Raw genomic sequence first — 57,671 nt, 5'->3', positions numbered from 1 at the left:
GCCTGCAAACCGTGTCACCCCTCACGATCGACAACAGTCTTTCGTGTAGCACCGTGAACTGCTCGCAAAGTTTCCGACGGGCGGTGAGCAACGTCTCCATGATGTCTCGAGTTCCGGAATGTCACCGGAAGGGTCCCGGATGCGATCCGCGAATTTGCCGGCCGTCGACAATGCCAACTTTGAGACCGAAGTTACGAAACAGGCCACGGATGTCGTTCTCGATGGCGATGGCCTTTTCCTGAAGCGACTTGAGGGCCGTCAGCAGCGCCCGGCGATTCTGGGTCGTCAGCGTCTTGACAGTAAGACCGTATGTCCGCCTCTGCCGATGAGGTGGCTCGCCCTACACTGCGCGTCCGAGGGTTGCTCGGACGGGCCGAGCCGATCCTCACCACAGGAGGACGAGCCGTGGCGGATTATAGAGAAGCATTTGTCGGAATCGATGTTGCGAAGCTTAAGAACGCTATTGCGATTGCGGAGGCAGGCCGGGAAGGAGAGGTTCGGTTCTTCGGTGAGGTCGACGCGTCGGCGACCAGCATGCGGCGGGTCATAGGCCGGATCGCCAGCCGCTTTGATTACGTGCATTTCTGCTATGAGGCTGGGCCGACCGGGTACGGCCTTTATCGCCTGATCCGGTCGCTCGGGCACGAGTGCACCGTGGTTGCACCATCATTGATACCAAGGAAGCCCGGCGATCGGGTGAAGACGAACCGTCGAGACGCCATTTCCCTTGCCCGACTATTGCGCGCCGGCGAGCTGACCGCGGTGTGGGTTCCCGATGAAGGGCACGAGTCCATACGGGATCTTGTTCGCGCGCGGGCGGGCGCGGTCGAGACGCTGCGGGTCCATCGCCAGCAGGTGAGCGCATTCATGCTCAAGCACGGCCGTAGCTATCCGCGAAAGAAGAGCTGGACGATGCGCTATCTACGCTGGCTTCAGGAACAAGGTTCGATCATCCCGCGCATCAGATCGCACTCCAGGAGATGGTCGAGGCGGTGCGCGTCTCGAAAGAGCGGGTCGAGCGGCTGGAGCGTGTGATCGAAGAGTTCGTCCCGGCCTGGTCGCTGGCACCGATCGTGTGGGCGCTTCAGACATTGCGTGGGGTAGACCTAATTGTCGCCGTGACGTTCGTCACCGAAGTCGGCGACGCCAGCCGGTTCGAAAGCCCACGCCAGCTCATGGGATATCTCGGTCGGGTCCCCGGCGAGCGCTCAACCGGGGAGACAGTCCGGCGCGGCGGCATCACAAAGGCAGGCAACGGTCGGGTTCGCCACATGTTGGTCGAGAGCGCCTGGACCTATCGACATCCGCCCAAGGTCGGGAAGGCGAAGCTATACCGGTTGGAGCAGGCGTCACCGAAGGTGCGTGAGATCGCCTGGAAGGCGCAGTCCCGCCTGACAGCCCGCTACCGCATGCTGAGCGCTCGGGGCAAACGGACAACGGTCGTCTGCACCGCGATCGCCCGTGAACTGGTCGGCTTTATGTGGGCAGTCGCAAGGGAGGCGCGCGTCACCTGATCGCTCGCCGCGATGGCGCACATATCGCGCATGGGCGGAGGCGGGACCACGGCAGGGGAATGCCCGTCAGACGCTTTGTGGCCGGCAAATCGACCGACGCCCGCAGTAAGATAGGAACAGCCCCGGACGCACAATCGGGAATGCGGTAGCCAACCCGCGCATCAGAGCTTGATCACCGACGTCCTTCAGTTCCGCCTCCCCACCCATGCGCGATCATCAGAATGAGCAGCCGTTCCTCGGATCGGGCGACCTCATGCGTTCCAAACCTTGACAGCGGACATCAGAGCGGTGTTTCCGGACCACCTTTCGGGAGTGGTCGCGATCTGTGAGGTTGCCGATCCTGTATTGGGATCGGAGATCGGCTTGTGTCTGGACTTGACCTTACGCTTGACCCGGAGCGGCAGCTTCGGCGTTTCGAGGTGATCAACGGTGCCGGCGGTCGGCGTCACTGGTCGGTGGATGACAAGGCGCGGATCATCGCAGAGACGCTGGAGCCGAATGCGATCATTTCCGAGGTCGCCCGCCGTTATGGTCTCAGGCCGCAGCAGGTCTTCGCCTGGCGCCGCGAAGCGCGCAAACAGGCCGCTTCGGTGCAGCAAGATTCTCCTGCCTTTGTGCCGGCGGTTGTGGCGGCGGCGGAACCTGCAGCCAGCCGTTCACCGAAGCAGCGGAAACGGCAAGCCACCCGAGATGCCGGCATGATCGAGCTTGAGATCGACGGCATCGCGATGCGCGTCGGCCGGGGCGCCGATACCAAGACGGTGGCCGCAGTGATCCGCGCGCTGAAGGCGACGTCGTGATCGGGCCGACGGGTGCGGTCAAGGTCATGGTGGCGACGAAGCCCGTCGACTTCCGCAAGGGTGCGGAGGGATTGGCGGCGCTGGTGCGAGAGACAATGGGGGCCGATCCGTTCAGCGGGGCCGTCTACGTCTTCCGGGCGAAGCGGACTGACCGGATCAAGCTGATCTTCTGGGATGGCACCGGGGTTTGCCTGCTAAGCGTTTGGAGGATGGGGAGTTCCGCTGGCCGAAAGTGCATGACGGCATGATGCGGCTGACGGCCGCGCAGCTCTCGGCGCTACTCGAAGGTCTCGACTGGCGGCGAGTCCATGAGGCGCGCCGGACCCGCGTGCCAGCCCAGGCGGGCTGACCCGCGACGAAGTGAATCAGCCTAGATTCCGCTGTCGCGGGCTGTCGGCGAATATGGTCTGATCCGTTCATGGCGATGACGGCTGACCAGCTTCCCGACGATCCGGACGCGCTGAAGGCGATGGTCCTGGCGCACGACGTCGAGAATGCCCGTCTGATTCAGATCATCAAGGAATTGCAGCGTCACCGCTTCGGCCGGCGTGCCGAGACGCTCCCCGAGGATCAATTGCTGCTGGGGCTCGAAGAGGCGGAGCAGATCGAGGCCGCCGGTGAGGAAGAGAAGGAGCAATCTGCTCCCGCCGAGCGGCAAGCAAAGGCCACGAGGCGCCGGGCCAACCGGGGCGCGCTGCCACCCCATCTGCCGCGCGTGGAGATGGTCGTCGACATCGAGGACCATGCCTGCCCATGCTGCCGCAATGGCTTGCATCGGATCGGCGAGGACGTGAGCGAGCGGCTCGACATCGTTCCGGCGCAGCTGCGTGTAATCGTCGTGCGCCGGCCCAAATATGCCTGCCGCGCCTGCGAGGACGTCGTGGTTCAGGCTTCCGGCGCCGGCCCGGCTGATCGAGGGTGGTCTTCCGACCGAGGCAACGGTCGCCCAGGTGCTGGTCTCAAAATATGCCGATCACCTTCCGCTCTATCGTCAGGCGCAAATCTACGCCCGGCAGGGTATCAATCTCGATCGCTCTACGCTCGCCGACTGGGTCGGCCGCGCCGCCTGGCACCTGCGTCCGGTGCATGAGCGGCTGCTTGGCAAGCTGAAGTCCTCGGCAAAACTCTTCGCCGACGAGACGACCGCGCCGGTGCTCGATCCCGGCCGCGGCAAGACTAAGACAGGTCAACTCTGGGCCTATGCCCGCGATGACCGACGATGGGAGGGGAGCGACCCGCCGGGCGTCGCCTATGTCTATGCGCCGGACCGAAAGGCCGAGCGTCCGATCGCTCATCTCGCAGGCTTCACCGGAATCTTGCAGGTCGACGGCTATGGCGGCTATCGCGTGCTGGCCGACAAAAGCGGCGTCACGCTCGCCTTCTGCTGGGCGCATGTCCGTCGGCGCTTTTATGAACTGGCAGCAGCCGGTCCCGCGCCGATCGCCAGTGACGCGCTGAGACGGATCGCCGAACTCTACAAGATCGAGGATGACATCCGTGGCCGATCGGCCAACGAGCGCCGCGCGATGCGTCAGGACAAAAGCCGCGCCATCGTCGCCGATCTCGAACCCTGGCTGCGTGAGAAGCTCGGCCTGATCAGTCAGAAGACCAAGCTCGCAGAGGCAATCCGCTACACGCTCTCACGCTGGGAAGGCCTCTCGCACTTCCTTGACGACGGCCGCATCGAGATCGACAGCAACACCGTCGAACGCTCGATCCGTCCGATCGCAATCTCGGGGTCATTCTGCCCATGTTGGGCAGGAGGTCGAAGTCCCGTGCGCAGCAATGGATCTGGGCTCCCCGCGCGCGTCGCTTGCTGCACTGCTTGAACTGAACAAGCTCTTGATCCAGCGCCGTTTCCGGCGAGGCTCTCCGGATGGTTTCATCATCGGGGAGACTCAAAATGAGAACCTTGCCGCCACCGACACGATCTCTCGTGATCGTTCGCCAGCTCAGCATGCGCTCGACTCGCACAAGCTAGTCGGGCTGAGCGCAGCGCAACGAACGATCGTGATCGCCCGGCTCGCCAATGTGCTGATGGCCGCCGCCGGTATCGTGACGGAGGAGAGCCGCGATGACGAGCCGTAATCTGATTCCGGCCACCATCCTCAAGCGCAAGGCCGTTGTCTATGTACGTCAGTCCACGCAGGCGCAAGTGCAGCTCAATCTTGAGAGCCAGCGTCGGCAATATGAGCTGGTCGACGTCGCGCGGCGCTGGGGATTCCGCAAGGTTGAGGTGATCGACGAGGACTTGGGACGCACCGCAAGTGGAGCTGTGGAACGTCCCGGTTTCGAACGCCTGGTCGACGATCTGTGCACCGGTCATGTGGGCGCTGTGCTTTGCCTGGAGGCGTCCCGCCTGTCTCGCAACGGACCGGACTGGCATCGGCTGCTCGAGTTGTGCGGCGAAGTCGATGCACGGGTGATCGATCTGGACGGAGTCTACGATCCGGGACTGCCGAACGATCGCCTGCTGCTCGGCATGAAGGGGAGCATAAGCGAGTTCGAACTCGGGGTGCTGCGTGCTCGCATGTACGAAGCTGACCGCGCCAAGGCACAGCGCGGCGAACTGCGCATCTCTGTGCCCTTCGGCTACGTCTGGCACCGGGATTACGGTCTCGGGTTCGATCCCGATATACGCCTGCAGGAGACCATTCGCCTGATATTCGCGCGTTTCCGCGAACTCGGCAGTGCCCGCCAGGTCCTGATCTCGATGATCGACGATGGCGTGCATTTCCCCAGACCCTCCGACGGCAAGAAGATGGTGTCCTTCGCCTGGGTTCCGGTCCGCTACCGCAACGTGATCTCCGTCCTGAAGAACCCGTTCTACGCCGGCGCTTATGTCTATGGTAAGAGCGAGAAGCGCACCGAGATCGTGGATGGCCGCGTCCGCAAGAGCTATGGTCATTACAAGCCGGCCAGCGATTGGGCGGTGGTGCTCAAGGAGCATCACGAAGGCTATATCGGATGGAGCGAGTACGAACGGAACCAGGAACTTCTCGCCGCCAACGCCTATGGCAAAGCCGGCGGCGTCAAGTCGGGCCGCGGCGGTCGCGCGTTGCTCCCGGGTCTTCTCTCCTGTGGTCGATGCGGGCGAAGACTGGTTGTCACGTATGCCGGACGTGGCCAAGGTTACCCGGTCTATCGTTGCGAGAACACCATGATGGCGCAGGCGCGATGCATGTCGTTCAACGGCTTTCGCACCGATGCGGCGGTGGCCCGCGAAGCCTTGGAGGCGGTTGCGCCGATGGCGATCGAGGCGGCGTTGGAGGCTGAACAGATGCAGCTGGAGAGCGAAGCCAGGCGGCGGCAGATGATCGAGATGGACCTGCAGCAGGCACGCTATGAGGCATCGCTCGCCGAGCGCCGCTACGCCGCCTGCGACCCGGAGAACCGGCTTATAGCGGCCCAGCTCGAGAGGAACTGGGAAGCTAGGCTCAGGCGCGTGGAGACCTGCGAGGCCCGGCTCAGTGAAGTCCAGCGTATGGAGCCTGTCGACGCGATCCCTGACTTCACCGGCCTCGCCCAGGATCTCGAAGCCGCCTGGAATGCGCCGGGTGTCGATATGCGGTTCCGTCAGCAACTGCTGCGCGCGCTCATCAAGGACATTGTGGCGGACGTCGATGACGACGCGCGCGATGTGATCCTGACCATCCATTGGCATGGGGGCCAGCATTCCCAGGTAAGGGTTCGCAAGTCCAAATCCGGAGAGCATGGCCAGAGTACGCCTGAGGAGGCTCTGGCGGTCATGCGATCCATGGCAACGCGATGGTCGGATGCCGAAATCGCCGCCACACTCAACCGCATGGGCATGAAGACGGGTCAGGGAAAGACCTGGACGGCGCGACGCGTCCAATCCCTGCGCACGGTGCACAAGATCAGCGGCTATCGGTCTTCCGACAAGAACGGCGAGTGGCTTACCATGTCGGACGCGGCCGCGAAGCTTGGCGTGTCGCACGTCAAAATCCGCCGGTTCGTCAGGGACGGCATATTACCAGCCGAGCAGGTCATGCGCGGCGCGCCCTACCAGATCCGCGCCAGCGACCTTGAAGATGAACGGATCAAGGCCGATTTGGCGCGCAAATCTCCGCGTATCATCAACGACGATAATCAGAAATCGCTGTTTCCCGCCATTTGAAGAGGGGGTGCATAATGAATCAGTCTTCGCGCTCAACCGCAAGAACGCGCTCTTCGCAGGCTCTGACGGCGGCGCCGAACACTGGGCAGTCATCGCCTCGCTGATCGAAACCTGCAAGCTCAATGGTGTCGAACCGCTCGGCTTATCTCGCCGATGTCCTCACCAGGATCGTCAACGGCCACCCCAACAGCCAGATCGACGATCTCCTGCCTTGGGTCTACATCAACAAGCTCGAGCTCAAGGCCGTGGCCCGAGAATACCGCTTACTCTTGACATGCACGGGCCGGAACAGGTTAACCCGCATATCTGCGCGATGCCGCGAGCATGGTTGCGGTCGGTCTTGTTGACCTGTGCCTTGAGAACGCCTTGGAATGACGGGGCTCGATACAGGTCACGTAGTCCGGCTGCCGCCAGACCAACCATTGGGATAAGGGGCCGGCTTCAAGCCTGATCCGGGCGAGATTCCATGCGGGGTTCTTCAATGCGTCAGCAAGATCGTCCGGATGACTAGCAACCTTCATCTCTCGGCAAATTCGGCGCCCTTCTCACGATGCAAACGGTGGTCTCTTTCACGGAGACGTCCAGTCCGGCATAATTTTTCATGCTGCGCTTCCTTTCCTGATGCTTGTGGCTGTTCACACAGACCACGTTTTGTCATCATCTCGAAGCGCAGCACTTCAAAACAACCCGTTCAAGGCGGGGGGCAAAGCCGAATACCACAATCTAAACACCTAGCGATGCTGTTCAAATTCGCCTTGCCGGCATGGGACCCCATCGCTGTCATCACAGGAAGCAGTACGTGGGAGGGGAACTGCTCGCAGTGATGAATCGTGTTCCGAGCCACTACCCATTCAGTTTCGTCCCAGTTGTTACCTCCCGTATTCAGGTTGCGGTCGAACCGCGGGAAGGCCGAACTAGTGATTTCCAGGCGAATTTGATGGCCGGCCGGAAACCAATTACTTGTGGCGTCGAGATCAATCTCGATTTTGCATATAACGCTCGGTTCCATGAAAACAGCCCGATCAAAGCCCTCGCGATAGCGGACGCGCAGTATCCCGTCCACCACGTCAATCGCACGGCCATCGGGATGTACGTCCAACAGTCTGGCCACGAAGTCCGTGTCCGGGGCCGAAGAAGAGACGAAGAGGACCGCCCGGACAAATCCGGTAACCTCCATGCCCTCTGTGAGGGGCGGTGAAGTGAAGCAGAGGACGTCTGGACGAAGCTGGACGTCCTGGTAATCGCGGGGTCCTATAGTAGTTCCACTTGACTTCCCGCCGTCCATCCCCAAGAACGGCGCCGGATCCCCAGGGTCGTAGGTAAACGTGTCAGCCGGCTCGTCGGCACTCGGAGGCTCTACATCAAGAGTCCCGTCGCCTAGACGGGTCGCGGCATTCCCGCCGCTGCGGAGGAACCAGTGCTGCAGTTCCACACCAAGAGGGGGCCATTCTGACGCGGCACGCCACTCGTTGCGACCCATCACGTAGTACTGGACGCGGGGCATTCCCTCGATCCGGTCGGGCTTGTCGTTCAGCCAGCAGTCGAACCAGTCCAGGTAGATCTGCCAGCAATCCAGGCGCGCGTCGCCCAGCTCGCGCTCGCCGATAACCGTCGGGGCTTTGAGACTCTCGGTGCCACAATGCGTGGCTGGCGACAGAATGATATGTTGGTGATCGCGTGCCGCCGGGCTCAATCCGCGAGCACTAAAAACGCGCTGCTGGTGAAGCGCGTCGGCAGCCCCCACGTCGTACCACGAGTTCACGAACAGGGCTGGGACGTCGATGGTCGAGTCCTCGCTAAGCATCCCATTCCGATCCCCCCAGGGATCGCCTGGGTCACGCGAGACCCAGTCCTCCCAGTCAGTCGGCGGTCCCCCAAGGCTCTTAAGCATGTTGACGAGCGGCAGCGACGCGAAAGCCCGCTGATACTCCTCATCGCTTTTCGGTTGCACTCGGGACCGGTCCTTCGCTGCGGTTTGGTGGAACCAGGGGACAAACGCGGCAACCTCCACCGCACCGCCGAGACGGAGATCCCCGTTGCGATATCGCCCTCCGGCAGAGCCGTTCGCGCCGCCCGATCCCTGCGCAATTGCGCATCGGTGGGCTGGATGGCACAACTGCGCCAGCAAAACCTGCGCGATACCAAGCGCCGAGCACCCATATGTGCCCACGCGTCCATTCGACCATGGCTGCTGCGAAATCCAGGACAGCGTGTCATAACCGTCGTCCCCTATATGTTCCCTAGCGTATACGCCGCCGGAATCGAAGACGCCACGACGCTCCTGCACAAGTACAGCGAACCCTTGTCCAGCAAACATTCTTGCCACTTTGTGGCGAGGCTCAACCGGACAGCGATAGGGCGTCTTACCGTATGGAGTTCGGATAAGGATTGACCCGAGTTCCCCAGTGTAACCAATAGGCCGATACAGGTCCGTGGCGAGCTCAACGCCGTCCCGCATTGGAACGCGCAAGCCGGTCTGCAAAACCACTTCGTATCGCGGCGTTGGCGGTTTAATCGGGCCTAGTTCATTACACACTTCAGAGTGCCTCCCAGACATTGAGACTGATTCAAGATGGAGTGGCCAATTTCGACGGGTCTCAGCATTCTATCTGCACGGTGGTGTGTTCGTCGCATTCACAGTACAACGATGAACTCTGTGCCGTTGCTAAGTTGTTTGAAAAGAAACTCAACCGTGCTTCTCTAGCAGGTCCGGCACTCAATGATGGCGCGTTGCCACCCCAATTTCCCTATTGCTTAAATCAATGTGACAGCGCGCCTACGCCGCTGTGCAAAACATCAATTGTGAGTCTCACCGCCATTATGTGCCGATCCATGGACCCCCATTCCATGCTGATTGACGCGGGCCGATGGGGCAAGCTGCTTGATGTGAGAAGCGACGGGCTCCCCGACCGATCGCAGCTTGTTATCACCGTTTGTTTGAAATAGTGGAGGTAGGCTAGCCAGGCGGCAAGCTGTTCAAATTCGCCTTGCCGGCATGGGACCCCATCGCTGTCATCACAGGAAGCAGTACGTGGGAGGGGAACTGCTCGCAGTGATGAATCGTGTTCCGAGCCACTACCCATTCAGTTTCGTCCCAGTTGTTACCTCCCGTATTCAGGTTGCGGTCGAACCGCGGGAAGGCCGAACTAGTGATTTCCAGGCGAATTTGATGGCCGGCCGGAAACCAATTACTTGTGGCGTCGAGATCAATCTCGATTTTGCATATAACGCTCGGTTCCATGAAAACAGCCCGATCAAAGCCCTCGCGATAGCGGACGCGCAGTATCCCGTCCACCACGTCAATCGCACGGCCATCGGGATGTACGTCCAACAGTCTGGCCACGAAGTCCGTGTCCGGGGCCGAAGAAGAGACGAAGAGGACCGCCCGGACAAATCCGGTAACCTCCATGCCCTCTGTGAGGGGCGGTGAAGTGAAGCAGAGGACGTCTGGACGAAGCTGGACGTCCTGGTAATCGCGGGGTCCTATAGTAGTTCCACTTGACTTCCCGCCGTCCATCCCCAAGAACGGCGCCGGATCCCCAGGGTCGTAGGTAAACGTGTCAGCCGGCTCGTCGGCACTCGGAGGCTCTACATCAAGAGTCCCGTCGCCTAGACGGGTCGCGGCATTCCCGCCGCTGCGGAGGAACCAGTGCTGCAGTTCCACACCAAGAGGGGGCCATTCTGACGCGGCACGCCACTCGTTGCGACCCATCACGTAGTACTGGACGCGGGGCATTCCCTCGATCCGGTCGGGCTTGTCGTTCAGCCAGCAGTCGAACCAGTCCAGGTAGATCTGCCAGCAATCCAGGCGCGCGTCGCCCAGCTCGCGCTCGCCGATAACCGTCGGGGCTTTGAGACTCTCGGTGCCACAATGCGTGGCTGGCGACAGAATGATATGTTGGTGATCGCGTGCCGCCGGGCTCAATCCGCGAGCACTAAAAACGCGCTGCTGGTGAAGCGCGTCGGCAGCCCCCACGTCGTACCACGAGTTCACGAACAGGGCTGGGACGTCGATGGTCGAGTCCTCGCTAAGCATCCCATTCCGATCCCCCCAGGGATCGCCTGGGTCACGCGAGACCCAGTCCTCCCAGTCAGTCGGCGGTCCCCCAAGGCTCTTAAGCATGTTGACGAGCGGCAGCGACGCGAAAGCCCGCTGATACTCCTCATCGCTTTTCGGTTGCACTCGGGACCGGTCCTTCGCTGCGGTTTGGTGGAACCAGGGGACAAACGCGGCAACCTCCACCGCACCGCCGAGACGGAGATCCCCGTTGCGATATCGCCCTCCGGCAGAGCCGTTCGCGCCGCCCGATCCCTGCGCAATTGCGCATCGGTGGGCTGGATGGCACAACTGCGCCAGCAAAACCTGCGCGATACCAAGCGCCGAGCACCCATATGTGCCCACGCGTCCATTCGACCATGGCTGCTGCGAAATCCAGGACAGCGTGTCATAACCGTCGTCCCCTATATGTTCCCTAGCGTATACGCCGCCGGAATCGAAGACGCCACGACGCTCCTGCACAAGTACAGCGAACCCTTGTCCAGCAAACATTCTTGCCACTTTGTGGCGAGGCTCAACCGGACAGCGATAGGGCGTCTTACCGTATGGAGTTCGGATAAGGATTGACCCGAGTTCCCCAGTGTAACCAATAGGCCGATACAGGTCCGTGGCGAGCTCAACGCCGTCCCGCATTGGAACGCGCAAGCCGGTCTGCAAAACCACTTCGTATCGCGGCGTTGGCGGTTTAATCGGGCCTAGTTCATTACACACTTCAGAGTGCCTCCCAGACATTGAGACTGATTCAAGATGGAGTGGCCAATTTCGACGGGTCTCAGCATTCTATCTGCATGGTGGTGTTCCAGCCCACCTGCCTGTGCAATACCAGATGGAATACGCTCATTGGGGTGGCGCTGATTGCATGCCTTTCACTTAGCGAGCCAGCAGGCTGACAGGTGCTGTGGTCCAACTTCGATCGCCGGCGGCTCCTCAGCTTTGCAACGGTCGAAGGCAAGCGGGCAACGAGGATGGAAACGGCAGCCCTTCGGCACGCGCGCGGCACTTGGAACCTCGCCCTGCAGGGCCGGCAACTCGGCGCGACCTGCGTTGCCGCCAATCTGCGGTGTGGCGTTGCGCAAGGCGACGGTATACGGATGGCGAGGGTTGAATGTGATCTCGTCGGCGCTACCAATCTCGACCAATTTTCCAAGATACAAGACCGCAATCCGGTCGGCGATCAGCCAGGCAAGGGGCAAATCGTGGGTGATGAACAGCAGCGCCATGTTGTGCCTGTCGCGCAAGTCAACCAGGACCTGAAGAATCTGAGCGCGTATCGAGACATCGAGCATCGATACAGGTTCATCAGCAACGATGAGTTCCGGCCGGACGGCAAGCGCTCCTGCAATCACGACGCGCTGGCGCTGCCCGCCGGATAGCTCGTGCGGGAAGCGGGCGAAGAAATCGCCGGGAGGATTGAGCCCAGCGGCCGCAAGCGCTTCACTCACCCGGTCGGCGAGTTGAGTGGCGTTACCGACCAGCCGCAGGGACTGCAACGGCTCCGCCACGATGTCGAACACGGTGTGTCGCGGATTGAGGGCCTGATAAGCGTCCTGGAAGATCATTTGCACGCGACGCCGGTACGGACGTAGAGCCGAGAAGCCCTCTACCGACCTCATGTCGCGGCCTTCGAACAGCATTCTGCCGCCAGTCGGCTTGGCAAGCTTGGTGATGACGCGGCCCACAGTGGTCTTGCCGCTTCCCGATTCGCCGACCAGGGCGACGATCTCGCCCCGCCCGACGTTGAGGTCGATCCCGTCTACCGCGCGCATGGCGCCGACAGATCGGCCCAGGACACGGTCGAACAGACCGCCCTGGATAGGAAAATGAACTTGCAGGCTCTCGAGACGCAGGATGCCGGCAGTGTCAGGCATGAACAGCGACCTTGTCTTCTTGCGTCAAGGACCGGTGAAGGTGACAGGCGACACGTCCCCGCCCGAACTTATTGAGGCTGGGGACTTCGGTCGCGCACCCCCCCATGACCGACGGGCAACGCGGATGGAAAGCGCAGCCCGAGGGTCGATTCACCAAGTTGGGAGGATCACCCGGTATTGGCCGGATCATCTTTTTGCCGCTCGCTGGGTTCGGGATCGATTCGATCAGCTGTCGGGTGTAGGGATGTTTGGGCTGGGCGAAAATCTCGGCGACAGTGCCATCCTCGACGATGCGGCCCGCGTACATGATCATTACGCGATCACAACACTTAGCCACCACAGAAAGGTCGTGGGTGATCAAAATCAGGGCGAGGCTCAACTGCGATCGCAAGTCGCCTAGCAGGTTAAGGATCTGAGCCTGAGTGATGACGTCGAGCGCTGTGGTGGGCTCGTCACCAATGATAATCGAAGGTCGACACGCGAGCGCCATGGCAATCATCACCCTTTGTCGCATTCCGCCCGACAACTCGTGAGGGTAGGCGGAACCACGATCCGCCGGGATGCCGACCAGTTGAAGCAACTCACTTCCCCGCTTGGTCGCCTCGCCCCGCGACATGCCGAGCTTCAGCATGCATGGCTCGGCGATCTGCTTGATAATGCGGTGAACAGGATTAAGTGCGTTCATCGCGCCCTGGAAGACAACGGACGTTTCGCTCCAGCGATGTGGCCGCATCGCCGCATCATCGTCGATCGGCAGTCGGTTGCCACGATAGCGCACTTGGCCGCCGCTGACCCGCGCGTTGGGTGATAGTAGACCAGCGATCGCCATCGCGGTCGTGGTCTTGCCACTGCCCGATTCTCCGACGAGGCCCACGGCCTCTCCGGCTCGGAGCGCGAAGCTTACGCCGTCGATTGCTCGCAATGAAACGCCCTTGAGCCCATAATCGACAGAGAGCCGGTCTATTTCCAGAAGCGGTGTTTTGTCCTGGGAGGAGCTGGTCATGGGATCACCCTCCGCCGTGGATTGAACGTGTCGTCAAGGGCACTGCCAATCAGGACGAAGCTAAGCGAAACCGTGAGTACGCACAGTCCTGGGGCGCCGAGGTACCACCAGGCTCCAGCACTGGCCGCGCCGGCGCGCTGAGCGAGCGAAAGCAAAGTGCCCCATGAAGGCTGCAACGGGTCCCCGAGTCCAAGGAATGAGAGCGATGTCTCGACATAGATTGCGCTGGCGACCACCAGCGCACCATTGGCTGCGATTTGCGGCACGAGATTGGGGAGGATGTGCCGCACCATGATGCCGAAATTACTGCTACCCGCAACGCGCGCACGATCAATGAATGGTCGCTCCTTAAGCGACAGTGTCTGACTCCGGACGATACGTGCAACAAAGGACCAGCTTGTCATGCCTATAACGACAATGATCACGAAAAGAGAAGGACGGAAGCCCAGGATTTCTCCACCGCGCCCCATCACCTCGAGAACCACGGGTGTAATGACCAGCGCCAGCACGAAGGACGGCATGACAAAAAAGAAGTCTGTCAAGCGCATCAGCCAGACGTCGACCCTGCCACCATAGTAGCCAGCGGTCGTACCGATTGTAGTCCCAACGACGAGGCTGATCACAGTCGCGAGTAGCGCAATCGTAAGCGAGATCCGGGCACCATGGAGGACCAGATTGAGCACGTCCCGCCCGATTTCGTCCGTGCCGAGCAGATGCTCGCCTGATGGGGGTGCGAGGAAATCGCCAGTTGCATTGATCGCAGTCTGGAGCGGTCCCGCCAGAATATTGGGGACCGCTCCCACAACAAGAAAGAATACCAGACATACGAGGCCCACCTGAGCACCGCCATAGCTGAGAAATTGACGCAGAAAGCCTTTTATTGCGCGCGCCCGGCCTCGCGGGCAATATCGAACAATATTGTCGCTCATTGTCGGACCCTCGGATCTAGAAGGCTGTAGGCAAGATCGGCTACGAGGTTTGCGAGAACAATTGAAACGCCAAGCAACAGGAATATGCCTTGAAGGACTGGGTAGTCCCGTGCGTTGAGTGCTTCCACCGTCAGCCCGCCGATACCCGGCCAGGCGAAAACGGCTTCGACAGTGATGGCCCCGGCGACCACATAGCCAATATTGAGGGTGATCAAGGTCACGACCGGTAGCATTGCATTGCGAAATGCATGACGCATCAGCATTTGACCGTTGGTCAGCCCTTTCGCCCGTGCGGTTACCATGTAATCCTCGGTGAGTACGTCACTCATTGCGGCACGAGCGACGACGACGTACTGGCCGATTAGCCCAAGCGCCACCGCAGTGGCGGGAAGCGTGAGATGTTGCAGGTAGTCGAGGAACGAACCAAGAGAGCCCGTGATCAGGCCGGGCGAGTATGCACCATAGCCCGGGAGCCAACCCAATGCCGTGCTGAAGATTACCACCAGGATCATGCCGAGCCAGAAAGCCGGCGTAGAATAGAGCGCCAGAGAGGCTCCGGTTGCGATACGGTCGCCGGCTCCTCCCCGGCGCCAGCCTGCGTAGATCCCAAGCATCACCCCAATAACGATTGCCATTATCTGAGCAACCCCGACTAGGACTATGGTGTCCGGCAGGCGTTCCGCTATCAGGTCTGCGACATGCCTGCCCCTGAACTTGAAGCTGTAGCCGAAATCGCCGCGGAGTGTTGCCGACAGGTAGTCGACCGCCTGGTCCGGGAACAGCGGCCGGTCAAGGCCCCAACGTTGGTTCTGCGCCTCAATCTGCTCGGCGGTGACGCTGACGCGCGCCCCGCCAAGCAAAAGAGATGCAGGGTCACCTGGAATAACTCGGAATAGGATGAAGTTCAGGACTGCCACCATCAGGAGGGTTATAGAGGCCCTGACGATGATGCGCAGGATGTGACGGCTCCCTCCCCCTCCGTTCACGGCGCGGGCACCGGCTTCAAGCGATCGAATGGGAAGTAGCTGTCCATCGACATGATGCCTTGCTTTCCCCAACCCTCGAAGCAATCCCTCCGGTGGGCTTCGAGCAGGGTGGGGTAACATAGTACGATGTAAGGCGCTTCAGTATAAATTAGTCGCGCTGCCTGGTCGACCAGCTTTTGGTTTTTCTTGAGGTCAACGGTGACCTGCACCTCCGCGAACAGTTTGTCGAACTCCGCATTCGTCCAGTACGCCTTGTTCTTGATGCCGATGGAATTGCTGCTGCCGAAGATGAGCAGGTCTTTAGGTGTTGGGCCTTGCCAGGTATCGGAAATGAGCAGATCCCACCCTCCGCCGCCTTTCGCCGGAGCTGCGGCGCGGGCGCTCAGCGCACCGGAGTCGAGCCGAGTCACCGATACAGGGATACCGATTTGCTCCAACCAGCCAGCGATAAACTGCACTGCCGCGACCGGCATCTCTATATTTGCTGAAGGTCCAGACACCAGCTCTAGCTGGAAACTCTTCCCGTCCTTGTCCTCCCGAATGCCATCGCCGTTCGTGTCCCGGTACCCTGCGGCGTCAAGCCGGCGGTTGGCTTCGGCGAGATCGAAGTGGCGCCTGATGTCGTTCAGATCTGAATAGTAATCGGCCGCCACCGGCATTGCGAGTCCGACACCAGGGTCGGCGTGTCCGCGCATGGCTCGATCGACGATGGCCTTCTGATCGATCGCGTAGCCGAGCGCATCGCGAAACGCCGGATCCTGCAGAGCCTTGGTGCTACCTGCGCCATCTCCCGAAGCGGTGTTGAAGGCGAGATAGGTTTTCTGAGCTATGCGGGATTCACCGACTACAATGTCGGGATCCTTCGAGAGATCAGCCCACTGGGCGGACGTCAGGTAGTTGCCATAATCGAGTTCCCCGCTCTTAAGACCTTGCGCAATCGGATCGGCGGCATCGAAGGACCGCAGGATCACCCCCGCGATTTGGGGCTTCCCCGTACGGAAATAGGGGTTCGGCGTCAGGCGTGTAAACTGGCCCTGGTGAAACTCCGAAACGATCATAGGTCCCGTACCCACCAAAGGCGGATCGTTGCGGAAGGTTACGCGTGCGTCAGCATAGCTGATGTCCTTCCAAATGTGCTCGGGAACGATCATTATGATATTGTCTATTGGCCAGGTCGCGGGGAACTTGGTCACGATCTGCAAAGTCTCGTCGTCGAACGCTTTGATGGACTCGACGTTCTCAAGACCGCTGGTGCTGTTCCACCCGACGTTTAGCTCGTCGGGCTTGCCTATGGAATCGTGCAAATAACTATAAGTGAACGCCGCGTCCCTAGCGGTAGCAGGCTGGCCGTCCGACCACTTCATGCCGGGCCAGATCTTGAAGGTCCAAGTGAGGTTGTCGTCGGCGACGGACCAAGATTGGGCAAAGCCCTTTCGATCGTCGTATCGCTGGGCGTCTATGCAGACCAAGAAATCATAGCAAATAGCCAAGGGCCAAAAGGAGCCCCAAGTGGCGAAGGGGTTCATCGAATCAGGGCCTCCACCCAGTCCGCCGATTCGCAGGATGCGATCGTCGCACGACGAGGCGAACGCCCTCGAGTTAATCCCCCAAGGGGTCGCCGAAATCGCCAGCATTGCCTTCATAAGCGCACGACGATTATATGAGTATTGGCTCATTTTATCCTCCCTGTTTGCCGGCTTTATCATCACTTCATGTTCACACGACCACGATGATCTACGGCCTCAACCCGGAACATCTGGCTTCCTTTTGACGGAAGCTCCACAGTCCCCTCATTCCAGATAAGTAGCAGTGCCCAGGGGGGTGGTTCCTGCAAATTGGCCGCTGTGCCTGCATGAATCCGGCGTTTTTCTCGATTCTGGGCACAGCTAGCCAGAATTAAAGTCGATTGGCCGGTTCCAGCTCCTGGCGGCGCCCACGGACAATTCGCATATAGCAAACGAGGCAGTCATTCAGGTTCTGTTCGCGACCTCGGGTTGGAGGGTCCCGTCGAGCCGCAAACGCCTTTATCACGGATGTGTGATGTCGGAATGTCGATGCCGAAATTCCAGAGGATATCCTCTTCCGGCACACGACGGTCTAAGAGGCGTTCGACAAGCTGCGCGCCGCGCAACAACACGGAGCTTGAGCCGCCCGTTGAAAAACGATGTAAACGCTGATGGATCTCCAGCCTGATGCGTGGCCGCCAGCTCGTCGACCGTGAACTATCCGCAAGCCATTGATCTGGCCTTTTGATTGAGGCGGATAGCGTCTTTTGAATTGCAGGATTAGCGGTATTTGGACGCTGTTTTCCTGCAATTCGGTTTTGCGATTCCCTTGTGCTGCGGAGCGTGATTCACTCGGTTCGGCGGCGGCGAATCGAGGGGACGGCGAATGTCCAAGCCACGCGAGACGGGAGAGCAGGACCTGTTCCGCTCCAGGCTCGATCAGATCATCAACATGAAGCAGGCGATCGACCGGCCGGTGCTGGAGGAGCGTTTCGGCGCCGTCTATTCGGACGGCCCCGGCATGCCGCCGCTGCCGACCCGGCTGATGGCGGGGCTGGCGATCCTCAAGCACACCTTCAACCTGTCGGATGAGGTGCTGTGCGAGCGCTGGGTGGAGAACCCTTACTTCCAGTATCTCACCGGCGAGACGTTCTTTTGCCATACGCTGCCGTTCGACCTCTCGTCGATGACGCGCTGGCGCAGCCGCATGGGCGAGGAGCGGATCGTGGCGCTGTTGCAGGAGAGCCTCAGCCTTGCGGTCAAGACCGGGGCGATGAAGCCGGCCGACACGCGCCAGGTGATCGTCGACACAACCGTGCAGCCGAAGAACGTCATGTTCCCGACCGACGCCAAGCTCATCAACCGGGCGCGCGAACGGCTGGTGCGGCTGGCCAAGAGGGAAGGAGCTCCATTTGCGCCAGAGCTATCAGCTGGCGCTGATCAGCCACCAGCGCTATGCCCACGCCAAGCAGTTCAAGCGGGCCAACAAGGCGCTGCGCAGGCTCAAGACCTATCTCGGCCGGACCATTCGCGACATTTCTCGCCAGATCGCCGGCGATGCGGGGCTGGACGCGCTCTTCAAATGGCCGTTCTACCAGGCCGCCACCGTTCTCTAGCAACGCCAGCGCCAGCGCGGCCGCAAGATCTACAGCCTGCACGCGCACGAGGTGGAATGCATTGGCAAGGGCAAGGCGCATATGCCCTACGAGTTCGGTGTGAAGGTGTCGGTGGCCACCACGCTGAAGCGCTCCAAGGGCGGCCAGTTCGCCCTGCATGCAAAAGCGCTGCCCGGCAATCCCTATGACGGCCACACGCTGGCAAGCGTCATATCGGCCACATCAAGAACGAACACCGCATGGGCCGCAACTACCTCGCCGGCCAGCAGGGCGACGCCCTCAACGCCGTCCTGGCCGCCGCCGGATACAACTTCTCCCTCCTGCTCAGGTGGCTGAAGTGATTTTTGTGGCCCTTGATCGCCCTGCTTCAACTCCGGCCGAAGTCGGTCGCCGCTTAGCGTCTGGATCACGGTCGACCAGCACGAGTTCCAAAAATCCAACCTGCATCTCAGGCACCGCGTCCTGACCTCGGAAATCGAGGATCCAGTCTCGACAGAGTATTCGACAAGATGCGGACGTGTGTTACAATAACGAGCCGCAACTCATACCAGACATGAGCTCATATTTTGGGATAGTGGCCTCCAAGCGGTCAAGCCACGGACGCGAATGTCATCCGATAAAGGGTCGCGGCGTCATAGATGGGCAGTCCTGTCCTACGACGGATTGCTGACGTCACCATCGGGAACAATGTACATTCAAATAGGAGGGCGGCAATCCCCGGATGTGCGGCGCCAAGTCGCGCGACACAGGCTGCAACCTCCGACTCCATTTCAACAACACCAGCCGGCCACGCGTCACCTTCAATGCCGCCGATGACTACTCTTGCCTCTGCGGATGAATCTATGCCCAGCAGCTCTTTGCCGCAGTGTCTTGAGTCTGCGGCCACAACGGCGAGCTTTGCGTCAGCTGGAAGCTGCCGGAGTAGCGTGGGCGCCAGTAGCAGGCTCGACATGGCCACCGGGACTTCGACAGACGCGGCCACTGCAGCCTGGTACCGGATACTGAACCCGCAGTCCCCGGTTATCGCGACTGCTCCGCGCTCGACCAACCGCCTGGCAGCTGCAATGTAGGCCGGCTCGAGAGAAGCATCACCGGGAATGACCCTCTCCTCCAAAGCCCCGGCCGCGGTCTCTATTATAATTGGGAAGTCGAAAGTTGCCGGGTTGAAGACCGACTCCGGTTGCGGTGGCGGAAATTCACGAGGCGGAAGTCCGATCTCCAGCCCAATAATTCCGAGGGCCCTTTGTTGAGTTGTCACGGAAGCATCCTTCTTCTGGAAGCAGCTAAGATGGTGATTTCGGCAGCAAATGCCCATCACCTGCGCGATACAGGTTCTCTCTGAATGCACGAATTTAACAGCGTCGAAACGGCTGTTTCAGAGAAACATGCCTTTCCAGGCGCAGTAAGTCGGCATTGTTTTGGTGCATTCGCATGAAAGCCGTAAAAACTGGGAAACCGCAGAACGCTTGTGCGACCCTCCCCGGGCCTGTAGGATACCGGGTTTGCGTCCGCCGTCAGACAATCGTGTTAGGGCACTTTCCAGAGCCCAGATGCCCTGAATGGCAGATTGAACGCACATCAGATCTTCAAGCTCGCAACTGCCGAACGGGCAGCGCTATTTACCTAACTCGACCAATCTGGGGCTTGGACCGGACGATCCTAGTTATGCAGTCCTGAATGAACTGGGGCAGTAACCTCGACATCAACCCGGCCCTGAAAAACCGCGCGTAGGTTCGTCGCAGGGCAGCCTGCTCCGAACGGACCAGTTCCTGCCCGGAAGCCACCCACGGGATAACTCAACTAGCGGCACAACCCGCAACTCACCTCGTCTCCAGCACCGCATTGAGAAACTGCTGCGTTCGCTCGTTTTGCGGATTGCCTAAAAGCTGGCTGGGCGGGCCTTGCTCGACAATCTTACCGCCAGAAAAGAAGCACACGCGATCGGAGAACTCCTTGGCAAAGCCCATCTGGTGCGTGACCATCAGCATTGTGAGGTCATGTTCGGCGCTGAGCTTGCGGATGACGTTGAGCACCTCTCCAACCAGTTCCGGGTCAAGCGCTGATGTCACCTCGTCAAACAGCATCACCTTGGGCCGCATGGCCAACGCCCGAGCGATCGCCACGCGTTGCTTCTGGCCCCCGGAAAGCTGGATCGGGAAATGGTTCTTCTTGTCGCCGAGGCCCACCAAGTCGAGCAGCTCTGCCGCTCGGGCCTCCGCCTCCTTCTTCGAGAGCCCAAGGACGGAGATCGGCGCCTCCATGCAGTTCTGCAGAGCAGTCATATGCGGGAACAGGTTAAAGTGCTGGAACACCATACCGATCTTGGCACGCACGCGACGGAGATGACGCTCGCTCGCCGGCACTATTTGGCCGTTCTTCTGCGTATGCGTCAACGGTTCACCGTCGACCCATATCACCCCCCCGTTGATGTGCTCAAGCGTCATCAGCATGCGCAGAACGGTGGTCTTGCCCGAGCCGGACGGACCAATGATGGACACCTTCTCGTTGCGTGCGATCTCGAGATTGAGTTCGTCCAGCACCGTCAACGCGCCGTAGCGCTTTGTGACGTTCTCGAAGCGAACTATGGGTTCGTTCATGACTTTTTCGCTGCGCCTGATATCGAGGTCAAGCTCGTCCCGCCTGGCTGATGCCCTAGGGCGCTTCGTGAGATCGTCCTCGAAGCGAAGCACAAATTCGCTCATAGTATAAGGCCTCCCTATTGCAGATGGTAGCGGCGGTTGAGCCAGACGCGGACCGACTGCACGATAGCGGAAGCAACCAAGCTGAACACGTAGTAGAAGAAGCCGCACATAGTGATCGCTTCTATGTATCGATAGTTATTGCCCCCGAAATTTTTCGCCTGCTGCAGCATCTCGAAGATCGAGATTGCCGCCAGGACCGGCGTGTCCTTGAACATGCCGATGAAGTAATTGCCCAGAGCTGGCACCATGGGCGGGATCGCCTGCGGCAGAATGATTGTTCGCCAGGTCCGCGTTCGCGAAAGGTTTAGTGCCGTACAGGCCTCCCACTGGCCGCCATCCACATTCTCGATGCCGCCGCGGAAGACTTCGGAACAATAGGCTGCATAGTGGATCCCCAGCACGCCAACTCCCGCCGTCCAGGCAGGAATGAAGATTCCGATCTGCGGACCAACGAAATAGACAAAGAACAACTGCAGCAGCAAGGGCGTTGAACGGATAAACTCCACGATCTCCGCCATGGTGGTCGAGACGTAGCGGTTTGGCGACTGGCGAATCATCGCGAAGACAAGACCCAATATCAGCGCGATCGCAAACCCGAGCAGCGTAGCCTCAATGGTGACGATCGCTCCCTGATAGAGATATGGGAAAGCCTCCCATACGTAAGACCAATCCCAGATCTTCAAGCCACCTGCTCCCGAACGAAACCGCGCGAGACGCGGCGTTCCAGCCAGCGCACGAAAGGAGTGATGAGGGCGCGCGCGATGATGTAATAACCGAATAGTGCAACCGCAAAGAACAGCATATAATCGCCAGTTGCGTCGGCCGCCTGCTTGGCGGCGCTAGTAAATTCGGGAATGGTGATGAAGAAGACGAGCGAGCTACCCTTAAGCACATCGATGAGCATGTTACCCCAGGTCGGCAGCATGGCGCGCATTGCCTGTGGGAGGATAATACGCCGCATCATGGTGAGCCGCGAAAAATTGAGCGCTGTAGATGCCTCATACTGGCCCCTATCAACGGCCTGAATGGCGGCGCGGACATACTCGGCTGCGTAGCCAGAGGCATTCATTCCGATCCCCAAAATTCCGACAGTCCACGGCGACAGGAAAATACCGAAAATCGGCAATACAAAGAACCACCAGTAGAGCTGAACCAGCATGGACGTCCCGCGGAAGAATTCGATGTAGGCGATACTGAACCAGCGCAACTGCCGACGGGGAGAGACTCGGGTCAGGCCCACGAAAAGCCCAAGGACGATCGCTACGACGCAGGCGCCAAGAGTGACGATGACCGTAGTCATGACGCCCTTGGTGAGCACGGCAAAGATAAAGCTGAGATCGACCTTACTCATATGCCCTCCCCACTGACCGCCTACCGGCCAAGGGCCGGGGAGCGGTCAGACGCATAGCTTCAGCCCTTGCAAAGATCAGCGGTCTTGCTGCCATCCGGGAGATCGCGTTTGGTGTAACCATATTTGCCGACCGCGGCCATCATTTCGTCAGAGCCAATATAGTCTTTCAACACAGCATTGAACGCGTCTACCGCAGCCTGTTCGCTGAGCGGGAAGGCTATGGCGGGATGTTCATTCGGTCCCGGCGGGGTATACGGGTCAGCCACCTCAATGCTGGGATCCTGCTCGGCAAGAGTCGTCGCGTTCAGACTATAGAGCGAGCCGGCAGCGGCGCGGCCGGCCTTTACAGCCTGTACGACCTCGGGCGGTCCGGCGACCTGCATAACCTTGTCGTCAGGGAAACCTAATTTCTTCGCCTGCTCGACTGCGGTGGTACCCGTCATGATGGCCAGGGTAAGCCCCTTCTTCTGAGCGTCATGGAGGGAATGCAGCGCTTCCGGATTGCCCTTCGGCACGATCATCGAATCATTGCTCGATGCGATCGGTTCGCTGAACAGGACGTTGCGGCACCGCTCCGGCTTAATCCACATGCCGCCCGTGATGATGTCAAAGCGACCAGCCTGGAGGCCCGGGACAAGGGAACCCCAATCGGTTACGACCGGCTCGATTTTGGTCGTTCCCATCTTTCTCAGAACGTCCAGTGTCATCACATTGACCAGGCCAAGCGGCTCGTTGTTCGCACCAGGATAGGCACTGGGAGGCTCATTGGTGAAGCCAAGACGGATCGTTTCTCCGTTCTTAATCTTATCGAGCAGCGACTCCGCCGAGGCCGAACCGGCAAAGGACGAGATTGTCATCGCCGCCAGGCCGAGCGCGGCAATCCTCTTCAAGATTGCAGCCTTAAAGCATTCGTCGAGTTTCCACTTGACCACTGGTTAGTCCTCCGTTTTCGCATCGCCGATGGTCTCCCGATATGCCTCGGGAAAAGACCATTGCATCATTTGTTGAGCTTGTAGTCCGGCGGTTCCCATCATCGTGTGAGCTGCAGGGTCCCCACTTAGGTATAGATTCCTCCAGTCGATCCTTTGCTACGCCACTTGTGCATGCTTCGTGAGCGTAGCAGCGCAGCTGTGGTGCTTTGTGCGAGAAATGCAAGTTATTCGCAGAAATTCGGTGATTTTTGGGTGCATACGCACATTTCCGTCATCCCCGTGGTTCGTTGGAAGTGAACAATCGCGAGCTGTGGTATGGCCAACTGAGGCACACCACGTCTTGCATGACTCCTGCCCTGCCCGGTTGGATGGGCGCCACCGCCTGGGCTATGCCCTTGTTGCCATGGCAGGGCACAAGTTCGTCGTATGCGACACGCCGCTGAGAGATTCGCCTCGGAGACGCTGGCCCGAGCATTGTTCCCGTCACAGTTGATCATTCGTGCCATTGACGGATGAGTCTGTTCACGGCTTCGCTCCGGATCAACCTGGACGGAATCGCCGGCATTATTGAGCAGATGGAAATCTGAATTCCTGATCAGCTTCGCCAGGTTGATCCCTTGCTCCGGCGTCGCGGTAGGGTCGTTCTTGGACCAGATGATCAACGTCTGGGCCTGAAGCTGATCAAGGTAGGGGAAGATATACTTCTGCTGCAGCAGTGGATAACGATGCAGGTTTGTCTCGTCTTCCGGCAATCTCTGCCAGATCTCCCATTGTCCCCGAGCCGCGGCCCGCCGATAGGCTTCTCGCTCGGCGCATTCCACATCCTGCCCGTGGGCGCGGCAGCTTTTCCGCCGTGCGGTGATGTATTCCTCTTCGCTCGGCATCGGGCCGGAACAGCCGTAAGCCTGCCGGCAGGCCTCCAGCCAAGCTTCGTCACGGTCATCTCCGAACGCCGGCGACACGGAGTTAGCGGTCAGCAGGACAAGCTTAGAAACAAGATCGGGACGCACGATCGCGACCCGCGCGTCGACGAATGATCCTTCTGAATGGCCGACTAGCGTGATCTGCTTCAAACCCAGTTGTTGGAGGAAGCTAATTACATGATTCACACGACCGAGCCGGTTAATGTATTTGCAGTCAGCAGGATAATCCGTTCCCCCAAAATGGAGTTGATCAATCGCTACTACCGTAAATTGATCGGATAGCCCGTTCAGCTGCCGAACAAAGGAACTCTTAGCCTCTGCACGGAAGCCCGCCCCCTGCAGGAAAACAATCGGCCTACCAGCTCCGTTCTCGCAGTACGATGTCTCGACACCATCAACCGATACGCGATGCTTGGTGATCATCGGTTCCTCGGCAAAAGGAGGGGCATCAGGTCGGCATTGCGACATGCGAGATGGACTGCCATTGCTCACTCCTGAGCGTAGCAGCCTCACATGCCACGTTGCCGAACTATCTCGTCTGAATACCGGAAATCGGCACCCCGGAGCCTCGCGTCTTGTCACTTTGCTCTGTCGTCGCCCAGCCACTGCGGCCGGGAGCCTTTTAGGTGCATGGGTGGCATTCCCCGCAAGATTTCAACCCTTGCACAGGTCGCCGGTCTTGGTGCCGTCCGGCAGATTGATTTTGGTGTAGCCGTATTTTGACCGACTGCATCATTTGGTCGGAGCCGATATAAGTATTCAATACCTCGTTGAAGGCATCGACCGCCTGCTGATTGGGCAGGAAGGCGAGACTTGGGTAGCCGGCCTTCCCAGCCGGCGGGGTGAACGGATCTGCCATTTCAACGCTGTCGACCTTGTCAGCGAGCTCCTTACCGTGAAGTAGTTTAGCGACCCCGCCGCCGCGCGGCCGACCTTCACTGCCTGCAAGAATTCGGCCTGGCCGGCGACCTGCATGACACGATCCTCCGGAATGCCCGCGTCTTTGGCGGTCGTGACCGTGTCGGAACCGGCGGTGGTGACCAGCGTTAGGCCCTTATCACGAATATCGTCAAAGGAGTGCTGGTCTTTTGGGATTGCCATTCGGCATGAGCAGGGCTTCGGTGAACTTAGCAAGCGGCTCGGTGAACACCACATTGCGGCAGCGCTCCGGCAGAATGTACATGCCGCCTGGCCTAGCTCCGTCTGCCGTCTCTCAAGGTTGTGTCGGCCAATTTCTCAGCCACCATAATCGTCGGAATGTTTGTGTTCGCCCGAGGGCAAAATGGCATGACGGAAGCGTCGGCGATCCTCAAACCCAAAATACCATGAACGCGTCCCGACGGATCGGTCACAGCGCCAGGATCCGCGGCTGCCCCCATCCTGCAGGTCGACGTCGGATGCCAACTTGGGATGACGTTCTGGCGAATATACCGATCCAGATGTTTCTCGTCGTTGACGAGATCGGAAATGCTATCCCCATCCGTTATGACGCGCCTAATCAGCCCACGGCGCAGCCGCGGCGACGCGTCCATGAGCAGCGCCAGAAATGACGTGAGTGCATAGTTTGTGCTTGTGACCTTGCTCACCAGCTTCGCTCGCGCATTCAACGCTGACGGAAACGGGTCCAGCGCCACAGAGGACAGCGAATCTTGCTGCAGCAGGCGGACTATGAAGCGAAAGCCCTGCTTGAGGCGCTCGGCGTCCCGCTTGTCGCTCAACCAGTTGAAATCGACCTCCGGCTCTATTTTATGCGAACTACCCTTGAGCGCCACAGTTCCCGTCGAGTAGCTGCGATTGACCCACACGGCGAGAGTGCCGAGGCGCCTCCCCAGCGGGTGCCAGGATGATTTGGCAACAGTCGATATTGCCATATCGGTCGACGGGCAGCCTTCGTAACCCGACGAGTAGCGGGCGTGCATCTGAATATATTCGCTCACGCCGGGTGACAAGCGATCGGCCGGCTTCAAATAGGCCGAAACGCAAATCGTGGGGTGTTCCTGAAGATTCTGGCCCACACCTTTCAAATCTGCAACGATAGGGATTCCGAATTGTACTAATTCCTTCGCGGGGCCGATCCCGGAGCGCATCAATATGGCGGGTGAATGGAGTGCTCCTGCGCACAGGATAACGCAAGAAGCGCTATACGATTGCACGCCCGATTTGTTCTCCGTCTCGACCCCCGTTACCGTTGTTCCCAAAAAGGTCAGCCGCGCAACTGTCGTTTCGGATAAAATCGTTAGATTGCGGCGAGAGCGGACGGTTTCGGGTAAGTACGCCATCGCGGAGGAGACCCGATGACCATTGCGGTTGGTCAATGGGACAACTGAATAGCCATCACCGAATGCACCATTGAAGTCTGGCCTGAAATGAAGCCCCAAAGCATCGTAAGCATCGGAGATTGCCCGGATGAAGCCCGACCAGTCTGATTGGCGCACACGTTTGATTGGCAAGGGGCCGTTCGTGCCATGAAATTCCCCGCCGAAATCCAAATCGCATTCTAGACGACGGAAGTAGGGCAGCACGTCTTCCCAACCCCAGCCCGTTGCACCGCTTGAGGCCCACTCATCGTAATCTCCGGGCCCGCCGCGGTTGGCGACTTGGGCATTGATGCTGGAGCCGCCACCCATGACGCGCGCCTGTTCGTAATGGACAGGCTTGCGGCCACCTCGCACCGTTGTCGCGTGGAGTGACTGCCATCGATAACCGGGATTAAGGTAAGCACGCGTTGGGTCGCCATCCTGGATGTCGTCAGGAATGGCATTCGGCGGCGTATCAGGGCCAGCTTCAATGAGCAGCACGCGAGCGCCATAGGCGGAGAGCCTGCTCGCCATCACGCATCCAGAGGAGCCACCACCCACGACGATATAATCGAAAACCACGCAAACTCGCAAATGTCTGAGTCGGGCAAAAATCTAGCAGACGGCGAGCAAGCAAAAACGCGCAATTATCTTGCAGGACGCAGGAAATCAGCGCATTCTTAAGAGATTCGCATTATGGCGGCCTCCCAACGGGGCGGAACGTTTAAACATGACCTTGCCAGCAGTCCATCAGGGCTGAAGGCGATGCCGGAGCGTCGTGACTTAAGTGGACAAAGCGCATCGCGACTGAAGGGGACAAACCTATCGCGAGATACATCAGAATGCAGCCCGGTAGGTCCAGAAGTGCTTTTGCAGCATCGCGCTGACGAGGCCGTTGTAAGGAGCAGAATGATGCTTCGCCTTGCGCTCCATCGCCGCTTTAGCGGTACGAAAACTCCCGTCCCAATCATGGCCGGCGGGCAAGGCGGCTGACCCTTGCGCCAGTCATCGGTGAATCGGATCAACCAGTTGTTGAATGCGCGTAAGATTGCGCGTTCTATACATCGATTGGCACCGCCAAGGTTACCTTCGTGCGATCCATCACAATCATCGTGCTGTAATTTCTAACAGCCGGGCTATCAAAGAAGAAACGCCTCGAGAATGCGTCGTACTCTGCCAAGTCACGCACGGAGAGAAGGAGAACGAAATCGGCGTTACCGGTGACCGCATACGCGCTCATTACTTCAGGCGCCTTCTGTAGAGACTGCTTGAAGCGATCGATGACGTCGGAACGATAGCGCTCAATGTCGACCAAGACCAGCATCATCAGGGACCTGCCCACCGCCTCAGGCGACACGATTGCAACATCAGCCTCAATTACGCCAATTTGTCGCAACTGCTTCAATCGCCGCTGACAGGCCGTGGGCGATATACCGGCCAGTTGGCCCAATTCTTCCGTTGTTTGGCGATTGTTGCGCTGAACAGCGCTTAAGATTTTCAGATCTATCCGATCCAATTCCATGGTCATTCTCCGGAATAGCTGCAATTTGCGCAGAAAAACTGCGATATGCACTCGACTGTAGCCTCAACCCCGCGCAGACGGAAGCCCAAACGATCAGGCCAGGCATGGGACCAAAGTCGGCTATCGTCCTCGACGTCAGTTATAGCCATTGGCCGAAGAGTGCTGTCCACCATCGCCCAACTGACAATGGCAGCCGACGGTCAAAAGCCGAGGCCTTGCGCCCAGTTCGGCCGAGGAAACGTCTCGGAACTTAAACGCTAAGCCGACTGGACGATGATGATAGGGGGGACCTCTATTTCCGCGCTTCGGCTTCCATTCGTTGGCTCACGCTGCCAAGAGTCTCATCTGTGTATAGGGAATCGAGCGCTAGGTTCGCCTGCCCCGGTTGCTGCATCAAATGCAGCCGTCTTGAGGTGGTTGGGAAAAATCGTCACCGCAGCCACACAAACCGCCGGCCTTATGCAACCTGCCGGCAATTTCGCATAATTACTGCATCCCGCCGCTCAGAATTTGCGCAAGGCGCCCAATGTAGCGCGCTATTGTCTCACAACGGCACCTACACGCCACTTCATAAAGCAGAAGAGGCCTGGCTTTGCAGGCTTCAGATTGAGGAGTTCGCCTATGAGCAAGCAATTCGCACCTGAAATGGATGCAGGTCTCGCGGTTTTCAATCGCCTGGAGTCTGAGGTGCGCAGCTACGTCCGCGCCTTCCCCGCCCTATTCGATCGCGGAGTCGGGACCACTCTCATCGCTGCAGACGGTCGGGAATATCTCGACTTTTTCGCCGGTGCAGGCGTTTTGAATTATGGGCACAACAACCCCGTCATCAAGAAGGCGCTGCTGGATTATATCGAGCGCGACGGAATTGTGCATGGGCTGGACCTTGCCACGACGGCCAAGAAAGCCTTCATCGAAGCTTTCGAGCGATACATTCTCAAGCCTCGTGGTCTGACATACAAATTACAGTTTCCCGGCCCCACAGGTACGAACGCGGTCGAAGCGAGTCTAAAACTGGCTCGCCAGGTGACCGGGAGATCGAACATCGTCTCGTTTACCAACTCGTTCCATGGGGAAAGCGCTGGAGCATTGGCAGCGATGGGAAACAAGGAGCACCGGGCCGCTGCCGGGTTTCCCCTCGCCCATGTGACATCGTTGCCATACGAAGGCTACCTGGGGGCGTCAGTTGACACAATCGATTACTTCGAAAAGCTTCTCAATGACCCCAACAGTGGCCTCGACAAACCTGCCGCGGTGATCCTGGAAGGGATCCAAGGTGAAGGCGGCATCAATGCTGCGAGCGTTACTTGGCTGCAACGGCTGCGCGAGCTAACGTCGCGGCACGGAATCTTGATGATCCTCGATGACATCCAGGCCGGGGTCGGTCGCGCGGGCAGTTTCTTCAGTTTCGAAGCGGCTGCAATTGTGCCGGACATCGTTACCCTGTCCAAATCTTTGTCGGCGATCGGAACCCCAATGGCCCTTATTCTCATCAAGCCTGAACTTGATGTCTGGGCCCCGGGCGCACACACCGGGACCTTCAGAGGCAACAACTATGCTTTCGTCACTGCTCGTGCGGCCCTCGAAGCTTACTGGTCCGACTCCAAGTTCGAGGATGAGATCGCTCGCAAGTCTGCGATCTTGGTCCAAGAACTCAACGCGATTACCGAGGAATTCCCCACCCTCGGCCTGAGCGTGCGAGGCCGCGGTCTGATGTACGGACTCGTTTCACCGAAGCACCACTCCTTGCCAGGTCTGGTCTCCCAGGAGGCTTTTCGTCGGGGCTTGGTGATCGAGATCGCCGGCTCATACGGTGAGGTGCTTAAGTTCATGACTGCCCTCACCATCGCCGAGGCTGACCTTCGGCGTGGTCTGTCCATCATTCGCGACAGCATTGGCGCAGTAGCGACTACCCTCGACGGTGGAGGCGCGGCTCGCTAGCCGACAAAGCACCGGGCCACTAGCAGGTCCAAAATCGGGCCGCTCGCAGTCACGGAACGGGAAGGCCGTTCCGTGGCATGTGGCAGTGGGCGAACTCGGAGCGGCTGAACGGCAGACTAGGGCTTTCACTGCCGGACCGATACCACGGTTGCCGTTCTTCCTGCGGCGCCGACCACTGTCGCTGCGCCAATTCGAAGAAAATCGAGCGATAAGAAAGAGGACTGGATGGCCAGCAACGACGTAGTCAAAAATTATATCGATGGCGAGTGGCGGGATTCTGTGTCCGGCACACGCATCGAGGTCGATGACCCGGCGAGCGCCGAAACGATTGCTGTCGTAGCTGAAGCAGGACCCCAAGACATCGAGCTTGCCGTTACTGCTGCTCACCGCGTTTTTCGCGACCGCGTGCTGATAGACATGCATCCGTATGATCGCGGTCGCATGTTGTTTCGCGTTGCCGACGCCCTTGAAGCGCGTTTCGACGAGATCGCAGCCATTAACTGCGCGGAGACGGGGAAGGCATTGGAACTTGCCGATGGCGAGGTTCAGACCGCCATCAGATACCTGCGATACTATGGTGGCTTGGCCGACAAACTTGAAGGGCGCTCGATCCCGCGCGGGGCCAACCTGGTCAACTACACAGTCAGAAGTCCCTTCGGCGTGTCCGCCCAGATCGTTCCGTGGAATGGTCCACTTGAACTGACGGCCCGCTCGCTGGCCTGCGCCATCGCAACCGGCAACTCAGTCGTGGTGAAGTCGCCGGAACTAGCTCCCCTTTCCGGAGTTGAACTTGCGCGTGCCTGTGAGACAGCGGGGCTGCCTGCCGGAGCGGTCAACGTGCTCACTGGATACGGCCAAACGGCAGGCCAGGCGCTGATCGAACATCCCGACGTTCGCCACATCGTCTTCACGGGCTCGATTACTACTGGGCGGACGGTGCTCAAGACGGCAGCGGATCGGATCGTGCCCTGCATAATGGAACTGGGCGGAAAGTCGGCTGCAGTTGTGTATTCCGATGCCGACCTCGACTGCGTTGTGGAAGCGGTACGCGTCGGGACCTTTCTGAATGCAGGCCAGAATTGCAACAACCTTACACGTCTTATTGTGGAACGTTCTATTGCAGACAAACTGGTGGAAAGAGTGAGGGTCTGCGTCGAAGGACTGTCGGTCGGTCCAGGACGCGAAAACTGCGACATCACCCCGTTGATCTCCCGAAACCAACGACAAGGAGTTGAGCGGGCCTGCCAGACGGCCCTCTCGCAGGGCGCGCGACTCGTAACCGGCGGGACTGCGCTTTCGGAGCGGAGCGGTTACTTTATGGCGGCCACGGTGTTTGCCGATGTCGCGCGAGACAGCAATCTCTTCCAGCAAGAAGTATTCGGTCCTGTTCTTGCCGTTACCACGTTCGATAATCCGGGAATGGCCGTCAATCTCGCGAACGACACCGTTCACGGTCTGGCAGCGGGCGTGTTCACGCGGGATATTGACCGGGCCCTCTGGACCGCCGACCGCCTTTGGGCCGGTCAAGTGTACGTGAATGGGTGGTATGTGGGCGGGGTGGAAACACCGTTCGGTGGGATAAACCAGTCCGGCTACGGCAGGGAGAAGGGTCAGGAAGCGCTGGACGGCTACGTTCAGACGAGAAACGTTGGTATCCGCCTCTCGCAGCCACCATCTGGAAATTGAACGCTTGCTGATCCCTACCGACGGCGCGGCTGTCGGGCGATGCAGGATTCAATGACCTCGACCAAATCGAAATAAGCCCGGCGAGAGAATCCGTATCGGAGGTCATCGAGAACAACTCTAATCATAGGATTTTTGGCTGCGGACGGGCTTTACCCACCACGGACATGTAGGAGCGCATTGCCTAGCCCGCTGCGTGGGTCGCATGGGTCAGGAGAGGATCACAGTGCTTCAGAGACAATTGAGATTCGCAGAGCTGCCGCCGAAGATTTCGACAAGTTGGCAATGTTGAACCGCGAGTTGATCGAGGCCGAGAAGCATCGAAACCCCGATGACGGTTTCAGAACTCAAGGAGCGGTTTATTCAGTTGGTGAATCGCGAAATTTGGATGGTCGACCTCTTCAGCCAGAACGGCGAGATTGTGGGCCTCGCCACTCATCGTTTGGAGCCAGACAATGCGGAGCCGAGTGGGCAACGCGTCTTTTTGAGGCAATTCTACGTCAGCTGCCAACACCGACGTTCGGAGATTGGCTGCAGGACCCTTGAGCTGCTTATTCGGTCTCGTTTCCACAACAAATCAAGGATTTTCCTCGACGTGCTGGAGACCAATCCTGGCCGCAAGACCTTCTGGTCTCACACCGGTTTTGTCGCCTACAGCACGCTCATGGAGCGTCTCGTTGAAAAAGCGGACACCAAATAACCTGCGGTGCTGGGAATTAATTTGGGGATCGGATTGTCTGGCATTTGCGTGCGTCGCGCAAAAACACGAGAATAGAATCGAGCCGGTCGTAACCGAATGGGGCTCACTTGTCCCCGGCCTGCAGGCTAGCCGCTTCGACTTCATCACGGCCGGCATGTGGATCAAGCCGGAGCGCTGCCGCAACGTGCTGTTCAGCGAACCGATCGCTACGGAGAGAGGCGCACTGCTGGTGCCTAAGGGCAACCCGGAAGGGCTGCATTCTTATGAGGATGTGCGTGACAAGGGACTCACCTTCGTCAGTGATACAGGCTACACCGCGGTCCAGGACGCGAAAAAGTCAGGCATCGCCGACGACAAAATCATGCAGGTCGCCGGACCGCCGGCGGACAGGCTGTCGCGCCGCCGCCGGTGCCCTCGACTACTTTACAGCGACTGGACTTGTTAAGAAGGACCACAGCCTTGAGCTGGCCGATTCGTTCATCGCGCCAGCCAACTATCCTGCTATCGCCTTCGAGCTCAACGAGCAGGCTGCGGTCGACGCGTTCAATGCCGTATGCAGGACTATGTTGGCTCTGGCGAAATGATGGCAGTATTCGGCAAATACGGCTACGGCAAAGACAACCTGCGGACGGCAGCAAGACCGCTGACCTCTGCAGAGGCTGAAGGCAATGTGCCTTAACACGTCCCCGGTCATGGCGGGGACGTGTTCAGTGGGCAAGCGTCTGTGAGGCGATTTCAGGTCCACCGTGGCGGTGCTCACAAGACGCGCCTCATTGCCTGAAACAAACACATCTACACTTCATCGGGTGCGCACATGTGAGCGTCGCGGCCCACAATACGACGGCCAATATGCGGGCTGGCTCACCTGCCACATCAGGCAACTGCGCAAGCAAATCCCCTGACGTGTGCCGGAACGAGAAGCAGGAGAATACTGTGGAAATCAGAGTTGTACGCCCGGGCGACCTTTCTCAATTGCGCAAGATTTGTGACGAACACATCGACTTGGAAGGGGTGACAATAGCGGACCAGGACCTGAGTCCTTATTGGAACTCGGCGTTTTTTGGAACACCTGCCCAGTTGTTCGGTTGGGTTTGTGATGAAGGAGGGTGTGTGCTGACAGTTCTGCAAATTCGCTGAGAGAGGGCGGTCATGGCAGGCTGGTGATTGTTCACGTCACCGATTCCCGCGAAGGAACGCCACCATGACCAAGATTGAAAGTAAGACCGGCAGCGCTGCCATCAAAGACATTCTGCTTTCGGACCCGGACGGACTTCACGAAGTGATCCGTGCGGTGATGCAGGAGGTACTCGAGGCCGAGATGGACGAGGCGCTGGGGGCTTCGAAGAGCGAGCGCACACCTGAGCGGCTCGGCTACCGCTCGGGTTATTACGGCCGCACCCTTGTCACGCGGGTCGGCAAGCTTGAGCTGCGGGTTCCGCAGGACCGGGCCGGCCGCTTCTCGACCGAGCTTCTCGAGCGTTACCAGCGTTCGGAGCGGGCCTTGGTGGCGACGCTTGCGGAGATGTATGTGCAGGGCGTGTCGACCCGCAAGGTCAAGGCGATCACGGAAGAGCTGTGCGGCCATGCGTTCTCGGCCTCGTCGATCTCGGCCATCAACAAGCGGCTGGACGAGAGCCTCGCTGCCTTTGCCAGGCGCCCCCTTCAAGAGCCGTTTCCTTACCTCATCCTCGATGCGCGCTAAGAGAAGGTGCGTGAGGCCGGCGTCGTCATGAGCCAGGCGGTGCTGATCGCTGTCGGCATCGACTGGGACGGCCGGCGCCAGATCCTGGCCGTCGAGATGGCCAATCGCGAAAGCCGCTCGGCCTGGAGGGATTTCCTCGTCGCGCTGAAGGCGCGCAGCCCCAAGGGCGTCGAGCTGGTTGTCTCCGCCAATCATGCCGGCCTGGTCGCGGCGATCGGCGAGGTGATCCCCGAAGCCGCCTGGCAGCGCTGCTACGTCCACTTCCTCAGGAACGCGCTCGATCACCTGCCGAGAAAGCACGGCGCCGACTGCCTGCAGGACTTGCGCTGGCTCTAATGACCGGCGCGATCTCGCCGAGGCCAAGGCCGATCTCGCCGCATGGCTGTCCAAATGGTCGGGCCGCTATCCGCGACTGACGAGTTGGGTGGAGGAGACCATCGAGCGCACGCTGACCTTCTTTTGCCTGCCGCGCCAGCATCACAAGCATCTCAAGAGCACCAACATGCTTGAACGGCACAATGAGGAAATCCGCCGGCGCACCAATGTCATGCGCATCTTCCCCAATGAAAGCTGCCTGCGCCTCGTCAGGGCGCTGGCTGCGAGACCAACGAGAACTGGATGGAGGCCAACCGCTACATCAACATGGACGATCTGCGCGAGCACAAGAAGCTCGCTCTACGCCAAGCCGCATGACCAGCATCGTGGCCGCCCCATTTTGCAGAACTTGACGCACACAACCTGAAGGAGGTAAGCGTCATGACAACTCTTAGAGGATACATGACCGCGTCGATCCGGCTTTTCCTTGTTGGTCAGGGGCGATCCTCGGGTACGCCTCCGGCGAGGGCCGCCTTGCGCGATCATGGCACGGTAGCGAGGCTGGGCTCTTAAGGTCGTCCTTAGGAGCGTAAGCCCCGCGACCATCCCATCGCTGAAAACAAACCCTTGATCAGCGGGCGCCCGACGGACCGCCTCTGTCGTCGTGGCGCTCCCATGAAGAACCTGGCCCATAGTGCATCCTTTGATTCGGAAGATAAGGATGCCCCATCAAAACCTGAGATCAAACATTTAGGCAGGCCTCGACTGGGACAAGTAAAACGGCCGCATTCGAGGCATGAGGCTGCACGCGTCTAAGATCCGAACAGCCAATACCCGAGCGTCCTCGACATCCCCGCCGCCAGAAGTCAACGATGCCCAGATCGGCCGCACGACCACCAGCAGAAGGGCGCCACCTCAACCCGTCCTACACTCAACATTTTGTCGCGTCCGCGACGTGCCTTCTTGATCCGATCCGTGGTCTGCTCACCTAAATAGCTGAAAGAGATCACGCATTTCTGTTTCCGGCCTGATTAGCCAGTTTGGCACGAGGTTTGCAACTTTGTGTGCGATCCAGTTGAACGGGCCGATTGGCACAGTCACCTGAAATCACAACTAATTAAAGGAACGGAACATGTCGGAACTGTATCGGATGGCATTACCAATGGGGGACAGCCGGCCGGCAATGCCTCCGCCCACCACAACCAGCCTTCGCCTGACTGTCTCGTGCTGGCCACGCCAGAGTAATCAATTTTGTCCTAAGAACCACAATACGACAAATCGCAGAACGTCCATCCATCCATCCTGAAACCAAGACACAGCAATCGCTTGTCGACGCAGTGTCCCACCGCCGAGAGGAAATGTAGATGAGAAAATTTGTTGCCGCCAAGCTTCATGGAATAACTGTGACCGACGCGAATTTGAACTACCGGGGCTCAATAACTTTGGATCCAGATCACTGCGACGAAGCCGGCATCCTTCCAATGGAATTCGTTGAAATCTGGAATAAATCATCGGGCGCTCGAATCAGCACTTACGTGATTTATGGAGAGCGGGGTTCTCGTTGCTGCGTGCTGAACGGAGCCGCTGCTCGCACCTGTCAGGTCGGGGACGAAATAATCGTTTGCTCCTCCGCATACATCGAGGAGCATCAGATGGTGGAGATCAAGCCGCGAGTGCTGACTTTCCACCGGGATAATTCTATCTGCGACCACATGTTCTACGAGGGTGCAATAGACGACGATGGAAGGATAACGTTCTCGATTCGCGAGGGCTCTCCCGGCGATAACGCGCTAAAACTCACTCCCTAGTAGGGCCTTTCGGTGACAGCTCGTGGCGCCGGGTCCCGGTCAAGGGCGTACTCGTCCCCAGTACTCTGGTACGCGATACAGTGCATTATCCCACTCGGCCACTATTCGGTCAGTTGCCATCAAGCCCAATCGGTTCTGCCCAGATCTGGGAAGACGATTTTGCTGCGCCAAAGGCAACTTCAGCTTCAGCCAGCGGCTGCGGGTAGAGGCGACCAATTTCACGGAATGTTTGGCCTTGGATCGTTGTCTTTAAGTCTGAGGTCCACGATGGCAAAACGACCTATCGACAAAAACGCAGAGTGGAGAACAGCCAATGTCAAGGAAAGCTCTCATCCTGGTTGAAGGCCATGCAAGAGGTAATGGAATACGATACATCCACGCGGCCCGGCGTCTTGGCTTTCATCCAATTACACTATCAGTTGATCCAACACAGTACGAGTATCTTGCGGCGGAAAGAAGCGAGGCAATCCGTGTCGATACAACCAATCTTGATACCTTGATTCGCGAATGTTCCAGGCTGCGTGAGACCAATGACATCGCTGGTATCACGGGCTTCTCGGGCATCGACGAGTCGGTCTATGCAACCGTTGGCAAACTATGTCGGCATTTCGACTTACCGGGACCCAACCCCGAATTGATTGAACGATGCTGTGACAAATTCTCTCAGCGCCAGCTACTTGCGGAAGCCGGAGTTCCGATACCCGCTTATCGCATGGCGCTGAATGTGGCAGAAGTAGAAAGCGCTGTCGCGGAGATCGGCTTTCCCGTAATTGTTAAGCCGGCAATCGGCAGCGGTAGCATCGGTGTCCGATTGTGCCGCAACGCCGATGAGTTAGCTGACCACACGACCTATCTGTTGGGTGGGAAGCACATCTGGCCGTCTTCGCCGAGGATATTGGTTGAGGAATTCGCGCGCGGCCCTTTTTATAGCGTGGAGATAATGGGCAATGAGGTTATTGGGATTGTCGCCGTTGATTTCGGCCCCCCACCGCATTTCGTCTTCCGTGAAACGACCTTCCCGGCCCCGCTTGCGGAAGACGATCATGACCGTATCGTTGATGTTTCGCTGAGGTGCTTGCAAGCTCTTGGCCTTAATTGGGGGCCAACGAACATCGAGCTCCGGTTGACTAATCATGGCCCGGTTGTAATCGAAGTGAATCCGCGTCTTGCTGGTGCGCTTGAGCCTGAACTGGTCCAACTGGCGAGCGGTGTCGATCTGGTCACCGAGCACATCAAGCTTGTCGTCGGCGAGGAATGGGATTTGCGCAGAAGGCATTTGCAGACCGCAGCCGCGCGGTTCCTAGTTGCTGATTGCGACGGCACCCTCGATTGGATCGATGGCGGCAGTCAGGCGATCGCGGTACCAGGTGTCGCTGAAATCAAATTGTATGTTGAACCCAACGCGCCGATCTTCAGGAAAGGCGATTTTCGAGACTGGATAGGACATGTCGTCGCCGTTTCACCCAGCCTTGCTCAGACCGAAGCGATACTCCAACGAGCTGTCGACTTAATCGCTTGGTCTATCACACCGCCGTCGGGCGAACAGGAGCGATCTGCAGCCCCACGACTCCCCCCCAACTGAGAGGTGATCCGTCGCCAGCATAAGAACTCTTACCCGCAATAGCTCGCCTTGTTGTCAAAAGCATAGCTGGAGTTCAAACTTATGAATATATCCAAGGGACCCCAGGCATTCCCTAGAAGTGAATACCTTCGCCGGCTCGGCTCGGTGAAGTTCGAAATGGGTCGGTGCGATATCGACGCGCTCGTCGTTTCCGACCAACATAACATTACCTATCTCACGGGGTACACCGCGCTATCAGCCTATGTTCCTCAGGCCGTTGTGGTTTCGATACGAGAAGAGGAACCGACGTTCATTCTGCGCCGCTGTGATGCGCCGGCAGCCATTCATCAATGTTTTATGGAGCGCGACAAAATCGTCGCATACCCCGAAGCGTATATTGGAAATCCTGACAAGGATGGCTATGACGCGGTAGTCGATTACTTGGAGGACGTCGGCCTCGCGAGTCGAGGCATAGGAATCGAGCTATGCTGCCTTCCATCGCAATCGGCGAAAAAGTTTAGGATGCGCCTGCCTGGTGCCACGATCGTCGATGCTACTAAGGCGGTCACTTGGAAAAGGCTCATCAAGTCAGATCTCGAGATAGCTGTAATGCGGGAGGCGGCGGCAATCTCAGACGCCGCGATTCGACGCGCTGCTGAGGTAATACGCCCCGGGGTGCGTGAAGCAGACGCGTGCGCGGAAATTGTGGCAACGTTGGTGCGCGGCGCAAACGGTAAGCCAGGAAGCGGGATCGAGGGAATAAGTTTGTGTTCATCACCGCGAACGGGAACGTGCCACATTCCGTGGAGCGAGGACGTTTTTCGCTATGGATCGCAGGTGAATCTCGAAATCGGCGGTGCGCGATATGGTTACTGTGCTGGGCTTATGCGCACTTACACGATCGGCTCACCCTCCGATCGTCTACGTCGCGTGCATGAGATCCAAGTCGCCGGCCTTGAGGTCGCTCTTGATGCGATACGGCCAGGAGCGACTTGCAGCGATGTTGCCAACGCCTTCAATCGCAGCATCGAGAAGCGGGGCCTCAAAAAGGAGACGCGTTGCGGCTATGCACACGGCATTGGTTGGTTGGAGCCGACCGCAAGCCTTAAGGATGGCGATATGACAGAGTTGCTACCAAACATGACCTTTCACCTGATGTTAGGTAATTGGATCGAGGAGGATTTTGGATACGTCATCAGCGAAACGTTCCGTGTCACAGACTCCGGCGTCGAGGTACTGACCACTGCTCCCCGGAAGATTTTTGAGATCTAAATTAGAATATGGCTTGTCATAACGACAGCGCGGACGTCCGGAATAGATCTTGCCGGTCGACGAGATGTCGCCTACCTTGTTGAAGTGCGGACGGCGAGCGGCGGTCGGCATGCGGGGCCGATCCGTGTCGAGGCGAAGCCGAACGCACGCTGGTCGCTGTACGACCAGTTCTCCTGCGGCCGATCAACTCGTCGACGACGTGACGCGCGAATGCCTTACGCGATTCCGGACACAGATCTCTGGTCGCCGCGTTGCTCGCGAACTGACGACCTGATCGCCCAGCGCGGCAAGCCCGGCATGATCGTCGCAGACCACCGCACGGAGTTTACCTCGAACACGGTCCTTGCCTGATCAATGGATCATCGCGCCGAAAATACATTCCGCTGCAAGCCCATGTGCGCAACATAAATGGCTGCACCTCTAGTCTACTCGCCACTGTTTAAAAGACTGGGGCAGGTCAATGCGCTTTCGTTACGACCTCAGAGCAAGTCTACAGGTCATAGTAGTAGGTAAGGTATGGACTCAATTTACCGATCTTGTCATAGAGCGCCCGCGCATGATAATTTGATCTGTCCGTATTCCAATAGATTCTCAGCCAGCCTTGGTCGCGACCGTAGGAGGCCAGATTCGTGAGCATGGCTTGGCCAATCCCCTGGCGCCGCGAAGACTCGTCGACATAGAGATCTGCGAGAAAACAGACCGGACGATCGCTAAGAGTATACGGGTGAATGACAAAGGTAGCAAAACCTATGGTAACGCCAGTTGCTGAGACCGCGATCAGCGCGTTAATCGGTTCGTCTGGGCGCTCGATGCGCCGCCAGATCCTATCTGTCGCCTGTTCTGATGAATTGAGACCTTGGTCGGCGCAATATGCGTACCAAAGGGACCGCCATGCATCGCGGTCGGCAGTGCCTGCGAGACGAATCTCCATGAGGGGCGGGCTCCGGCTGAGAATGGGCTCCAGGGCGCGAGGTGTTCGGCCTGAAAGGTTGACGGCTTGCGATAACTGCCACCGGCCCGCAAGACGTGCAGCACGCGACCGCCGGGTGTTATAAGATCTTTCCGCCTGTGACGGCGTCGTGGTCGCGCTGGAACTGGTTCCCGGGAGCTCGGTTCGCGATACGTCAAGCGCGAGTTGGGCGAGCGTTATCATGGGATCAAGTTCCCTCAGGTTTTCCCGCAGCACGTTTGCGACAGCGGTGCAGATCTAGTGCGATCTTTCCCTGCGACCACACGATGCAAACAATCTGACACCATAGGTGCATTCATCCCGAAGCGGGCTTCCGACCGCCGCGCTACACGCGCGACGGCGGGACAATCTAGCGGATGCGAGAGTTCTTCCAGCTTACCACGGAGATCTGCACCGCGTCGGCGCCATAATTGCGCATGCTTTAGAAAAGCAGACAATCATTGCAGTTCGCGCGCGCGTCCGGCGCCATTCCCAGTCACCCATATTGACTCAACGTTGCGCAGCATCATTTCTACAACACTAACTTGCTGCCCTTGTCGCGAAGTCAGGCGAGCGTCGATCTCGGGATAAATAAAGAAGGGCAGCGAAATTCGATCAGTCGGACCACTATGCACGACCTGGTGGGGCGTACTCTTGAAGCGGCCGTCGCTCAAGACCTGAAGGAGGTCGCCCAGATTGACTACGAGACTATCGGGCAGGCTCGGCACCGGCATCCATCGACCGCGGAACCACACCTGCAAGGAACGCAGGGGGAGTTCCTCTTGCAGCAGCAGCGTGAAGAAGCCATGATCCGTGTGCTTTGCGCAAGTGCCGCCGCGAGCTGGATACCGTATCACGCGTTGCCCAAGCGTCGGCGTGCTGAAATGGCGTTGGAACCATGCCTCTTCCATACCTATCAGGTCCGCCAGCGCATCCCCGATCTGGGGGACAATCCCGGCGAGCACGGTAGCCTGCAAAGCAAGCAGGTTTCTTGCGAAGCCAGGAGCCAAGGCTTCATCCGGAAGGCGCGTGCGGCCGGAGAACGGACGCCGGTCGCCTTCGTTCTCAATTCCGAGGTCGAATACCTCCTTTGGATCGAAGCCGGCCTCAGGATGTAGCATTTCGCCGTGTAAAGGACTGTATCCACGGGCGGCAGTGGGGTACACGTCCTGAAAGGCGTGCCCGTAGCGTTCCTTAACCGACTGTGGCAATGCGAAGAATCGCCGGGAAGCCTCAATGGCTTGCGCGATCTGTTCCCCGGGGATGCCGTGCTCGACAAGGTAGAAGAACCCGTATTCCTGGCATGCCATTTGCAGGCGCTGGCGCTCGTCACGTCGCGTTGCATCGTCTCTCAATTTCGAAAGTGAAATTTTCGGCAGCGTGGTCATAGTCAATCCCCTTTTTGGGCGCTTAAGTTGATTAGTGTTTGCCGCGGCTCTCAAAGTCGACAGTTCCTTGGATGTGGGCAACGCGCCGTCTCTTCCAATAATAACGAAAGTCGACATGATGTCCCATTCTAAGGCTAAGCCGATGGCTGGGCGGTGATTCCGTCTTAGCAATTGATCTCTAGCGCTTCCTGGTGAAGATAACAACGATTTGTATGTTAATATAGTTGTATATATTGTTACATCCGTCGCGGTTAGTTTAACATTATCACGGCCAAGATACTAAGAGCGATTTACAATTCTGAATTGCTTTATGACTTCCAGGCTCAATCCAGACCAGCGCCGACCTCCGGGTTTCATGGCAGGATCGGCCATCTCGAAGAGCTCTATGACGCGAGGTATCGCCAGCTACCTGAGCTCGTCCATCACACACGCCGTCCCGGACGATGGCCGAATGGCAGAAACCGACCGCTCGAAATTTTCCTATCCCATAGTCTTTTTCGACGCTATCCGGGTCGAGCGGTCAAGCTCAGGGACGAAGACTTCGTTCGCAAAAAAGCCATCTACATCGGGTTCGGCGTTCTGCCTGGCGGCACCAAGGAGCACATGAGCTGAGGAAGCGCTTGTCGACGTTATCCGCCGTCTCGACGAGACGACTAGCCGAGCAGCAAAGCAGGCAGCGATTTAGCTCCGTCTGCCGTCTCTCAAGGTTGTGTCGGCCAATTTCTCAGCCACCATAATCGTCGGAATGTTTGTGTTCGCCCGAGGGCAAAATGGCATGACGGAAGCGTCGGCGATCCTCAAACCCAAAATACCATGAACGCGTCCCGACGGATCGGTCACAGCGCCAGGATCCGCGGCTGCCCCCATCCTGCAGGTCGACGTCGGATGCCAACTTGGGATGACGTTCTGGCGAATATACCGATCCAGATGTTTCTCGTCGTTGACGAGATCGGAAATGCTATCCCCATCCGTTATGACGCGCCTAATCAGCCCACGGCGCAGCCGCGGCGACGCGTCCATGAGCAGCGCCAGAAATGACGTGAGTGCATAGTTTGTGCTTGTGACCTTGCTCACCAGCTTCGCTCGCGCATTCAACGCTGACGGAAACGGGTCCAGCGCCACAGAGGACAGCGAATCTTGCTGCAGCAGGCGGACTATGAAGCGAAAGCCCTGCTTGAGGCGCTCGGCGTCCCGCTTGTCGCTCAACCAGTTGAAATCGACCTCCGGCTCTATTTTATGCGAACTACCCTTGAGCGCCACAGTTCCCGTCGAGTAGCTGCGATTGACCCACACGGCGAGAGTGCCGAGGCGCCTCCCCAGCGGGTGCCAGGATGATTTGGCAACAGTCGATATTGCCATATCGGTCGACGGGCAGCCTTCGTAACCCGACGAGTAGCGGGCGTGCATCTGAATATATTCGCTCACGCCGGGTGACAAGCGATCGGCCGGCTTCAAATAGGCCGAAACGCAAATCGTGGGGTGTTCCTGAAGATTCTGGCCCACACCTTTCAAATCTGCAACGATAGGGATTCCGAATTGTACTAATTCCTTCGCGGGGCCGATCCCGGAGCGCATCAATATGGCGGGTGAATGGAGTGCTCCTGCGCACAGGATAACGCAAGAAGCGCTATACGATTGCACGCCCGATTTGTTCTCCGTCTCGACCCCCGTTACCGTTGTTCCCAAAAAGGTCAGCCGCGCAACTGTCGTTTCGGATAAAATCGTTAGATTGCGGCGAGAGCGGACGGTTTCGGGTAAGTACGCCATCGCGGAGGAGACCCGATGACCATTGCGGTTGGTCAATGGGACAACTGAATAGCCATCACCGAATGCACCATTGAAGTCTGGCCTGAAATGAAGCCCCAAAGCATCGTAAGCATCGGAGATTGCCCGGATGAAGCCCGACCAGTCTGATTGGCGCACACGTTTGATTGGCAAGGGGCCGTTCGTGCCATGAAATTCCCCGCCGAAATCCAAATCGCATTCTAGACGACGGAAGTAGGGCAGCACGTCTTCCCAACCCCAGCCCGTTGCACCGCTTGAGGCCCACTCATCGTAATCTCCGGGCCCGCCGCGGTTGGCGACTTGGGCATTGATGCTGGAGCCGCCACCCATGACGCGCGCCTGTTCGTAATGGACAGGCTTGCGGCCACCTCGCACCGTTGTCGCGTGGAGTGACTGCCATCGATAACCGGGATTAAGGTAAGCACGCGTTGGGTCGCCATCCTGGATGTCGTCAGGAATGGCATTCGGCGGCGTATCAGGGCCAGCTTCAATGAGCAGCACGCGAGCGCCATAGGCGGAGAGCCTGCTCGCCATCACGCATCCAGAGGAGCCACCACCCACGACGATATAATCGAAAACCACGCAACTCCCCATCAAGGTACCAAGTGTGATGGGCTTCTTCAGCAAAGCGCTCCTCCTACCGCCTGAGATATGGTCACTTACGGCGCGGCAGCTCCACATCATGCCGTCTGTAACGGAGCGATTTGATCGCCAAATCGGTCGAGGGCATGCCCGAAGCGAGACCGAGCGACCCATCTGAACTATCTCTGAACCGACAAGCTCTCAATTCCAGGGCACATGCATCTCCGGACACGCCGGTGCGTCGGTGTGAATGATTGCAAGTTCGTAGGGCGAGAGCAGCGCTCGCCTACGGTTTCTTGCATCACCGTCTTCCGAGAAACAATGATACTAACAAGAGATAACGACGACTTTTTCGATTTTTACAGCAGTCAAGACTGTCACTTCAAAATATCGCATAACTACGTTATTGTAGACCCGGTCTCTTACATAGCGAAGGCCTACTTTCGGTGCTTTCCGAAGCGAACGCGTGTTCGTTGGGCGAATGAATGAAGTGACCTTCTCGAGCGTTAGGTTCTCGAAAGCAAACTGGATCGCTGCCCTGCCGGCCTCTGCGGCGATCCCCTTACCGGAAGACGCAAGGTGGAGGCACGATACGGTTTCCACATTAGTGGGATCTTCGGGCAGATACGGGCCACTGTACATCAATCCACAGTAGCCTGCGAATTTTCCGACTTGGCCTTCGCCTTTTACGAACACCATCCATAAGCCGAAACCATTGCTCTGCCAATGATGGATGAACTGTTGTAGTTTAGCTTTCGATTGCTCTCGGGTCGGATAGACTCCATCCCACATGGCATTTACCACAAATGGATCGCTATGAAGCTCATGTAGAAGAAGCTCGTCGCTATGCGACGGTGGCCTTAGGATTAGGCGCGGCGTTTCTAGAATGTACATGAGAAGCTCCCTTCTAGCCATAAGTTAGAGCCGCACTTACCTCCAACGCGGCCATGATCTCCTAGCATGAGCGTCAAGGCCGCAGTGCTTGATTGAAGGCGTTCGACGAGGTTTATGCTTAAGGTAGCGAGGTCTACACAAATCAAGCTTTGGGCGCCTAACCGTGTCAGTGTTGACGGCACCTGGAAAGCCGGCCCGAAGGCGATAAAAAAATTAGGCGCCTCCTTTCAGAATGGAAGCAGGCGACGCGCTGGTGAGCGGGCGCCTGATACGCGCAACATGCTGCGGCGGCGTTTACGCAAGGGGTTGCTTACCCCAAGGGGGGGGTATGGTATTGGCCCAAAACCGGCTAACTACATTGTTCATTTAAAATACGCGCCTCCTTCAAGCTTAACCTGCACTGGTCACTTTGCGAATGCCCGCCAGTGGGTTCTTCAGCGTGCCGACGGTGTGCAGGTATTCTCCCGGATCACCGAAGTCCACCATTTGCTGGTTTTTTTGTATCTGCAGTCGATTCATACATCGTCGCAGAAATTCTGGAGCGAATAGGTCATGCTGCCTGTATTTTTCGTCATATTCCGGATGTTTCGTCTGGTAGCCAAGGATGGACTCGCTTACGAGCTGCCAGAAGTGTGTCGACGGAAAATCAAGATGTTCTTCGAGTGTTACAGCCAAGTAACGAAAGAAGCAGTCGAAAACGTCGGTGAAAATGAAGTCGTGCTTCATGTCGCGATTTACTTGAATGCAGATCCTCTTAATCTCCTCCGGCACGTTGAGATCTCCGCCTAGAATACGAAGCTCCTCGCCAATGTCTTTCATGATAACTCGCGTCGGAGCGTGATCTTTCATAACTAGAATTATATTTTCTCCATGTGCCATAAACGCTAGATCGTAAGCATAAAAGCAGTGGAGAAGCGGCGCCAGATAAGATTCAAAATAGCGGCGTAGCCAAGCGGCGGCGTCTAACCCCGAGGCATTGATGAGGGCTGTCACGAGTGCTTCACCATTGTAATCGACATGAAGCAGCGACGCCATTGTCATCAGACGTTCCCCTTCTTTCAACTGCCGAAGGGGGCTTTCCCTCCACAGCGCAGAAAGCATCTGCTTGTAAGGGGAGTCCTTCTTGAGGGCGGTGTTGAAACAACGATTGCGATAGCCAATCGTCGCGACCTCGCGAAGGATGCTGAAGCCGTTGGCGGCTAAATAGGAGTCACTGTCGAGCAAATTCTTCAACCATTCGTTGATGGCGGGCGTCGCCAGCATGTGTGTCGGTGACAAGCCGCGCATAAACCCCATGTTAAGTATCGACAGCGCCGTTTTCACGTACCGTTTATGCGGATCGCTTATATTGAAAAGTGTGCGGATCGATTGCTGGGCATGATATATGTCCTTCCCCTGGCCTAGGCAGACAATGTGCCGGTTGGCGATATCCGCCGCGAAGATAGTTGAGAGCCGATTGAACCATTGCCAAGGATGCGCTGGCATATAGATGTAATCGGTCGAGTTTAGTCCCTTTTGACGCAACGCTGCGTCGAACTGTTCCAGCGCCTGTCGACCGAGTTCCTCGTGCATGAGAAGGTCGTAGTCGAGCGTTGAAATGGACTTAAACGTTGCCATTTCTTTATGGACGGCCAGCCATATGAGTCTTATCGAACTGCCCACCTCCGGCGCATAGCGACTATAGTCGAGCGCGTCAAAGCCAATGCGACCGTTATTCGCGATAAAGGTCGGGTGGCCCTCCGTCATGCCAGCCTCAACGATCTGGTAATCGGCAAAAGCCAGTTCTGCGGCGGATATCTCTGTTTTGGCCTGCTTGTACGCGCTGCCATACAGCGTGCTGCTGATCTCCTGCAGGTAAACCGGCATCATCTCTTCCTTTATGCCAAGATGGCGGCTGAACTCAATAACAAAATCAAGCGCATCCAGGGGGGCCGGCCTGCCCTCAATCCTTTTCTCCAGAGAGCCGGCGTCCACTTGCCAGTGATCTAGCAGGAGGCGCCGAGCCTGGAACCAATACTCCAACCCAGGGGTCTCGCTTTCCAGCACATACTTCCCCCAGTCGCCTTCCATTCGCTGGAGTCGAGGAGCAATTAGCAACTCGTGTGCAAATTCGCTGATTGCTTTACGGATAAGGAGCCGGTTGGCCTTTGCCCATAAATGCGGTTTCAAATGCTGCGTTACGCGTTCGGCTAGGCTTATCTCATCGTCTCGGGCTGTCATATCACTCACGATCTCAACTCCTTCAGAACGTAACGGTGTAAGGTTCGCGAACGCGCCTTACACTCGTCTCGCCAAACTTCGACGTCGCACAAAATCCGTTCTATTTTTCATCAGAAAGGATAAGAAATACCGGACCTCTTATACAAGTTAATTTCTAATGTGTTGTGTACCGTTCGTCTTCGCTCGTGATAAACCAGCAATATTACCATCTTACTTATATAATATATTAGAATACCGGTTTCACCGGCCCTGGACGTCGTCCTTCATCTTGCAACGAGCAAGAAGTGTGTATTGATTTGCACATGCCGTACTGTCGTTCGATCACGTCAAGCGGTCGGTGTCCATTGTTTGAGCTCTCCGAGTGTCCATTTTTGCTGTCCGTCTCCATACAATCGCATACGTCTAAAGCGGAATTTCCTTTGCTTGATAAGCCCAGACTGGGTAGGGGGGACTGAGTGAATGCCTACTCCGCTGAAATGCTGTCCTGCACCGCGCCAATGCTGTCGCGTACGATCGACAGACCACGGCGCAGTTCAGCCTCGGTTATGGTAAGGGCTGTCATGAACTTGAGCACCTCACCATACGAGCCAGCGATCTCGATCACCAAGCCGCGACGAAAAGCTTCCCGGGAAATGAGCCCCGGCAATGAGTGGTGCTTTGGTGATACGAGTCCATACATCAAGCCGCGGCCTCGGACATTCAGAGCAAGGCTGGGGAAGTCGTCTGCGATCGACTTGAGTTCTTGAGCCAAGATGGCTGATTTGCGAGCAATCTCATCTTCAAACTTGGAGTCGGACCAGTAAGTCTCAAGGGCCGCACGAGCAGTGACGAAAGCATAGTTGTTGCCCCTGAACGTGCCGGTGTGCGCACCCGGCGTCCAGACATCAAGTTCAGGCTTCATGAGGACAAGGGCCATAGGCGTTCCAATTGCAGACAACGACTTTGACAGGGTAACGATGTCCGGCACGATCTCAGCCGCCTCGAAACTGAAGAATTTCCCTGTGCGACCGACACCAGCCTGAATATCATCGAGGATCATCAGGATCTCGTGCCGAGAGGTCAGATCACGCAGCCGTTGCAGCCATTCAACGGTAGCAGCATTGACACCGCCTTCGCCCTGCACTGCTTCTAGGATCACCGCAGCGGGTTTGCCGAGACCACTGCTAGGATCATCGAGAAGCTTCTCGAAATACTCGATCGTGTCTGAAGCGCCGAGATAGCCCTCGTACGGCAACGATGTCACGTGCGCGAGGGGAAAGCCGACAGCATCTCGGAACTTCGTGTTTCCGGTTGCCGCCAACGCCCCAGCGCTGACTCCGTGAAACGAGTTCGTAAACGAAACGATGTTTGACCTGCCGGTCACTTGGCGAGCTAGCTTCAGAGCCGCCTCGACCGCGTTCGTACCTGTGGGGCCAGTAAATTGCAATTTATAAGACAGACCGCGGGGCTTCAAAATAAACTGCTCAAAAGCTTCGATGAAGGCCTTCTTGGCGGTCGTAGCAAGGTCGAGCCCGTGCACAATTCCGTCGCGCGCAATGTAGTCCAACAACGCCCGCGTGAAGGCTGGGTTGTTGTGCCCGTAATTCAAGGCTCCCGCGCCTCCCAAGAAGTCGATGTATTCCCGACCGTCTGTAGCTATGAGGGCAGTGCCGACGCCTCGATCGAACAGAACTGGGAACGCACGGACGTAGCTCCGCACCTCAGACTCAAGACGATCAAAGATCGCGAGGCTTACATCGTTTGTAGGAGTAAACTGCTTCTTCATAGGGCGAGTCCTGAATTGTAGCCTGCAAAGGCATCAGCCCAAACTGTCTGGCGAAGGCCATTTCAATCGGTTCGAGGTTCGGCTTGTATGACGGCAGCATGAGCAGTCACACGCCTGGCCACGCCAACTCACGGCCCAAGCCAGTCGATCGCTGCGAGGTCCAACGTCACGTCCACCAGAGAACAAGATCAGGCCGCGCAAATCCGAAAAAGCAATTCAGCACTAGGCGACGCTTTCCGTCGCCTAATTGACCGGTAACCCCGTGAACGAAGCCGCCATCGATTAGGGCGATATCCCCGGTTTTGAGCTCGAACTCGCGGCAAGGGACGGCTTCCAGATAGGCTGCCGAATAGGGATATCCAGTGGTCTCCACACCTTGCGATATCCGGTCCGCAACCGTCGGCTTGTGGCTCCAGAGCTTCAGATTGCCGCCTTCCTCAGGCATGCTGGGATAGAGGTTGAGCGCTGCGACCGTATTGTGCGCCACCGCAGAAAGCTCGTAATCATCGCCAGCACGTAAGACTTGAGCGACGTCGTCGTGGGGATCCAAGGAAAATGTGCCTGTGCCCGACCAACTGAGGCCGCGACAAACATTGGCCTGGCCGTGTTCGGAACGGGCTAGCCGCAATTCGATTCCCTGGTTGTGAAGCTCTCGCTTCAACGCCCTGAATACTGCTCGAACCGGGTCAACCAAATTCTTAAAAAGGGCATCGACGTACGGCCGCGCGTTTTCGGCGTCTGCGAAATAGGTGGCTGCATCCTTCCTGTAGTGAGATGCGCCGACATATTGTCCGGGCACACCATCTTTACGCTCTCTGAGACCAGAGCTTCCAATAAAGTTCGTAGTGATCTCCTCGGCTACTTCGGTGCTGAAAGCTTGCTTGATGTGCAGAGCGGTGAGCTCACCTTTCAGGACCGAGATGATCTCCGCCGTGTTGATCGACCCGGTCCGTTCTTTGATCGAAACCGGCGAGATGGCTGGCACTTGAGATATCTGACTAGGCATTGTCTTGCTCCTGTAGTGCGTGTTCAAGGATGGTGATGCCACGATCGAGTTCGGCATCGGTGATGGTTATCGGTGGGAGGACTTTGATAACGTCGCGATTTGGCCCCGAGGATTCGATAAGAAGGCCATTTTCGAATGCGACATCGTGCACGCGGCCGACAACTGCCGGTGAACGGCATTTCAGGCCGGCCATCAGACCGCGGCCGCGCTTCTGTTCGATGTATCTTGGAAATTTCGCAACCAGGCGATCGAGGTGCGTTTGCAGCCTGACGGCTGTCCGCTCGACACCTGCAGTAAATTTCCTATCCGACCACATCTTGCACATGGCTCCTGCCGTCACGAAGGCGAAATTGTTGCCTCTGAAGGTCCCGCTATGTTCTCCGGGCTTCCATATGTCCAAGTCGGGTCGAATCAGAACGATGGACAACGGACTACCTGAACCGCTTAGGGACTTGGAAAGACACACAATATCCGGTTCGATTTTCGCGGACTCGAATGAGAAGAAATCGCCAGTTCGGCCCGCACCCGCCTGAATATCGTCGACGATAAAAACAATGCCGTGCGTACGGCAAATGCGCTGAATTTCCGTGAGCCAAGCTGCGGATGCGGCGTTCATGCCGCCTTCGGCCTGGATGGTCTCCAGAATGATTGCGGCAGGCTTTTCTATGCCGCTCCCCGGGTCGCTCAAAACGCTGTCGATGTAACTGGCGGAATCGAAAGCTTGGCTCGGATAGCCGTCATAGGGAACACGGATCACATCGTGGCGAGCGACGCCTCCCAGTTCCCTGGTTGAGGCCGAGCCCGACACCGCTAGAGAGCCGAGCGACATGCCGTGGAACGCATTCGTAAAGGCCATGACGCTCGAGCGGCCGGTGTATTTTCGCGCCAGCGCCAGCGCCGCTTCGTTGGCGTTCGTGCCGGTCGGCCCGGGAAACTGAATCTTGTACGAAAGGCCTCTGGGTTTCAGGATCCAATCGACGAACCCTTCAATGAAGTCACGCTTTGCCGCCGTATGCATATCAAGCGACAGAAGAATGTTCTCACCGACGAGATATTCAATCGCTGGCGCCATAATATCCGGATTGTTGTGCCCGTAGTTGAGTGCGCCGGAACCCACCAGGAAATCGATAAAGGGCTTACCCGTCTCGTCCCAGATCGTCGCCCCAAGGGCCTTCGTAAAGACGGTGGGGAACGCCCGGCAATAACGACGAACGTTAGATTCATGAGCCGTGAAAGCGTCGGTGTCCATATCAAGTCCTCTGCACATAGTCTTTCAAAGAAGAGAGCTGTTTAATGGCTAGTGGTTTGCGGCAGATGTTCGTCGCTTAACGTTGAAGCAGAATGCCGGAGGCAGCTTTGTTTGGTCTGGGTTTGGTCTGGTGATGCCGGCATCCTCATCAAATATTGTTGGGTTGCGTTGCCCTCCATTCGGATGCTTTCGAATGTGCTGCAACAGGATGGCTTCTAAAGCTTCCGCGAAAGCATCGCTACTATGGCATCAGGTAGTTGACGTACCCACCCTTCGCTGCCCATAGCGCTCCGGACAAATGAATGAGTCCAAGGAGATCAGCAGGGTCGCGTCGCCAGAGGTTGTGTCGCTCGGCGGTAGCGAAGCCGCTCGCGAGCGCGCTCCTCAATAGCGCCGTAGCGAGCGAGCGGCTTCGCGGCGGTCATCAATATTCGCCGTTCAACCTCGGGCTGCGGACACCAACCTGATTCAAGAAACTATTTGATGACCGATGACACAGCGAAAGCCACGCTCTCTTTGAGAAGAATGCGGATTCCGATCTCTTGCGCGATGACTGGCCCGAGCCGCCGGATCAAGAGGGCGGGGCCGCCGTGGACCCCCTTGACGGAAAGCCCGTTCGTAGGCCAGGCGGAAGCAACCGGGAGACGCGCTGGCGAAGGGCCGCATCGGTTTCGAGAACGTCCACTACCGCGACGGCAACCATCCCCGGCCGCAGCTGGGCTGCTGCCTTCAGGCGAGTCGAAAAGGAGATCGTCCGGGAGGGTGAAGGCGTTGACGAGGTGAGCCGTGAGTAAGCAATCAAGCTCTGATCGGGATCGACTAACACTGTTTCCATCCGACCGATGGTTGACCTGTGATCGGCGTTACCTCAAGCTAGGCAGGCCGACAAGCTCGGTTGGAAGGCGAAGACCTTTCGATGAGCTCGTCTCCGAAATGCTCGAGGCCCACTGCCGCGCCTACAGGAACATACTGGCGTAACGTGAAAACACGATGGCGTCGCGGGCAGGTGCATCTGTCGTGGGGCCATCCGCACTGCCAGGCACGCCCTCTCGGCCGGCATGCACTCAGGTCCGGTCGTTTGGGTCGGCGAATTCACACATCCTGCAAAGCAGAAAACCATCTGCTCCATTCATGCGGTCGACGATTTCGCGAAAAACTGGCTTTTCAAACAGAGCGGAGTAACCCTCATATAGAAGGTTGCCCAATACGTGACGCCGTTCAAAATCCATAGAGCACAGGGTAACGTCGCCGTTTGGAAGAAGAACATTCCGATACTGTCGTGCGTCCACGCAGGTTAGGGCTCCGACCACTGGCTGACGTGGTGCAACGATCTTAGGGTCGACGCTTCCACCCCTACTGCTCACCGGCCGCGCTTTTATCAGGGCTTCGGTAGGAATAATGTCGGCTATATCTGGGTGGGGCTCGCCCAAGGCCACGAATCGGATCAAGGGGATGTCCGCGTCGACGAGTTGACGAACCAGATCGCGATACTTGTCTCCGACCAGGCGGCTGTTCATGTAGGTGCCGTCATCGAAAACATGGACCACGAATACGCCCAAGCGCAAGGCTTGCAATCGCTGCAGGTCCTGCCCGTTCATTCCCACCAGCGTCGTAAAAATCCTGATGCCATGGCCTTTGGCGAAGGCGTGCTCCACCATTTCGGTACAGTCCGGATTGAGCCAAGGTTCGGAGTATCCCGCAAAACCAATGTCGACGGAAGTCGGTACGCGGGCCAGACACCGCTTGAAATCTTCAAGATCCAGATGACTCGCATGAGACACTTTTCTTTGCCGGACCGCGAACTTGTCCTGGGGACAATATGAACATCCTACGACGCATCCCGTGGTCGTCGTTATCTCCAAAACCCTGCCGGCTGTGTTTGCTGAGCGAAGTTCCGGTAAAATCACTGGTGATTACTCCCATCTACTTCCTGCGAAGCGCCACGATGGTGTGCGTGTGCCTTTGGCTTTCTGATACCGCCTGCTGATCTACCGAGGCAACGCAGACATCTACCCTTTTTGGCAGCCTAAGCCGCCCGGTTCACCGATTTGCCGGGCCGACCCTTCACAAACTTCCAGCGCGTCGGACCAGAGACAGCATTGCATCTTTCGAGGCATCACTCGCTCCGGAGATGTAGCCTCAACCGTTGGTCGCTGGCCCGTCGCCGAGATGCGCGCGCAGCACCCTCGAACCCGCCGGAGAGAAGCTTTCTGGATGCCGTCGATCATCCTTCATCGAGCGAGTTCCGTGTTCTCATGCGGGTCAGCCCTCACACTATATTGCCGCACATCGACCAGCAAAGGCCGAGCTAGTGCGCCTGGCGCGCAGTTACTGCGAGATAGGCTTCGAAAAGCCCGACAGGGCTAAGACGCTCCGCTGTATTGAACCCGAAATGTTTTCTGACAGCTGTCAGATTTTGGACACACATCACTCATCGTCAGTCGCTTAATACGGATGGTAATTTCTTCCAGGAATCGGTGACATTGAACACCACCCTGTCATGACCGCCCAATCTCAGCGAAGCGAACTCAGCATCGCCACCAGGACCAAGCCTGAAGATAAATCCGCCGTAGCAGCGTCAACGACATTTTGCTTTCGAAGCCGGATGGATTGCACGAGGTGATTCGCGCCGTGATGCAGGAGGTGCTCGAGGCCGAGATGGACGAGGCGCTGGGTGCTTCGAAGAGCGAGCGCACGCCGGAGCGTCTCGGCTATCACGCGCGCTACTACGGGCGGAGAACTAGCTGCGCACCTACGGCGGTTGGATAATCCCAAGGTTCAAAGCTTTTACAACAGCTACCGTTCTGCTGGTCGCATCCAACTTCCGCATTACATTTTTTAAATGGAAATCTATCGTATTTCGTGATCTGCCTAAAATAGTTCCTATTTCCCAAGATGATTTTCCTTGTGACACCAAATCAATGCACTCTATTTCTCTCGGAGACAGGTTATGAGCTCGTTCCGACGCAGTCGTAGTGTCGAACTTCGTAACCATCCGATGAAACCGCAGCGCGGCCATTTGCAGGTAGGTGATCGCTCTATTCTGCAATTCGCAGTCCGAGGATTGAGCAAAACTCACAAACCTAAAGCTGCCACCAGGGCCATGTAATGGGACGGTAACGCCTGACCTCAAGCCGAATGTTGCTGCTTCGTCCAAGACGCGGCGTCCATCTTCAGTTATGTTTTCATCAGTATACACCTCGCTCCATCGAAAGGGTCCCGCCTCCTTTCGACCTTTCTTGATGAGGGGGTCTATTTTGGCATAGCCCATTCTCGAGTAGCGCTCCTGCCATTCAGCAGGATAATTCCACATCACCACAGAACCCTCCCGGTTCGGCTTGAAAGCCCTCTCTGATGCGAGCGGCCCATAGGCAATCCACGGGCAATCGAAATTCAGCGCAAACGCAGACAACAGTTCGAACAACTGTTCGGATTGAGCGACATCATCAGTCATCTTGAGGAATAGGTCTAACTCCACCGCAATCCGCCGGAGTTCCATGATGTCTCCTTCATTGCGTTCTCATTGGTGCACAGTTTGCTCCAACCCAGCCTCGCAACATCCGAAGTCAACGGGACTCGAGCCGGAGTTCCTTCCGCCACCTGGAGTACCCTCAAGAGTCGTGCCAGCTTGCGAGCGAAGCTTCTCCTTCAGGTCGTCAATCGACGGGGGAGGTACCCAGGAGGCGAACCGACAGCACTGTGTCGGGGAGCGCACAATCCGACAGTCGAGCATTCGATTGACGGAATATGGGCAGGAAAGTATTCGCGGCGCGCTTTTGAAATCAGCACCTAAGTGCCGGGCCTGAGAAAGCTGCATTGCAACTGTACTTATTTGATCGAGGCAAGAACAAGCTCAAAATTCAATCGATACATCGACCTTCTTTTCCAATCTCCCGAGTTGAGCAGCCGTAGCAATCGTATCGACTGGATGGCGGCTGACTTTCTCCAGGCTCGGTAACCTGCTGAATTTGTCCTTCGGATGTTCCCGCTCAGTTGGCACGACTTTTGAACTCACCGTCGTGAGGCGGCAAGAGCTGCCCGCCAAAATTGATGCTGTTATGGGGGAGGTCGAAATTCCAGTTTTGTCTTTTATCGTCTTTGGGACCGAGCGTGTTGATGCGCCCGCTTGGAAACTATGAGACGTTTCCCCGTCCATGGGCGCGGCGCCACTTGTCGCGACGTTTTCGCCTTCACTGTTCGCCTCTGGAACAGGCAGCCGGCCCGGCTCGCGATCATCATGACCGCGATGCTCGCCTCCACGCTGGCTGACGTGTTGATGCCGCTCTATTCTGGCCGACTCATCGACGCTGTTTCTCGTGCTGCTAATGCGGCAGCACCAGCTTCGGATTCAGCTGTTGCAGCATTCTCTGTACCGATTGCATTGGCACTCGGTGGCATTGCCATGCGCCACGTCGCCTTCATTGGCCTGAGCGACCTGGTGTTGAAAATGATTTCCGACGTCGCGACCGAAGCGTTCCATCATGTGCAGCGCTTTTCGACAGACTGGCATGCAAACAGCTTCGCCGGCTCGACAGTGCGCAAGATAACGCGCGGCATGTGGGCGCTCGACCTCCTCAACAGCACGATACTCGTCACGCTGCTCCCGTCGTTTGTCATCTTGATCGGCTCGACGGTGCTGCTCGGCTGGCACTGGCCGGTCATGGGCGTGATCTTTGCTTGCGGCTCTCTCGTCTACCTTGCGTTTTCGATTTCGCTGTCGCTCGGCTATGTCGCGCCAGCGGCGAGCCTTGCCAACCGATGGGACACAAGGCTCAGCGGCGCGCTTGCGGACGCGGTCAGTTGCAACGCTGTGGTCAAGGGCTTCGGCGCAGAGGTTCGCGAAGACGAGCGGCTTGCAAATATCATGACGAAATGGCGGCACCGCGCGCGCCGGAGCTGGGTGCGCGGAACGATCATCGGCTCAACCCAAGGCGTAACTTTGGTTGCGCTCAGGGTGGCGGTGGTCGGATATGCCCTGCTTCTGTGGTCGCATGGACAGGCAACGCCGGGCGAGATAGCATATGTTCTCACGTCCTTCATCGTCCTGCAGGGCTATCTGCGTGATGCCGGCATGCATGTCCGCAACGTGCAGCACTCGGTTAATGATATGGAAGAACTGGTGGCCATCCACAATCAGCAGGTGGATGTTGCCGATCGTCCAGAGGCCAAGCCGATCCGGATCACGAACGGCCGTATCGATTTCGAGAACGTCCACTTCCGCTACGCCAACCATCCCCTGCCGCTCTATAGCGAATGTTCGCTGTCGATTGAAGCTGGCGAAAGGGTTGGGTTGGTTGGACCCTCCGGTTCCGGCAAGACAACATTCGTGAAGCTGATCCAGAGACTCTACGACCTGAGCGGCGGCCGGATCCTGATAGACGGTCAGGACGTCTCGGAGGTGACCCAAGAGTCCCTTCGTTCGCAGATCGCGATCGTGCAGCAGGAGCCGATCCTGTTTCACAGGTCGCTTGCCGAGAACATCGCCTATGGCCGGCCTGGCGCGAGCCAGGCCGAGATCGAGCAAGCGGCACGACTGGCAAGTGCCCACGAATTCATCGCGCCCCTGCCGAAGGGCTATGGGACATTGGTCGGCGAAAGGGGTTTGAAGCTCTCCGGCGGCGAGCGCCAGCGCGTGGCGATCGCGCGCGCCTTCCTCGCGAACGCGCCGATCCTTATTCTGGACGAGGCCACATCGAGCCTCGATTCGGAATCCGAGGTGCTCATTCAACAAGCGGTGGATCGGTTGATGGTGGGCCGAACCACACTCGTCATCGCACACCGGCTGTCGACGGTCCGCTCGCTCGATCGGCTGCTCGTCTTCGACCGTGGCCGCATCATGGAGGACGGCGATCATGCCGCCCTGATCAATCTCGATGGTGGCATTTACCGCCGCCTCTTCGAACGGCAGGCGTTGGAACTCGCGAAGGGCCTGGCCTGATCGCTAAACCGGCTTGCGCGATGCGCCGAGCCGTTGCCGGAGAGGGGTGTGGCAGTGACGAGCGGCGGGCGTTAGGCGGCAAAACCAGCACGGCCGGAACTGTCCGCCAAACGGGCGAGCGGGAATGCACCACGTCTAAGCTTCGGCGAATGCGCGCAGTTACACGCGGGCACCGAATTGTCGCGCCTAACGGCGCACGCACCAAAAGGGCGGGAATGTCGACGGCCCGGGAAGAGTGCGGCCCTCGCCGTTACCCACATTTCGCCAAAGGAAGCGAAGTCAACGCACATTGAGAGGGCGGTGCTTCCCGGCCGGCCGGGATCCCTGTCGCTGGCCCAACCTACCGCACGCTGGCCACGTCAACGGTTCAAAGTCCCTTCGGTTCGCAAAGTCGTCCCCTTGGAGACCCGGAAGCGCAGGAGCTCCGACCGCAGTCTTCGCTCAACTCTGGCCATCTGCTCCGGGATTGGATTCCGTTCCCTTGCTAGCACAGTGGCAGCTGAGCACGAACTCGCCGGCCCCGTGTCTTTCGATTACGGCCAACGGGCTTAGGAAGAGATTGGATTCGCCGGCCCTCTGCGGAGCGAATGAACAGTTCTACAGATCATCGACGTCCGCGAAAAAGAGCACGCAGCCGAAATAGCAGGCCTGAAGCAGCAGCGAACAGGCCAGCGTCGTGACGACTGCCACACGGATCGAATCCAAAGCGAAGTAAACCATCGACGCATTGCTGCACAGGACCAGCCCCACGAGCCGACAAAAAGATGAAGTGC

The 57,671-nt window shown here is 58.0% G+C and carries 39 protein-coding genes and 10 pseudogenes; 21 read left to right on the top strand and 28 right to left on the bottom strand.

Annotated elements, in window-relative coordinates; all coding sequences use genetic code 11:
- Nucleotides 1–309 precede the first annotated feature (309 nt).
- From P9217_RS28625 to P9217_RS28595, 7 genes and pseudogenes are all read left to right on the top strand, one after another.
- A pseudogene (locus P9217_RS28625) lies at nucleotides 310–1,514 on the top strand (IS110 family transposase).
- Between the two features lie 419 nt (nucleotides 1,515–1,933).
- A complete protein-coding gene (locus P9217_RS28620; RefSeq protein WP_199489649.1) occupies nucleotides 1,934–2,314 on the top strand; it encodes a transposase in 381 nt (126 codons plus the stop codon).
- Nucleotides 2,311–2,663, top strand: a pseudogene (gene tnpB / locus P9217_RS28615) (IS66 family insertion sequence element accessory protein TnpB). Before P9217_RS28620 ends, tnpB begins: the two are co-directional and overlap by 4 nt.
- Nucleotides 2,664–2,732: 69 nt before the next feature.
- Nucleotides 2,733–4,050: pseudogene (locus P9217_RS28610) on the top strand (IS66 family transposase); the annotation flags it as partial.
- A gap of 49 nt (nucleotides 4,051–4,099) precedes the next feature.
- Nucleotides 4,100–4,402 (top strand): hypothetical protein, encoded by a 303-nt coding sequence (locus P9217_RS28605; protein WP_063169337.1) that lies wholly within the window; start codon nucleotides 4,100–4,102, stop codon nucleotides 4,400–4,402.
- A complete protein-coding gene (locus P9217_RS28600) occupies nucleotides 4,389–6,452 on the top strand; it encodes a recombinase family protein (RefSeq protein WP_063169338.1) in 2,064 nt (687 codons plus the stop codon). The genes P9217_RS28605 and P9217_RS28600 overlap by 14 nt, the downstream gene beginning before the upstream one ends.
- Before the next feature lie 28 nt (nucleotides 6,453–6,480).
- Nucleotides 6,481–6,673: pseudogene (locus P9217_RS28595) on the top strand (transposase domain-containing protein); the annotation flags it as partial.
- Nucleotides 6,674–6,717: 44 nt separating this feature from the next.
- On the opposite strand, the pseudogene P9217_RS28590 reads toward P9217_RS28595, so the two are convergent.
- The 8 genes and pseudogenes from P9217_RS28590 to P9217_RS28555 form a co-directional block, all read right to left on the bottom strand.
- A pseudogene (locus P9217_RS28590) lies at nucleotides 6,718–7,055 on the bottom strand (IS110 family transposase); the annotation flags it as partial.
- Nucleotides 7,056–7,143: 88 nt separating this feature from the next.
- A complete protein-coding gene (locus tag P9217_RS28585) occupies nucleotides 7,144–8,910 on the bottom strand; it encodes a CocE/NonD family hydrolase (protein ID WP_206617005.1) in 1,767 nt (588 codons plus the stop codon).
- A 498-nt stretch (nucleotides 8,911–9,408) separates the two neighbouring features.
- Nucleotides 9,409–11,142, bottom strand: coding sequence for a CocE/NonD family hydrolase (locus tag P9217_RS28580; RefSeq protein ID WP_244514363.1), 1,734 nt, complete (start codon nucleotides 11,140–11,142; stop codon nucleotides 9,409–9,411).
- Nucleotides 11,143–11,375: 233 nt separating this feature from the next.
- Nucleotides 11,376–12,377, bottom strand: a complete 1,002-nt coding sequence (locus P9217_RS28575) for an ABC transporter ATP-binding protein (protein WP_063169341.1) — start codon at nucleotides 12,375–12,377, stop codon at nucleotides 11,376–11,378.
- Complete coding sequence (locus P9217_RS28570; RefSeq protein ID WP_063169342.1) at nucleotides 12,370–13,380, bottom strand: ABC transporter ATP-binding protein; 1,011 nt, start codon at nucleotides 13,378–13,380, stop codon at nucleotides 12,370–12,372. Before P9217_RS28570 ends, P9217_RS28575 begins: the two co-directional genes overlap by 8 nt.
- A complete protein-coding gene (locus P9217_RS28565; RefSeq protein ID WP_063169343.1) occupies nucleotides 13,377–14,309 on the bottom strand; it encodes an ABC transporter permease in 933 nt (310 codons plus the stop codon). The genes P9217_RS28570 and P9217_RS28565 overlap by 4 nt, the downstream gene beginning before the upstream one ends.
- Entirely contained in the window at nucleotides 14,306–15,295 is a 990-nt protein-coding gene (locus tag P9217_RS28560; protein WP_063169344.1) for an ABC transporter permease, read from the bottom strand. The genes P9217_RS28565 and P9217_RS28560 overlap by 4 nt, the downstream gene beginning before the upstream one ends.
- A complete protein-coding gene (locus tag P9217_RS28555) occupies nucleotides 15,292–16,971 on the bottom strand; it encodes an ABC transporter substrate-binding protein (protein ID WP_063170379.1) in 1,680 nt (559 codons plus the stop codon). Before P9217_RS28555 ends, P9217_RS28560 begins: the two co-directional genes overlap by 4 nt.
- A 715-nt stretch (nucleotides 16,972–17,686) precedes the next feature.
- On the opposite strand from P9217_RS28555, the pseudogene P9217_RS28550 reads away from it, so the two are divergent.
- Nucleotides 17,687–18,757 (top strand): annotated as a pseudogene (locus tag P9217_RS28550) (IS5 family transposase).
- A 248-nt stretch (nucleotides 18,758–19,005) separates the two neighbouring features.
- On the opposite strand, the gene P9217_RS28545 reads toward P9217_RS28550, so the two are convergent.
- The 8 genes from P9217_RS28545 to P9217_RS28510 form a co-directional block, all read right to left on the bottom strand.
- Entirely contained in the window at nucleotides 19,006–19,674 is a 669-nt protein-coding gene (locus P9217_RS28545) for a hypothetical protein (protein ID WP_176477193.1), read from the bottom strand.
- A 562-nt stretch (nucleotides 19,675–20,236) separates the two neighbouring features.
- Entirely contained in the window at nucleotides 20,237–21,013 is a 777-nt protein-coding gene (gene ehuA / locus P9217_RS28540) for an ectoine/hydroxyectoine ABC transporter ATP-binding protein EhuA (protein ID WP_063170381.1), read from the bottom strand.
- Nucleotides 21,014–21,132: 119 nt separating this feature from the next.
- Nucleotides 21,133–21,801: an ectoine/hydroxyectoine ABC transporter permease subunit EhuD gene (gene ehuD, locus P9217_RS28535; protein WP_063169345.1), complete on the bottom strand. Its 669-nt coding sequence runs from the start codon at nucleotides 21,799–21,801 to the stop codon at nucleotides 21,133–21,135.
- Nucleotides 21,798–22,469 (bottom strand): ectoine/hydroxyectoine ABC transporter permease subunit EhuC, encoded by a 672-nt coding sequence (gene ehuC, locus P9217_RS28530; RefSeq protein WP_063169346.1) that lies wholly within the window; start codon nucleotides 22,467–22,469, stop codon nucleotides 21,798–21,800. The genes ehuD and ehuC overlap by 4 nt, the downstream gene beginning before the upstream one ends.
- A gap of 59 nt (nucleotides 22,470–22,528) precedes the next feature.
- The gene (ehuB, locus tag P9217_RS28525; RefSeq protein ID WP_082826582.1) at nucleotides 22,529–23,401 is read right to left on the bottom strand and encodes an ectoine/hydroxyectoine ABC transporter substrate-binding protein EhuB; all 873 of its coding nucleotides are present in this window, start codon (nucleotides 23,399–23,401) and stop codon (nucleotides 22,529–22,531) included.
- 224 nt (nucleotides 23,402–23,625) lie between these two features.
- Nucleotides 23,626–24,747, bottom strand: coding sequence for an alpha/beta hydrolase (locus P9217_RS28520; RefSeq protein WP_063169347.1), 1,122 nt, complete (start codon nucleotides 24,745–24,747; stop codon nucleotides 23,626–23,628).
- A gap of 770 nt (nucleotides 24,748–25,517) precedes the next feature.
- Nucleotides 25,518–27,203 carry a GMC family oxidoreductase N-terminal domain-containing protein gene (locus P9217_RS28515; RefSeq protein ID WP_063169348.1) on the bottom strand — a complete coding sequence of 562 codons (1,686 nt, stop codon included), beginning with the start codon at nucleotides 27,201–27,203 and terminating at the stop codon, nucleotides 25,518–25,520.
- Nucleotides 27,204–27,678: 475 nt separating this feature from the next.
- Entirely contained in the window at nucleotides 27,679–28,143 is a 465-nt protein-coding gene (locus P9217_RS28510) for an Lrp/AsnC family transcriptional regulator (RefSeq protein ID WP_063169349.1), read from the bottom strand.
- 621 nt (nucleotides 28,144–28,764) lie between these two features.
- Here P9217_RS28510 and ectB (P9217_RS28505) point away from each other — a divergent pair.
- The 10 genes and pseudogenes from ectB (P9217_RS28505) to P9217_RS28460 all read left to right on the top strand — a co-directional run.
- Complete coding sequence (ectB, locus tag P9217_RS28505; protein ID WP_063169350.1) at nucleotides 28,765–30,081, top strand: diaminobutyrate--2-oxoglutarate transaminase; 1,317 nt, start codon at nucleotides 28,765–28,767, stop codon at nucleotides 30,079–30,081.
- A gap of 225 nt (nucleotides 30,082–30,306) precedes the next feature.
- The gene (locus P9217_RS28500; protein WP_063169351.1) at nucleotides 30,307–31,767 is read left to right on the top strand and encodes an aldehyde dehydrogenase family protein; all 1,461 of its coding nucleotides are present in this window, start codon (nucleotides 30,307–30,309) and stop codon (nucleotides 31,765–31,767) included.
- A 328-nt stretch (nucleotides 31,768–32,095) separates the two neighbouring features.
- On the top strand, nucleotides 32,096–32,464 hold the full coding sequence (locus tag P9217_RS28495; RefSeq protein WP_063169352.1) for a GNAT family N-acetyltransferase: 369 nt from the start codon (nucleotides 32,096–32,098) through the stop codon (nucleotides 32,462–32,464).
- Nucleotides 32,442–32,909, top strand: coding sequence for a transporter substrate-binding domain-containing protein (locus tag P9217_RS28490; RefSeq protein ID WP_224571101.1), 468 nt, complete (start codon nucleotides 32,442–32,444; stop codon nucleotides 32,907–32,909). Before P9217_RS28495 ends, P9217_RS28490 begins: the two co-directional genes overlap by 23 nt.
- A gap of 488 nt (nucleotides 32,910–33,397) precedes the next feature.
- The gene (locus tag P9217_RS28485; RefSeq protein ID WP_141245431.1) at nucleotides 33,398–33,601 is read left to right on the top strand and encodes a hypothetical protein; all 204 of its coding nucleotides are present in this window, start codon (nucleotides 33,398–33,400) and stop codon (nucleotides 33,599–33,601) included.
- Between the two features lie 64 nt (nucleotides 33,602–33,665).
- Nucleotides 33,666–34,859, top strand: a pseudogene (locus P9217_RS28480) (IS256 family transposase).
- Between the two features lie 986 nt (nucleotides 34,860–35,845).
- A complete protein-coding gene (gene panD / locus P9217_RS28475) occupies nucleotides 35,846–36,289 on the top strand; it encodes an aspartate 1-decarboxylase (protein WP_063169354.1) in 444 nt (147 codons plus the stop codon).
- Nucleotides 36,290–36,602: 313 nt separating this feature from the next.
- Nucleotides 36,603–37,871 (top strand): acetyl-CoA carboxylase biotin carboxylase subunit family protein, encoded by a 1,269-nt coding sequence (locus tag P9217_RS28470; protein ID WP_082826583.1) that lies wholly within the window; start codon nucleotides 36,603–36,605, stop codon nucleotides 37,869–37,871.
- A gap of 81 nt (nucleotides 37,872–37,952) precedes the next feature.
- Nucleotides 37,953–39,122, top strand: coding sequence for a Xaa-Pro peptidase family protein (locus tag P9217_RS28465; protein ID WP_063169356.1), 1,170 nt, complete (start codon nucleotides 37,953–37,955; stop codon nucleotides 39,120–39,122).
- 117 nt (nucleotides 39,123–39,239) lie between these two features.
- Nucleotides 39,240–39,470 (top strand): annotated as a pseudogene (locus tag P9217_RS28460) (IS3 family transposase); the annotation flags it as partial.
- A gap of 142 nt (nucleotides 39,471–39,612) precedes the next feature.
- Here P9217_RS28460 and P9217_RS28455 read toward each other — a convergent pair.
- Nucleotides 39,613–40,053, bottom strand: coding sequence for a GNAT family N-acetyltransferase (locus tag P9217_RS28455; RefSeq protein WP_158515807.1), 441 nt, complete (start codon nucleotides 40,051–40,053; stop codon nucleotides 39,613–39,615).
- 476 nt (nucleotides 40,054–40,529) lie between these two features.
- Nucleotides 40,530–41,459, bottom strand: a complete 930-nt coding sequence (locus P9217_RS28450) for a 2-oxoglutarate and iron-dependent oxygenase domain-containing protein (RefSeq protein ID WP_063170383.1) — start codon at nucleotides 41,457–41,459, stop codon at nucleotides 40,530–40,532.
- A 456-nt stretch (nucleotides 41,460–41,915) separates the two neighbouring features.
- Here P9217_RS28450 and P9217_RS28445 point away from each other — a divergent pair.
- Nucleotides 41,916–42,059: pseudogene (locus P9217_RS28445) on the top strand (transposase); the annotation flags it as partial.
- An 81-nt stretch (nucleotides 42,060–42,140) separates the two neighbouring features.
- Here P9217_RS28445 and P9217_RS28440 read toward each other — a convergent pair.
- The 7 genes from P9217_RS28440 to P9217_RS28410 all read right to left on the bottom strand — a co-directional run bounded on the left by P9217_RS28440 (nucleotide 42,141) and on the right by P9217_RS28410 (nucleotide 52,741).
- A complete protein-coding gene (locus P9217_RS28440; protein ID WP_224571100.1) occupies nucleotides 42,141–43,871 on the bottom strand; it encodes a GMC family oxidoreductase N-terminal domain-containing protein in 1,731 nt (576 codons plus the stop codon).
- A gap of 282 nt (nucleotides 43,872–44,153) precedes the next feature.
- The gene (locus P9217_RS28435) at nucleotides 44,154–44,720 is read right to left on the bottom strand and encodes a GNAT family N-acetyltransferase (protein ID WP_158515808.1); all 567 of its coding nucleotides are present in this window, start codon (nucleotides 44,718–44,720) and stop codon (nucleotides 44,154–44,156) included.
- 390 nt (nucleotides 44,721–45,110) lie between these two features.
- Entirely contained in the window at nucleotides 45,111–46,940 is a 1,830-nt protein-coding gene (locus tag P9217_RS28430; protein WP_063169359.1) for an IucA/IucC family siderophore biosynthesis protein, read from the bottom strand.
- A 463-nt stretch (nucleotides 46,941–47,403) separates the two neighbouring features.
- On the bottom strand, nucleotides 47,404–48,705 hold the full coding sequence (ectB, locus tag P9217_RS28425) for a diaminobutyrate--2-oxoglutarate transaminase (RefSeq protein WP_063169360.1): 1,302 nt from the start codon (nucleotides 48,703–48,705) through the stop codon (nucleotides 47,404–47,406).
- Nucleotides 48,706–48,871: 166 nt separating this feature from the next.
- Nucleotides 48,872–49,711 carry a hypothetical protein gene (locus tag P9217_RS28420; RefSeq protein ID WP_063169361.1) on the bottom strand — a complete coding sequence of 280 codons (840 nt, stop codon included), beginning with the start codon at nucleotides 49,709–49,711 and terminating at the stop codon, nucleotides 48,872–48,874.
- Nucleotides 49,704–50,960 (bottom strand): diaminobutyrate--2-oxoglutarate transaminase, encoded by a 1,257-nt coding sequence (gene ectB / locus P9217_RS28415; protein ID WP_063169362.1) that lies wholly within the window; start codon nucleotides 50,958–50,960, stop codon nucleotides 49,704–49,706. Before ectB (P9217_RS28415) ends, P9217_RS28420 begins: the two co-directional genes overlap by 8 nt.
- 1,064 nt (nucleotides 50,961–52,024) lie before the next feature.
- Nucleotides 52,025–52,741: an SPASM domain-containing protein gene (locus P9217_RS28410; protein ID WP_224571099.1), complete on the bottom strand. Its 717-nt coding sequence runs from the start codon at nucleotides 52,739–52,741 to the stop codon at nucleotides 52,025–52,027.
- Between the two features lie 719 nt (nucleotides 52,742–53,460).
- Between P9217_RS28410 and P9217_RS28405 the strand changes: the two are divergent.
- Nucleotides 53,461–53,696: pseudogene (locus P9217_RS28405) on the top strand (transposase); the annotation flags it as partial.
- A gap of 16 nt (nucleotides 53,697–53,712) precedes the next feature.
- Here the strand turns inward: P9217_RS28405 and P9217_RS28400 are convergent.
- Nucleotides 53,713–54,459, bottom strand: coding sequence for a LuxR family transcriptional regulator (locus P9217_RS28400; protein ID WP_063169365.1), 747 nt, complete (start codon nucleotides 54,457–54,459; stop codon nucleotides 53,713–53,715).
- Nucleotides 54,460–54,813: 354 nt separating this feature from the next.
- Nucleotides 54,814–55,116, bottom strand: a complete 303-nt coding sequence (locus tag P9217_RS28395) for a hypothetical protein (protein ID WP_127262113.1) — start codon at nucleotides 55,114–55,116, stop codon at nucleotides 54,814–54,816.
- On the opposite strand from P9217_RS28395, the gene P9217_RS28390 reads away from it, so the two are divergent.
- Nucleotides 55,096–56,898, top strand: a complete 1,803-nt coding sequence (locus P9217_RS28390; RefSeq protein WP_063169366.1) for an ABC transporter ATP-binding protein — start codon at nucleotides 55,096–55,098, stop codon at nucleotides 56,896–56,898. The two genes, P9217_RS28395 and P9217_RS28390, sit on opposite strands and share 21 nt — an antisense overlap.
- Nucleotides 56,899–57,495: 597 nt before the next feature.
- Here P9217_RS28390 and P9217_RS28385 read toward each other — a convergent pair.
- The gene (locus P9217_RS28385; RefSeq protein ID WP_127248688.1) at nucleotides 57,496–57,618 is read right to left on the bottom strand and encodes an exopolysaccharide production repressor protein; all 123 of its coding nucleotides are present in this window, start codon (nucleotides 57,616–57,618) and stop codon (nucleotides 57,496–57,498) included.
- Between the last annotated feature and the right edge of the window lie 53 nt (nucleotides 57,619–57,671).

It is taken from the genome of Mesorhizobium sp. WSM4989 (genome assembly GCF_029625795.1).
Taxonomy (GTDB): Bacteria; Pseudomonadota; Alphaproteobacteria; order Rhizobiales; family Rhizobiaceae; genus Mesorhizobium.
The sequence above is the reverse complement of the archived record's forward strand: the minus strand, read 5'-3'. Positions and strand labels throughout refer to the sequence as shown.

Coding starts and splice junctions, on each gene's coding strand:
- ectB (WP_063169350.1), top strand. CDS start 28,765: ATGAGCAAGCAATTCGCACCTGAAATGGATGCAGGTCTCGCGGTTTTC.
- P9217_RS28520 (WP_063169347.1), bottom strand. CDS start 24,747: ATGATCACCAAGCATCGCGTATCGGTTGATGGTGTCGAGACATCGTAC.
- ehuC (WP_063169346.1), bottom strand. CDS start 22,469: ATGAGTAAGGTCGATCTCAGCTTTATCTTTGCCGTGCTCACCAAGGGC.
- P9217_RS28430 (WP_063169359.1), bottom strand. CDS start 46,940: ATGACAGCCCGAGACGATGAGATAAGCCTAGCCGAACGCGTAACGCAG.
- P9217_RS28390 (WP_063169366.1), top strand. CDS start 55,096: ATGAGACGTTTCCCCGTCCATGGGCGCGGCGCCACTTGTCGCGACGTT.
- P9217_RS28585 (WP_206617005.1), bottom strand. CDS start 8,910: ATGCGGGACGGCGTTGAGCTCGCCACGGACCTGTATCGGCCTATTGGT.
- P9217_RS28435 (WP_158515808.1), bottom strand. CDS start 44,720: ATGTACATTCTAGAAACGCCGCGCCTAATCCTAAGGCCACCGTCGCAT.
- P9217_RS28470 (WP_082826583.1), top strand. CDS start 36,603: ATGTCAAGGAAAGCTCTCATCCTGGTTGAAGGCCATGCAAGAGGTAAT.
- P9217_RS28385 (WP_127248688.1), bottom strand. CDS start 57,618: ATGGTTTACTTCGCTTTGGATTCGATCCGTGTGGCAGTCGTCACGACG.
- P9217_RS28555 (WP_063170379.1), bottom strand. CDS start 16,971: ATGAGCCAATACTCATATAATCGTCGTGCGCTTATGAAGGCAATGCTG.
- P9217_RS28575 (WP_063169341.1), bottom strand. CDS start 12,377: ATGCCTGACACTGCCGGCATCCTGCGTCTCGAGAGCCTGCAAGTTCAT.
- panD (WP_063169354.1), top strand. CDS start 35,846: ATGAGAAAATTTGTTGCCGCCAAGCTTCATGGAATAACTGTGACCGAC.
- P9217_RS28465 (WP_063169356.1), top strand. CDS start 37,953: ATGAATATATCCAAGGGACCCCAGGCATTCCCTAGAAGTGAATACCTT.
- P9217_RS28395 (WP_127262113.1), bottom strand. CDS start 55,116: ATGGACGGGGAAACGTCTCATAGTTTCCAAGCGGGCGCATCAACACGC.
- ectB (WP_063169360.1), bottom strand. CDS start 48,705: ATGAAGAAGCAGTTTACTCCTACAAACGATGTAAGCCTCGCGATCTTT.
- P9217_RS28400 (WP_063169365.1), bottom strand. CDS start 54,459: ATGGAACTCCGGCGGATTGCGGTGGAGTTAGACCTATTCCTCAAGATG.
- P9217_RS28420 (WP_063169361.1), bottom strand. CDS start 49,711: ATGCCTAGTCAGATATCTCAAGTGCCAGCCATCTCGCCGGTTTCGATC.
- P9217_RS28605 (WP_063169337.1), top strand. CDS start 4,100: ATGGATCTGGGCTCCCCGCGCGCGTCGCTTGCTGCACTGCTTGAACTG.
- P9217_RS28600 (WP_063169338.1), top strand. CDS start 4,389: ATGACGAGCCGTAATCTGATTCCGGCCACCATCCTCAAGCGCAAGGCC.
- P9217_RS28580 (WP_244514363.1), bottom strand. CDS start 11,142: ATGCGGGACGGCGTTGAGCTCGCCACGGACCTGTATCGGCCTATTGGT.
- ectB (WP_063169362.1), bottom strand. CDS start 50,960: ATGGACACCGACGCTTTCACGGCTCATGAATCTAACGTTCGTCGTTAT.
- ehuA (WP_063170381.1), bottom strand. CDS start 21,013: ATGAACGAACCCATAGTTCGCTTCGAGAACGTCACAAAGCGCTACGGC.
- P9217_RS28510 (WP_063169349.1), bottom strand. CDS start 28,143: ATGGAATTGGATCGGATAGATCTGAAAATCTTAAGCGCTGTTCAGCGC.
- P9217_RS28500 (WP_063169351.1), top strand. CDS start 30,307: ATGGCCAGCAACGACGTAGTCAAAAATTATATCGATGGCGAGTGGCGG.
- P9217_RS28495 (WP_063169352.1), top strand. CDS start 32,096: ATGACGGTTTCAGAACTCAAGGAGCGGTTTATTCAGTTGGTGAATCGC.
- P9217_RS28450 (WP_063170383.1), bottom strand. CDS start 41,459: ATGACCACGCTGCCGAAAATTTCACTTTCGAAATTGAGAGACGATGCA.
- P9217_RS28565 (WP_063169343.1), bottom strand. CDS start 14,309: ATGAGCGACAATATTGTTCGATATTGCCCGCGAGGCCGGGCGCGCGCA.
- P9217_RS28570 (WP_063169342.1), bottom strand. CDS start 13,380: ATGACCAGCTCCTCCCAGGACAAAACACCGCTTCTGGAAATAGACCGG.
- P9217_RS28455 (WP_158515807.1), bottom strand. CDS start 40,053: ATGGAGATTCGTCTCGCAGGCACTGCCGACCGCGATGCATGGCGGTCC.